We start from the raw sequence: 57202 nt of genomic DNA, 5'->3' as shown, positions 1-57202 counted from the left end.
AGCCGCCGAGGAGAAAAGCCGCCGGAAAAAGCAAGTGAAGCGGGTCATCAGGTGCTACTCGTCAATCTCGTTGCCATCATCGTCGTACTCCGCCCCGCGATCAGAGTCCTCGACATAAGTCCGGCATCCCTCTTCAAAAGACGACGAATTGCCCGAACAATCGTCCTCGCTTTGAATGCTGTTCTCCTCCGCCCATTCATAGCCGGCCCTGTGACCCTCGCAGTTATCGACGCATGAATTCCCGCCGAAGCTCTGCGCGATGACCGGGGCTGCCAGCGTTGCCATCAGCAGAGCGCTCGCAAACAACGTCGCCATCACTCTGCGCACTACCAACCTCCCGGACGAGACATTGCGCTTCTGCCACCGCACCTGTTTCCCGCGGCATCGTACTGCCAATCGTACTGGCAGTTGCCTGGATAGCGTCTCGTTGGAGTATATGCACCGCCGCCGCAGTTGCCATTGGCGCATACCGCCGCCGCCGTCCCGACCAATGCAAGCCCCACGAGAACCGCGGCGGCCTGCCGTTGCTGGGCAACCATCTGCTCGCATTCCAACATGCTCATGCCGCGTCGGTTCACTTCCGCCACGAGCTGGAATTGAAACGCTGGATCCTGCGTTTCCAGAGCCGTCTTGCAAAGCGCGGCTTTGCTGACGGCCGATGGCTTGTTGTTGAATTCAACCGGCGTCGTTGTGCAGCTCGCCAAGGCGAACGACATCGCCACGACGCCGAAACGTCGAGCTAACAGATACATTTTCACGGATAACCCCTCAGTTGCCCGCTGCCAGCATCGCAGAATTCGGCACGACGTCAAATTGCATATTAATCTATCGTTAACGCAGCTTTAGGATGTGCGATGAAAGCCGCCATTGGCGTACTGCCCATCCTGTCTTACTGTTCACGCAAGCGCGGCGCCACCCGACGAAGCAAATCTGGAGATCCACTCGCGATATCGACGATCAGGTCGGCGTCGTCCGTCGGAAGGGCGCGATGCTGATGATGAGCCGGTTCGATAATCCGCATCGCGTGATCTTGATCTGCTTGGCTTTGGCGATCCGGCCGCCGAGCCGGCCCAGGCGCGTGGCGAACTTTTTCCGTCGGCTCTGTCGATTTTCGCCGTAGCCGATCGTCCTTGTCATGATGTGCTGGCACCACGGTCGTGGCTTCAGCACGTTCTCAGGCAACAGAAGGAGCTATTGTCATGGATAATCAGCATCTGGTCCCCGCCGCCGTGCTCGCGGCCAAGAACGGCGTCCGGTTTCCCAATGAGAGTGAGGAATATCGCATTGCCCGCGATGCGCTGCTCGCCGAAGAGATCGAATTGCGCCGGCATATCGAGCGCGTGGCAAGACAGCGCCGGGCGCTGCCGCCGGGCGGCGAAGTGACGAAAGACTACCGCTTCGAAGGCAGCGACGGGCCGATATCCTTCAGCGAACTCTTCGCCGACAAGGAGACGCTGATCGTCTACAGCTACATGTTCGGTCCGGAACGCGAGCGCCCATGCCCGATGTGCACCTCGCTGCTGTCGGCCTGGGACGGCGAGGTGCCCGACATCCAGCAGCGCGCAGCTTTGGCCGTCGTCGCGCTTTCGCCGATCGGCAGGCTGATCGCCTTCAAGAAGGAACGCGGCTGGCACCATTTGCCGCTCTATTCCGACACGACAGGCGATTACAGCCGCGACTATCACGCGATCGGCAGGGGCGGAGGCGATGACGCTGCCTTCAACGTCTTCACGCGCCGCGATGGCACCATCCGCCATTTCTGGAGCCAGGAGATGGGCGAGGTGACCGCCGATCCGGGCGAGGATCCGCGCGGCGCTCCCGACCTGATGCCGCTCTGGACCATCATCGATTCGACGCCAGAAGGCCGGGCACCGGACTGGTATCCAAAGCTGTCCTATTAAGGTCGGTCGCGGGGGCCCGCCGTCAGCCGGTGGAGCGGTTTCGGGAGGGCTCGGCCCACTCGATGTTGGTGACCGCGGCATCCGGCAACGGCGGCGGATCGATGTCGTAGACATAGCCGGAGATCATGTCGGCGGCGCGTTCCGTCGCCTTGATCTTCGCCTCGGTTTCCGCGACCGCCTTGGAGATCGCTTCGATGCGGGCGCGGAACATGTGGGCGAGCACATCGCGGCCGGATTGTTTTTCGAGCCGTTCCAGATGCAGGCCGATGCGCGAGGCGTGGCGCTCCAGCTCGCTCTTGCTGAAACGCGCCTTGCGCAGTTCTTCGGAAAGGCTGTCCTGCATGACGGCGACGGGATCGAAGCTTCCGGGTGCACGCTCGTCGAGCACCGCGTCGGTGACGAGTTTCTCGATCATCACGAGCGCCTGCAATTCGGCCGCATCGGCGAATTCGACGTCGTAGCCGGTATCGTCGTAGACCTTGCGCCGGACCGGATCGAGAAGCAGCCCATAGGCTTTCTGCAGATTGGCGAAGGCGTCCGAATCACCACCCGAATCGGGGTGGGCAACCTTCGCCAGGCGCCGATAGGCGGCCTTCAGCTGCGCCTCGTTCGCATCGCGTTCAACGCCTAGAATATCGTATGGATCCGTCACGCCTGCTCCCTTGCTCCCCGGCACGTTGCGGGCAGTCTAGGTCTTCTTCTGCATCAGAAGGGCGAAGTTTAGACCGAAACGAGGAATGACGTCCATGGCCCGAGATGGCGATGGTTTATGCACATTCTTCGCCAAATCATCGATTGCTTAACGTTTTCAAGTTGTTGTTCGAAAATCAGCCTGCGGTGATCGACCCGAGATAACATCTGGCTTCGCCATCGATTTCCAGCACGGTTGCAGTCGCGCCCTCGATCAGCAGCGCATCGCCGGCCGCAAGCGCGCCGGTCTCGCCGTCCAGCCGGAATGAGAGTGCGCCGTGATGGCAGAGCAACAGGCATGTCGAGGGCGAAAGCCGCACAGTCTTGCTGCCATCGACGTTGATCCGGATCAGCGTGTGGGCGAGCCCGTCACGGCGCGTCATCACGTTGAGATCGGTGATCGCTCCGTCCAAGAGCCTGGCTTCGACGGGGATATCCGCCGGGAAGGCCAGCGGATCGCTTGCCGTTGTCAGCAGCACCGGCGAACTGCCTGCCACATCAAGCACCATGCCGTTGCCATCAAGGATCGCCAGCGTGCGGTAGATGCCGGGAAAGATCGAGAATGGGCCGTCCTCCGCCACGGTCGCCATGCTGATGCGCCAGTCGAAGTCGTTGATCGAAGCGCTGGGTGGAGAGACGGCGACCTCCACCGTCTCTCCCTTGCCGTTTTTCCAGGGCATGCGTTTGTGATCGCCGGCGCGCAGGATCCTCACCGGGCTCAGTTCCCGAGAATGCCGGGCAGGCGCAGGCCCTTTTCCTTGGCGCAGTCGATGGCGATTTCGTAACCGGCATCGGCGTGGCGCATGACGCCGGTCGCCGGGTCGTTCCAGAGCACGCGCTCGAGGCGTCTTGCGGCATCGTCCGTGCCATCGGCGCAAATGACCATACCGGAATGCTGCGAGAATCCCATGCCGACGCCGCCACCGTGATGCAGCGACACCCAGGTGGCGCCCGATGCGGTGTTGAGCAGTGCGTTGAGCAACGGCCAGTCGGAGACGGCGTCGGAACCGTCCTTCATCGCTTCGGTCTCACGGTTCGGCGAGGCGACCGAGCCCGAATCGAGGTGGTCGCGGCCGATGACGATCGGGGCGGAGAGTTCGCCTGTTCTCACCATCTCGTTAAAGGCGAGGCCGAGCTTGTGGCGGTCGCCGAGACCTACCCAGCAGATGCGGGCCGGTAGGCCCTGAAAGGCGATGCGCTCCCTGGCCATGTCGAGCCAATGATGCAGGTGCTTGTTGTCAGGCAGCAATTCCTTCACCTTGGCATCGGTCTTGTAGATATCCTCCGGGTTGCCGGAAAGGGCGGCCCAGCGGAAGGGGCCGATGCCGCGGCAAAACAGCGGGCGGATATAGGCCGGCACGAAGCCCGGAAAGGAGAAAGCGTTTTCGAGGCCTTCGTCCTTGGCGACCTGGCGGATATTGTTGCCATAATCGAGGGTCGGCACGCCGGCATTCCAGAAGGCGATCATCGCTTCGACATGTTCGCGCATCGAGGCGCGCGCCGCTTTTTCCACAGCCTTCGGATCGCTTTCGCGCTTTGCCTTCCATTCGCCCATCGTCCAGCCCTTCGGCAGGTAGCCGTTGATCGGGTCGTGCGCTGAGGTCTGGTCGGTGACAATATCGGGGCGGATGCCGCGGCGGACCATCTCCGGCAGGATTTCGGCAGCATTGCCGAGCAGGCCGACGGATTTTGCCTCGCCGGCCTTGGTCCAGCGGTCGATCATCTCAAGCGCTTCATCCAGCGTCTCGGCCTTGGCGTCGACATAGCGGGTGCGCAGGCGGAAATCGATCGAATCGGGATTGCATTCGACGGCAAGGCAGCAGGCGCCGGCCATGACGGCGGCGAGCGGCTGGGCGCCGCCCATGCCGCCGAGCCCACCGGTCAGGATCCATTTGCCCTTGAGATTGCCGCCGTAATGCTGGCGGCCGGCCTCGACGAAGGTCTCGTAGGTGCCCTGCACGATGCCCTGGGTGCCGATATAGATCCACGAGCCGGCCGTCATCTGGCCGTACATCGCAAGGCCTTTCTTGTCCAGCTCGTTGAAGTGGTCCCAGGTCGCCCAATGCGGCACAAGATTGGAATTGGCGATCAGCACTCGCGGCGCGTCCTTGTGGGTGCGGAACACGCCGACCGGCTTGCCGGATTGCACGACCAGCGTTTCTTCTTCCGTCAGCGTCTTCAGCGTCGCGACGATACGGTCGAAATCCTCCCAGGTGCGGGCGGCGCGGCCGATGCCGCCATAGACGACGAGCTCGTTCGGATTTTCGGCGACCTCGGGGTCGAGATTGTTCATCAGCATGCGCAGCGGCGCTTCGGTCATCCAGCTCTTGGCATTGAGATCGCTGCCGCGGGGCGCGCGGATTTCGCGGATATTGTGGCGTGGATTGTTCATGGCGGTTCCCCTGTCGAGAGATCGTTATCGTTTCAGGCCTGGAGCAATCTGTTCGATGCGCACCAGAATGTTCTTGAGATGGACGCGGAGTCTGTCTGCCTTGGCGGCGTCGTAGGCAAAGGGCGGTGCCTCGGTCTCGAGATGCGTCGATTGGGCGAGCTCCATCTGGATCGCGTGCACACCAGTGTCGGGCCGGCCATAGTGCCGTGTCGTCCAGCCGCCCTTGAAGCGACCGTTGAGCACACTGTCGTAACCCTCAGTGGCTTCGACGACGGTGAGCGTTGCCTGCTCGATCGCGCTGTCGCAGGTCTTGCCCATGTCGGTGCCGATATTGAAATCCGGCAGCTTGCCTTCGAAGAGGAAGGGAATATGCGAGCGGATCGAGTGGCAGTCGTAGATGATCGCGATGCCATGGATTGCTCTCACGCGCTCGATCTCGGCGGCAAGTGCGGCATGATAGGGAGCATGGAAGTCGCGCAGCCGCATCACGATGTCGGTTTCGTCAGGTCCTTGCCCATCCTTCCAAATCGCCTTGCCGTCGAAATCCGTTTCCGGCACGAGGCCGGTGGTGTTCTGGCCGGGGTAGAGGCTGACGCCGGCCGGATCGCGGTTGGCGTCGATCACGTAGCGGTGGAAGGTGGCGCGCACGGTCGTGACGTTGTCGAGCAGGCCATCATAGAGCTCGTGGATGTGCCAGTCGGTGTCAGCCAGCATCCTGCCATTGTCGTTGAGCCGGTCGGCGATCTCAGCCGGCACCTTGGTGCCGGTATGGGGAAAGCCGAGGATGACGGGCGAGGTGCCCTGGCGAATTTCGCATGGGGAGGAGACTCTTTCCTTGATCATCATCTCAGCTCTCCAGAACCGGCAATATCCCAGATGAAACCGAGGCGTTCAGCGTGCCCGCCGCCACCAGTTCCGCGGCGGCGGCGAGGTCGTTTGCCATGTAACGATCGACGTCGAGGCTCGGAACTTTGGTGCGGATCGTGGCGATCGCCTTGCCGAGTTCCGGGCTTGTCGACAGCGGCGCGCGCAGCTCGACGCCTTGGGCGGCGGTCAGCGCCTCGATGCCGATGATGCCGAACAGGTTCTCGGTCATGGCAAGCAGGCGCCGGGCACCGTGGCAGGCCATGGAGACATGGTCTTCCTGGTTGGCCGATGTCGGTGTCGAATCGACCGAGGCCGGGTGCGACATCTGCTTGTTCTCCGACATCAGCGCCGCAGACGTCACCTCGGCGATCATCAGGCCGGAGTTCAAGCCCGGCTTCTTGGCGAGAAAGGCCGGCAGACCGTAGGAGAGGGTCGGATCGACGAGCAGCGCGATGCGGCGCTGCGAGATCGCGCCGATCTCGCAGACGGCGAGCGCGATCTGATCGGCGGCAAACGCGACGGGTTCGGCGTGGAAATTGCCGCCGGAGACGACGGAATTGTCCGAGAGCACCAGCGGATTGTCGGTGACCGCATTGGCCTCGATTTCAAGGGTGCGGGCGACCGAGCGCAGCAGATCGAGGCAGGCGCCGTCGACCTGCGGCTGGCAGCGGATGCAATAGGGATCCTGCACGCGTTCGTCGCCCTCGATGTGGCTTTGGCGAATGATGGAGTTTTCGAGCAGCGCGCGAAGTGCCGCCGCCGTGTCGATCTGGCCCTTATGGCCACGCAATGTGTGAATATCCGGATGGAAGGGCGCCGAAGAGCCCATGGCGGCATCGGTGGACATGGCGCCGGTGATGAGGGCCGCCTGTGCGGCACGATGGGCGCGGAAGAGGCCGGCAAGTGCCAGTGCCGTCGAGGTCTGGGTGCCGTTGATCAGCGCCAGGCCCTCCTTGGCGGCGAGCACCACCGGCTTCAGCCCGGCCTTTTCGAGGGCTTGCGCGCCCGGGAGGCGTTCGCCGGCGAAGAAAGCTTCGGCCTCGCCCATCATCACCGCCGCCATATGGGCAAGGGGCGCAAGATCGCCGGAGGCGCCGACGGAGCCTTTTTCCGGGATCAGCGGAATGACGCCCTTATCAAGCATGCCTTCGATCAGCCGCACCAGCTCCAGCCGCACGCCGGAAGCGCCGCGCCCGAGCGAGATCAGCTTCAGCGCCATGATCAGCCGCACGATATTGTCGGGCAGCGGCGCGCCGACGCCGCAGCAATGCGACAGAATGAGATTGCGCTGCAAGGTGGTCACATCGGCGCTGTCGATCTTGATCGAGGCGAGTTTGCCGAAGCCGGTATTGATGCCGTAGACTGGCGCATTGCCGGCGGCGATCTCGGCGATACGGGCAGCGGCCTTGGCGATGCCCGCATCGAAGGCGGGATCGAGCCTTGCCGGTGCGCCCGTCCAGTAGATGATTTCCAGATCCTTGAGCGAGACGGAGCCCGGGTGGAGCGTGATGGTCATCGGCCGTTCCTTTCGCCCTTGAAGACGCGTGTGTGAAGCGGATTGAAGCCGATGCGGTAGACGAGCTCGGCGAGGCTTTCGATATTCCAGATGGCGAGATCGGCGGATTTGCCGGGTTCGAGCGTTCCCGTCTTGTCGAGCAGGCCGAGCGCACGGGCGCCTTCGCGAGTGGCGCCGGCGATGCATTCCTCGACGGTGAGGCCGAAAAGTGTGGCCGACATGTTCATGGTGAGCAGCATCGAGGTGAGCGGCGAGGTGCCGGGATTGCAATCGGTGGCGATCGCAATCGGTACGCCCGCTTGGCGCAGCGCCTCGACCGGCGGCTTCCGCTTTTCATGGATGGCGTAGAAGGCGCCGGGCAGGAGCACGGCGACGGTGCCGGCTGCGGCCATCGCCGCAACGCCATCTTCGTCGAGATATTCGAGGTGATCGGCCGAAAGTGCGCCATAGGATGCGGCGAGCCTGGCGCCGCCGAGATTGGAGAGCTGCTCGGCATGCAGCTTGACCGGCAGGCCGAGCGCTTTGGCCTTGTCGAAGACGCGGGCGATCTCGGTCGTGGAAAAAGCGATGCCCTCGCAGAAGCCGTCGACGGCATCAGCAAGACCGAGGCCATGCATGTCGTCGAGGCCGGGCAGGACGACATCATCAAGATAATCACCATTGCGACCCTTATATTCCACGGGCGTCGCATGGGCGCCGAGATAGCTGGTGGCGACGCGGACCGGGCGGATATGGCCGAGCAGGCGGGCGCTCTGCAGCATCTTCACTTCACCGGTCCGGTTCAGCCCGTAGCCGGATTTGATCTCGATCGTGGTGACACCTTCGGCAAGCAGCGTGTCGAGCCGCGGCAGAGCCTGCGCGACAAGCTCCTCGACCGACAGCGCATTGGTCGCCTTCACCGAGGAAACGATGCCGCCGCCGGCGCGTGCGACCTCCTCATAAGTCGCGCCTGCCAGGCGCATTTCGAACTCGCGGGCGCGGTTGCCGCCGTGGACGATATGGGTGTGGCAGTCGACGAGACCGGGCGTTACCCACCGGCCCTCGAGATCGACGATTTCGGAATGTTCGATGGCCGATGCCGGCAGCTCGCTTTCAGCGCCGGCAAAGGCGATGCAGCCATTTTCGATCAGCAAGGCGCCCTTTTCGACGATACCGAGCCCCGATTTTGTCGGCGCGAGCGTGGCGAGCCGCGCATTGCGCCACAGCACTGGGCGGGTGTCGGCAGATGGGGCTTCCTCTGAAAAATTGTTCCCGGTCATCAGCTTTGCGCCTTTCCTTATGCCAAAACATGTATATACATAATCGAGAGGTGACAAGAGAAATTTTGTGCGCTTTTCTGGAAAAGAAAGATCGGCACGGCAAGAGGAGAGGGAAGGCGATGACCACACTTCACGCAGACACGGCGCTGACGCCGCAGGGCTGGCAGAAGGACGTGCGGCTGACGCTTGAGGCCGGGCGCATCGCGCGGGTCGAAATCGGCACCGCTCCCGAGCCCGGCGATGAACGCCACGCTCTCCTCGTTCCCGCCATGGCGAACCTGCACAGCCATGCCTTCCAGCGGGCGATGGCCGGTCTTGCGGAAGTGCGCGGCCCGGCAAATGACAGCTTCTGGAGCTGGCGCACTGTCATGTACAAGTTTGCCCTGGCGATGACGCCGGACCATGTCGAGGCGGTCGCCGCCAAGCTTTATGCAGAAATGCTGGAGGCAGGCTTTTCCCGTGTCGGCGAGTTTCACTATCTCCACCACGACAGGGATGGCAGCGCTTACGCCAATATCGCCGAGCTTGCCGAACGCATCGGCGCGGCAAGCGAAGAGACCGGCATCGGCCTGACGCTGCTGCCGGTCTTCTACGCTCATTCCGGCTTTGGCGGTGGCGCGCCCATCGACGGCCAACGGCGCTTCATCAATTCGCTCGAAAGCTTCGAAAGGCTGATGGAGGGGTGCCGGACGGTGACCGGCCGGCTCGACGGCGCCGAGCTTGGGTTGGCGCCGCACAGCCTGCGCGCCGCAACGCCGGAAGAGCTCACAAGGCTGGTGCCCATGGCGGGCGATGGTCCCATCCATATCCATGTCGCCGAGCAGGTGAAGGAGGTCGAGGACTGCATCGCCTGGTCCGGCGCGCGGCCGGTGCAATGGCTGCTCGATCATGCGCCGGTGGATGAGCGCTGGTGCCTGATCCACGCGACGCACATGACCGAGGACGAAACGCGGCGGATGGCGAAAAGCGGCGCGATCGCCGGCCTCTGCCCGATCACCGAAGCCAATCTCGGCGACGGCGCCTTTGCCGCGCCGCTTTTCCTCGAAGAGGGCGGGCGTTATGGCATCGGTTCGGATTCCAACGTGCTGATCTCCGTGCCGGAGGAACTGCGCCAGCTCGAATATTCGCAGCGCCTGGCGCTTCGCGCCCGCAACGTCGTCGCGGCACCTGGCGGTTCGACGGCGATTTCGCTGTTCAGCCAAGCGCTGGCCGGCGGCGGTGCCGCGCTGAAGGCACCAGCAGGTCTCGCCGAGGGGCATCATGCCGATATAGCTTCGCTCGATACGACGGCCGTTCCTTATCTCACGGGCGACCAGATCCTCGATCACTGGCTGTTTGCAGGCGGCGTTTCCGTCGATTGCGTCTGGGCGCGCGGCCGCAAGCAGGTGGAGGCCGGACGCCATCTCAGGCGCGATGCCATCGACCGGCGTTTCCTCGTGGCGATGGGTGAGTTGCTCGCCGTTTGAAAAAGAGCTTTTCCGGTCCAGGCATTCGAATTAGAGCAATTTCAGCAAGTGTGTAGCGGTTTGCGTCCGGAATTGCGTAAAAACAAAGAGATAGCGGGAGGCCAATCGGAACGTGGCGATGAACCAAAGCAGGGATCCCACCTTGCATCAGCGCATCCTCGGCGACATCGAGGGCCGTATCGTCTCGGGCGATTGGCCGCCGGGGCACCGCATTCCGTTCGAGGTCGATCTCGCCACGCAGTATGACTGCTCGCGCATGACGGTGAACAAGGTGCTGACCCAGCTTGCCAAGGCCGGCCTCATCGAGCGCCGCAAGAAGTCCGGCAGCTTCGTCACCCAGCCGCAGGCGCAATCGGCCATTCTCGAAATCCACGACATCAAGGCCGAGGTGCAGTCGCTGAACCTGCCCTATTCCTATGCGGTTTCGAAGAAGGTGAGCCGCAAGGCCAAGGCGGATGACAGCCGCCGGCTGGAACTGCCTGTGGCGTCCTCGGTCGTCGAGGTCGTCTGCATCCACAATGCCGGCATGCGCCCCTTCTGCCTGGAGGAGCGGCTGATTAGTCTTGCGACGGTTCCTGAAGCCGCCGATGCCGACTTCCTGACGACGGCACCGGGTCCCTGGCTGCTCAACCAGGTTCCGTGGAGCACGGCCGAACACCGGATCCATGCCGTCTCAGCTGGTGCCGAGCTGGCCGCGGCTCTCGATATACCACGCCATACCGCCTGCCTCGTCGTCGAACGCCGCACCTGGAGCAATGCCGGCCCGGTGACGCATGTGCGCTTCACCTATCCCGGTGATCGTCACGCGCTGGTGGCGCGTTTCACGCCGGCATCGCAATAAATCCCCCCTATGTTCCATATACAACATGGGCAGTTATCACTCCTCGAACATCTTACCGCTGCGCGCTTCGAGCCGGTAGCGGTGGCCGGGATAGACGAGGCGAGCTGTTGAGACCACCTGCTTTGCCGACCATGTGCGCCGGCGGATCGTCAGGCAGGGTTCGGTCTTCATGATGGTCAAGAGCTTGCATTCCCAGGCCTGCGGCATTGCCGCCTCGACGACGTGCTCGGATCCGCTGAGCGGGGCTGCGGCCGTCAGATAGGCGTTCGGCGTCAGCGAGGTGAAATCCTGGGCGAGATATTCCGGGGCCGCCTCCGGATGGACGAAGCGATCCTCGATCTGCACCGGAACACCGTCTTCGCTGTGGACGATCAGCGAGTGGAAAACCGCAGCACCAATTGCAAGTTCCAGCGCGTCGGCAATCTCGGGAGAGGCGGTTTCCTGGGCGAGAACGACGACGGCGGCCTCATGGACATGGCCGCGTTCGGCGATTTCCTCGGCGATGTTGCGGACTTCGAACAGTGCCGAATAGCCTTTGCGCTCGGCGACGAAGGAGCCGACGCCCTGGATGCGGATCAGTTCGCCTTCATTGGCGAGTTCGCGCAGCGCCCGGTTGGCGGTCATCTTGCTGACGCCGAGTTCGACGACCAGCTCGTTTTCCGAGGGCACGCGATATTTCGGCGGCCACTCGCCGCTATGGATGCGGTCGAGGATCACCTGCTTGACGCCGGCATAAAGCGGAGTGCTGTCATTTTCCGCCAGTTCGCGCTTCATTTCGCCGGGACGCTTCATTGCCTATTCCTTTTGCACGAATGGAATTCGCCACATAATTCAACTTTCCCACTTGCATATCACAAAATATCTCATATGGTACCATATACAACCTCCCAATCGGTCCTTTGAGAAAAATAGGACAAGAAAGGGCAAGCCGGCGAAGATCGGTCGTGGTGCCGCAAGGTCTGTTTCAACTCCAGAGGAGAATTCACAAATGAAATTCAGCGCAATCCTGCTTTGTGGCGTGGCGGCTTTTTCCGCCTTCGCCGCGCCTGCCTTTTCCAAGGACTGGACGAAGGCGACTATTACTCTCGAAGGCGCCTATGCGCCCTGGAACCTCACCAATGCCGACGGCACGCTCGGCGGCTTCGAGCCGGAACTCGCCAAGGTGCTGTGCGAACGCGCCAAGATCGAGTGCACGCTGGTTGCCTCCGACTGGGACGGCATGATTCCGGCGCTCAACGCCGGCAAGTTCGACGTTATCATGGATGCGCTATCGATTACCGAAGAGCGCAAGAAGATCATCGACTTCACCATTCCCTATGCCGCCACGCCCGCCGCCTTCGCCGCCGCCAAGGACAGCCCGCTGGCGAACGCCGCCGGCACCGGCGCCACGATTAAGATGACGCCCGGCCAGACCGGCGTGAAGGAGATCGACGCGCTGAAGGAAGTCTTCAAGGGCAAGACGATCGGCATCCAGGCGGCCACCGTCTACGCCAAGTTCGTCTATGACAATTTCGGCGACATCGCCGAGATCCGCGAATACAAGACCGGCGCCGATCGCGACCTCGACCTGCAGAACGGCCGTATCGACCTCGGCTTCGATGACGCCGTCTATTTCGCCAACGCGTTCAAGGCCGCCAACGACACGCTCGCCTTCACCGGCCCAGAAATCGCCGGCTCGATCTGGGGCGAGGGTGAAGGTCTCGGCCTGCGCAAGGCCGATACCGACCTGCGCGACAAGTTCAACGAGGCGATCAAGTCGACGCTTGCCGACGGCACGGTCAAGACCCTGTCGATGAAGTGGTTCAAGATGGACGTCAGCCCGCAGCAGTAGGCGTTTCGGCCTTTCGGCCGCAGACACGGGTCTCCGGCTTTATCGCCGGGGACTGCGTGTTATTGTCAATCCACAAAACACTGCCGCGGACGGGGAACGGACGATATGGCAAGTTTGGAACTGCTTGGCTTCGGCTCGACGGGATGGGGCGCGCTGCTCATTGCCGCCACCTTGATGACACTGGCCGTCACGGCAACGGCGCTGGCGATCGGCGCGGTGCTCGGCGCGATCGTCGCGGCGGCGAAACTCTCCGGCAATCTTATCCTCATCACGCTTGGCAACGTCTATACGACCGTGTTTCGTGGCGTGCCCGAACTGTTGATCATCTATCTCATCTATTTCGGCGGCTCCTCGGCCGTCACCGCGATCGGCAAGGCAATGGGTTACGAGGGCTTCCTCGGCTTGCCCTCCTTTATCGCAGGCGCGCTTGCCGTCGGCATCATCTCCGGCTCCTACCAGGCGGAGGTCTTCCGCGGCGCCTTCCTTGCCATCTCCAAGGGCGAGCTCGAAGCCGCCTCGGCGATCGGCATGCATCGTGGCATGCGCCTTCGCCGCATCATCATGCCGCAGGTGTTTCGCCTCGCCATTCCCGGCCTCGGTAACGTTTGGCAGCTCAGTCTCAAGGATTCGGCGCTGATCTCCGTCACCGGCCTTGCCGAGCTGATGCGAACCAGCCAGGTGGCGGCAGGCTCGACCCGGCAGTATTTCCTGTTCTTCATCGCTGGCGGCTGCCTCTATCTCATCCTGACCAGCCTTTCAGACCGCATCTTCAACGGGGCGGAGCGCCGCGCCAACCGTAGCATGCCGGCATCGGCCATGGGCCAGGCGTAAGGAGGCGACAATGGATTTTACCTTCATCGCCTCGACCCTGGTCACCCTGCTCAAGGCCGTACCGACGACGCTCATCCTGTTTTCGCTGTCGATCATCTCAGGCGGCTTGCTGGCGCTCGTCATCGTCTGGATGCGGACCAGTGGCAATCCGGTACTTTCGGGTTTCGCCAAAGGCTATATCTTCATCTTCCGCGGCTCGCCGCTGCTGATCCAGATGTTCCTGGTGTTCTACGGCCTCGGCCAGTTCGGCTTCATCCGTTATTCCTTCCTCTGGACGTTCCTGCGCGAGCCGATGGTCTGCGCCGTGCTGTCGCTGGCACTCTGCACCGCCGGTTACACGGCGGAGATCTTCCGCGGCGGCATTCGCGCCGTCTCCCCGAAAGAGATCGAAGCGGCGCGCTCGATCGGCATGTCCGGCTTCCTGCTGGTCCGCCGTATCCTGGCGCCGATCGCCTTCCGCCACGCGCTGCCGGCCTATTCCACCGAGATCGTGCTGATGATGAAGTCGACGGCGCTTGCAAGCCTCGTCACTGTCTGGGAGGTGACCGGCGTCGCCCAGCGGCTGATCTCGCAGACCTACCGCACGATGGAAGTCTTTCTCTGCGCGGCGATCATCTATCTCATCCTCAACTTCATCATCCTGCAGGGCATGGCTCTGCTCGAATATTCGCTCTCCCGACACCGCCGCGCGGCCCCGCAGGCGCTGAAGGCGTAGCAGTTTTGACCCGATTGGAGCAACCATGCCAGGCGTAACCCGACTATCGGTCCGCAATATCCGCAAGAGCTTCGGTACGCACGAGGTCTTGCGCGGCATTTCCCTCGATGCGGAAGACGGCGATGTGATTTCGCTGCTCGGCGCCTCCGGCTCCGGCAAGTCGACCTTTCTGCGCTGCATCAACATGCTCGAAACCGCCAGCGACGGCGAGATCTGGGTCGATGGCGAGGAGGTCCGCATGGTGCACAAGGGCGGGCGAAGCAAGCCGGCCAGCCAGAAGCAGGTGGACCATATCCGCTCCGAGCTCGGCATGGTGTTCCAGTCCTTCAATCTCTGGTCCCACATGACGATCCTGCAGAACGTCATCGAAGGTCCGATCCATGTGTTGAAGCGGCCGCGCGCCGATTGCATCGCCGAGGCCGAAGCGCTGCTCGAAAAGGTCGGCATCGCCGATAAACGCCACGCCTATCCGGCTCATCTTTCCGGCGGCCAGCAGCAGCGTGCCGCAATCGCCCGCGCGCTGGCGATGAAGCCGAAGGTGATGCTGTTCGACGAGCCGACTTCGGCGCTCGATCCAGAGCTTGTCGGCGAGGTGCTGCGCGTCATGCGCGCGCTTGCCGAGGAAGGCATGACCATGCTCGTCGTCACCCATGAGATGAGCTTTGCCCGCAACGTCTCGAACCGCGTCGTCTTCATGCGCGAGGGGCTGATCGAAAGCAGCGGCAAGCCGGACGAGATGTTCACCGGCGGCGCGACACCGGCTTTCCGCCAGTTCATCGGCCATTTCGGAAGCGGTCAATGACGATCACTATCGATACGGGGCTTACCTGGCGCGATGTCGCGCGCGTCGGGGCAGGGGAAGCGCTGGCGCTGTCGCCGGCCGCCTGGGGGCGGGTCGAGCAGGCAAGCCGCATCGTTGCGCGTATCGTCGAGACGGGCGTGCGCGCCTACGGCGTCAATACCGGCGTCGGGGCGCTGGCGGATACCGTCGTCGATCGGGCCTCGCAGAGCCTGTTGTCACGCAGCATCGTGCTCAGCCATGCCTGCGGCGTCGGGCCATTGCTGGCTGCCCGCGAGGTGCGTGCTATCATCGCTGCTGAGATTGCCAATTTCGCCCATGGCCATTCCGGCGTGCGGCGCGAGATCGTCGAGCATCTCGCGGCCTTGCTGGAACATGATTGCATTCCCGACGTGCCATCCAAGGGCTCTGCCGGTTATCTCGTCCACAATGCCCATATTGCCCTTGTTCTGATCGGCGAAGGCAGCGCTCACCTGGGCGGCCGGCGCATGAGCGGCCGCGAGACGCTTGCTGCGATCGGGCTCGAACCGCTGGTGCTCGGCGCCAAGGAGGGCTTGAGCCTTGTCAACGGCACCGCTTGTGCCACCGGCCTGACCGCCGTAGCGCTGTCACGCGCCGAGCGGCTGCTCGACTGGGCCGATGCGATCGCAGCCCTGACGCTGGAAGCGGCGGGCTGCCAGATCGCCGCCTTCGACGCCGCCGTGCTGGCGCTGCGCCCATCGGCGGGGATCGAGAACGTCGGAGCGAGCCTGCGCGCGCGGCTTCAGGGCAGCGGCCTTGTCGCCGCCGCCTTCGGCCGGCGCACGCAGGATGCGCTCAGCCTTCGTTCGGTGCCGCATGCGCATGGCGCCGCCCGCGACGTCTTCGACAATTCCGCCCGCGTCGTCGATCAGGAGCTTGCCTCAGTGACGGACAATCCGGCTGTCTCAGGCACGCCGGAACAGCCGATCGTCTGCTCCGAGGCGCATGCGGTCGCCCCGGCGCTCGGGCAGGCAGCCGATAGCCTGGCGATTGCGCTCGCTCAGATCGGTGCGATCAGCGAACGGCGCATGGACCGGCTGGTCAATCCGCTGGTAAGCAGCCTGCCTCCGTTTCTGGCCAGCGACGCCGGCCGCCATTCCGGCTTGATGATCGCCCAATATACCGCCGCCGCCCTCAGCAACGAGAACCGCCGCCTTGCCGCACCGGCGGCCATGGACGGCGGGCTGACCTCCGGCCTGCAGGAAGATTTTCTCGCGCATCCTACGGCCGCCGCCGGCAAGCTGCTCACCGTCATCGACAATGCCGAATATATCCTGGCGATCGAGCTGATGGCGGCTGCCCAAGCGCATGATTTCCTGGCGGCGACGGCGCCGCGGGCGCAAGGCACGAACCTTGTCTATCAAGCGGTGCGGCAGCATGTTTGCCATTATGGCGACGAACGGCCGCTCAACGGCGATATCGAGACTGTCCGCACGCTGATCCGCGAGACTGCGCCGCCGTTATGATCGGCCTCAGAACGGCTGGGTTTCGGAATTCTGCTTTGGCTTTTCGCCGGCCTCGAGACGTTTGAGGCACTGGACGAAGGTCGGGTAGAGCTGCTCCACCCGCGAGAGCGGCAGCGTCCAGTCGCCTTCGTCGCCGGCAAAGCTGATCTGCACGTCAGGCATTCCGGCAAAGGAATTCTTGATGATCTTCTTCAGCCCGGCGCTCCCCTTGCTGGCCGGGCCCCAGAGGCGAAGCGTGTTCTTGTCGAAGAAATCGGCAGCGATCACTTTCGTCACCGTACGATCGGTCAGCGTCACCTCGGTCTTGGTGCCGGCCGGAATGTCCCATGTGTTTTTTTTGACGAGCCAAAACGTCTCGGTCGCGCTCTGGCGGAATTCCATGGTCTTGCCGATCTCGCTGTCCCACAGCAGCCGGCAATAGGGATCCGGGCTCGCGTTCGCAAAGCCGACCGACCATTGTCTCGCGCCGCCTATCCATTCGGTCTCGCCAAAGGCCGAGACCGGCTGCAGGAGGGCCGCCATCAGAACCATTACTGTCGGAATTTTCATCGCCGAAATCACCTCCAACGCAATCGGCTCCAGCAATAGCAAAAGAAGGTTGAGCTTTTGCTACTACAGCGCCGCGCGTCTTTTCAGGCACGCAAAGGACGCCGCAGCAGTTTGAACTGCTGCATAATTTATCCTTAAATCGATTTCCGATCTAAGGAACTATTCAGAAAGCGGGCTGAGATCAGGCGACGGCCGCGCTCGGTGTCGCTTTTACGTCCCGATGGCAGCGGCCTGACCGTCTCCGCATTCAGAGACAACCTGACGAAATCCGAGACCGTCACCATCGCCGCGATCGAAAGCGGCGTTCCCTTGCTCGTCGCTGCTTGCAATATCATTGTCGACTTCCATTTTATGATCTGGCGCAAATCGGAAAACGAGCTCGCATCGTGGATCGACCGCGCTAGCGAAAGTCTGGTTGCCTCCTTTGCCAGTGGCGTTGCGAAAGACATACAGGCAGTCCGAGCAGCGATCGTCTCACCGTAGTCCAACGGACAAACTGAGGGGCAGATCACCAAGCTCAAGCTGGTAAAGCGCCAGGTGTACGGTCGCGGAAAGCTTGATCCATCTTCTTCAAGCCCGCCTGATCGGCTCGACATGAGAGAATTGCACCAAATCTGCGTCAGAGCCAATTTGCCGCCGTTTTACTGCCAGGGATTGCGTCCGAAATCTTCACCAGAACGGAAGGGAGTGCCTGATGGGATGGTCTTTCAAGATCGGGACGGTCGGCGGCACGGTGATACGCGTTCATATCACCTTCTCGCTCCTGCTCGTCTGGATATGGCTTGCGCATTATCGGGTCGGCGGCGCGCCGGCGGCCTGGGAGGGCATTGCCTTCATCCTATCCGTCTTTGCCTGCGTCGTGTTACACGAGTTCGGCCATATTGTCGCTGCGCGCTACTTCGGGATCAAAACGCCGGATATTACCTTGCTGCCAATAGGGGGTGTCGCCCGTCTTGAGCGCATGCCCGAAGAACCACATCAGGAACTGCTGATTGCCATCGCCGGTCCGCTGGTCAATCTCGTGATCGCGGGGCTGATCGTTCTCGTGCTCGGCGCATCGGTGGGCGTGGAGCAGATCATCGAAGTCGACGACCCGAAGATCGGCTTCCTCACGAGGCTCGCCGGCGTCAACATCTTTCTGGTATTCTTCAACATGATCCCCGCCTTTCCGATGGACGGGGGTCGGGTGCTGCGTGCCGCTCTCGCTTCGCGTCTTACCTGGTCGCGTGCGACACAGATTGCCGCGATGATCGGCCAGGGGCTAGCCTTTGTCTTTGGTTTCATTGGCCTCTTTTATAACCCGCTGCTGATCTTTGTCGGTATCTTCGTCTATCTCGCCGCGGCGGCGGAGGCGCAGAATGCGCAGATCCGCGAGATCTCCGGCAGCGTTCTGATCAGCGATGTCATGATCACCAAATTCGCAAGGCTCGATCGTTCAGCGAGTATCGACGAGGCAATCGAGATGCTGCTTGCGACAACACAACGCGAATTTCCAGTGGTCGATTCTGCCGGTCATTTTGAAGGCCTCCTGACGCGTGACGACATGATCCGTGGGTTGAAGGACAAAGGCCCTGACATGCCGGTCGCAAGCGCGATGCGCGTCGATATTCCAAAAATCCATCATCGCAAGAGCCTGGAAGAAAGCTTGCGATTGATGCGGCAGGGAAATGTGCCGGCCATCGCTGTCGTTGACGGCGCAGATCATCTCATCGGCCTCATGACGCATGAGACAATCGGAGAAATGATGATGGTCCGCGCCGCGGTATCAGATGGTTTTCGCTTTGGCCGCCTGCGCAGACACCAGTGAGATTAGCCGTGGGCGCACGGCCTTGTCCGAAGAGCATTTGACGAGGAATCAGGCAGCGGATCGCGCGAAACATGACAGAAAACTCGTCAACCTGCCGCTCAACGAGATCGAGAAGCACCTGCCCGCCCGCGTCGAGCGCCGAGGCAACTGCCCAGCTAGCGGCCTGCGATGGCGGGCCAGAGAGACCGCAGCGGGGCAGGCAGACCGTCGATCAGCTTGGCGGTCAGTCCGGGATCGAGTTCCTTCCACAACAGATCGAAAACGGCGTGGGTGGGTCTTCGGATTCGTTACCACCTTCTTAGAAGATTGATCATGAGCGACCGTTTTAAAGCGGCTCTCTGTTTTTTGGTGGCGTCGCCGTTCCAGCTTCTGCACCACACCTACTTTCCCAAGGCGGGCATACCAGCACTGAAAGTACGAAGCTCGCCGTCGGCTAGAACCGGACGGCAACCCCGATAATCGGCCCCTGCTGGACGACGTCGAAGACAAACCCGTCATTATCGTAATTGACGCCAAGTGCACGATACCCGGCGACCGCCGAGATAGTATCGTTGAACTTGTAGCCGAGGCCCAATGCCACGTCCCAGTCGATATCGGCGCCGCCAGCACCCACTAGGCCCCATCCGGTGACATAGATTTGCGGCGTGAAGAAGTAGTTTCCTCGGACGCCGGCGACGGCATCGACCCATGTGGCGCTGTCTTCGACATCCACTCCGGCAAGAATGCCGCCATTGAAGGAGATCTCGGTTTTGGCCGACCAGACCTTCATGCCACCGACCACGTCGAGGTGGCCATTTTGGTCTTCGAGCACGGCGTAACCGACGCCAAGAAATCCCGCGAAGGTCTTCGATGTCACATCGACGCTCTCGGCGAGGATGCCGGCAGGTGTGTCGGCGTCGGCACCGAGCTTGGTGTAGATCACGTCACCGACGATGCTGAAGCGATCGTATCTTGCTTCGCCTGCCGCCATGAAAGCGAAGTCGAGATTATTGAGGATATCGCCGAAATCCGCGTCGATATGAACTTCCGGAAGCCCAAACTGGCCAATATCGCCGGATATGCCGGCAGCCCAGAAATATGGCGCGAAGGTGAATTCCCAGCCGCTCTGGCTCTCGACAGTTTTTGCTTCCGGCGTAAGTGGCGTGACATCAGCGGCATTACCGGCCGACGCGGCGCAGACGCCTGCCAGTAACAGAATGGCATGCAAGTGTATGGCTTTCATGAGAATCCCCCGATCTCGTTTGTCGCCTCGGCACTGTTGTCCCGAGTCGGCACTTTGCAGCGAGAAGTAGATTTGGACAAGCTTAAATACCTATTTTCCGTTGATCGCCTGCTTCAGCTGTCCGATGAGGCCTGAAATCTGCTGGTCCTCAGGCCTCAGTCGCGCCAGATCTTCCGCATGTCTCAACGCCTCCGGCAGCCGTCGAAGCTCGAGACTGTATTGGAGTGCCAAGCCGATGACGTCGGCGTCTCCGCCCGCCGCCCAACCATCGAGCCTGTCCAACGCCTCTTCCGTCCGGCCAGCCGAATCGAGAGCGACGGCCAAGGTCGTCTTGTAGCGGGAGTTTTGCGGATCGAGCCGCACCGCTTCTGCGAGTTCCGTTATCGCCTCGGCCAATGCCTGATTGCGCACCAGGGACAGCGCATGTCCGTAACGCAGATCCGCGCGTTCGGGCGCCATGCCGATCGCTTCGGCATAGGTCTGCTCCGACCTGTCGTTCTGACCGGTGGCGCGGTAGAACTCGGCGAGATTGATGCGCATTGCCTCGAGTGTCGGGTCGAGAGAAATCGCTCGCCGGAATGCCGCTTCGGCCTCGGCCGTACGCTGTCGGGCGAACAGGAAGAAGCCATAACTGCTTTGCGTTTCCGCGACATCGGCATTCGTTTCGACATAGGCGCGCAGGTCCGCGACGGCGGCTTCGAAATTGACTTGCTGATCGCCGAAGAGGTGGGGAGGAGTGCCGGCGAGCACGTTGGCGGCAGCAACGCGGACCGCGCGCGTTTGATCGCCGAGCAGCTTGCCGATCGCATCCAGCCTCTGCTCCGGCGGAATGTTGCCTGCCGCTTCCGCAGCGCCGAGCCTGACGAGCGGATCTGCATCGGTTGCGGCCGTTTGAATGTCGGCGGTGATATCCGCGCCGCCAGTCCCGCTCATTGCGGCGATGGCGCTTCCCCTGACAATTCCTGCTTGGGTTTGGTCACCGACAAGGTCGCGCAGAGCCTCCACTGCGGCTCCATCGCCGTTTGCAGCTCCGGTGAAGGCATCGGCGATCGACGCGCGTTTGCGCCATTGCGTCCCGTACCAATTGTCCATCTTTTCGGCTGCCCAATCATTCGTTCTGTCGACATGGCAGGTCGTGCACGCATTCGGCGTTCCGAGGGTTGCCGACAGGTCTGGCCGGGGGATGACGAAGGAGTGGTCGCGGCGGGGATCGACCTTCATGTAGGTGCGCTCCGGCATGTGGCAATTGACGCATTGCGCTCCGGTCGAACCGGCCTGATGGGGGGTATGCGCGGGGGTGTCGAACAGGCCGCTCGGGTCCTGGTCGGTAAAGCGCTCCGGCCTGGTTTCCGCGTGGCATTGCGTGCACAGCGCATTGCCCTCAGCCTTAAGGCCGGCATCGTGCGGCCGATGACAGTCGAGACAGGTCACGCCCGCCCTTGCCATCTTGCTTTGCTGAAACGAGCCATATTCGAAGACCTCGTCGAGTATCTGTCCGTCCGGGAAATAAAGATCCGGTCGCAGCAGGGCGGGGGAGAAATAGTCGAGAAAGGGCTTTCCCGGCTGATAGCCGTCCAGCAGCCGGGTGCGTCTGGCGTGGCAGGCGAAACAAATGCCCGCATCGACTTTCGGCAGGCTTGTATTCGGCATGGAGGACGAAGCATTGCCCGAACGCGCCGAAGCCACGTGTTTCGCGCCGGGGCCATGACAGGACTGACAGCCGATGCTGGTGGCGACGTAGGTCGACTTGTATTCATTGGTCTGCGGTTGAAACTTCGCCTGGGGGTCGGTCGAATGACAATCGATGCAGGTGCGGTTCCAGCGATAGAAGGGACCTGTCCAATGATAGGTCGAGCCCGGTTTGGCCGGGGTGCCGTCGCCGAGCCAAAACCACTGTCGTCTGGCCGTATCCCAGGCAATGTCGAGCGCCTGCAGCCGCCCGCCTCCGATCTCGACGAGATATTGCTGCAGCGGTTCGTAGGCGAAGGTATATTTGACTTCGAACTCGCCCTCGCCTCCGTCCGCATCCTCGGTGTTCACGAAGAAGCGGCCATCGCGGCGGGTGAAGGTCGTGACGACGCCGTCATGTTCAAACCTGCTATTGTCGAAATCGCCGCGGACCGTTTCGTCGTCGGCGAGCGCCATGGCCTTGGCATGGTGGGACTTCGAAAAAGCCGCCGCCTGATCGGCGTGGCAGGATGCGCACGTCTTTTCGTCCACGAAACCCTCATGGATCGATATTCGCGGATCGGCAGCGGGCCTCGAGAGGGCGTCACTCGCAAGGCTGTGCTTGGCAAAGGAAAGCACCAGGAAAAGCAGGAGGGGCACTCCTCTCACTGCTGCTGATCGGACAGACGCTGCCACTCAATCGCTCCCCGTCGACGCTCCAGAAGGTCACGGCGCCATCATGCAAGGCTCCGGCGCTCCGCGCATTCCCCTAGTCCTTGAACACCTGCTTCCAGTCGGCCTTCATGTCGACGACGGTCCAGCCGGCGATGGAGGCGGCATCGAGCGCCTTGTCGAGGCGGCCGAATTCGGTTTCGCGGTCGTAGGCGTATTCGCGCTCGGCATCGGTATGATGGATCAGCACGCCGAGCCTGGCAGGCCCGCCGGCCATGGTCGTCCATTGCAGCATTTCGAGATCTCCGTCGGAATTGCCGAAGGCTGCAATCGGCCGCCTGCCGATCTGCTGGTTGATCCCGACGGGCTTGCCGGCCTTGTCGTCGATGAAATTGATTTCGGGGAGCCGAAAGAGGGTCGGTGTGTCGTCCTGCATCCTGAACTCGGTCTTGATCGACGAACCAATCACCTGCTCGGGCGGGACGCCATAGACTTTTTCAGCCCACGGTCGCATGAACTCTATGCCTCCGCCTGAAACGATGAAGGTCTTGAATCCGTTGGCGCGGAGATAGGCGAGAAGCTCGATCATCGGCTGGTAGACAAGCTCCGTGTATGGCCGCTTGAATTTCGGGTCGCGTGCTGAAGCAAGCCAATCGGTCACGACCTTCTGGAAATCGCCGCTGGTCATCCCCGCATGCGTGGTCATGATGAGTTCCATCAGGCCCTTTTCGCCGGATGCGGCGAGCGTCTTCATGTCGCCTTCGAGCACCGCCTTGAACGGCTGGGTTTCCTTCCATTCCGGATGCTGCGGAGCGAGTGCCTTAACGCGGTCCAGGGCGAAGGCGAGCTGGGTGTACATCGGATGTTCCACCCACAAGGTGCCGTCATTATCGAACACCGCGATCCGTTCGTTTTCCGGGACGAAGTCGGGCGATCCCTGACCGGTAACCTTTTCGACGAAAGAGACGATGGCAGCTTTCGAGGCTGTATCGTTCCAGGAGGGCAAAGGATCGCTTTGAGCGAATGGGGAAGTGGCATGAAGCAGTGCGGCACCGAGCGCAATGATCATGAGGCAGATCAATCGCGGCGCCAAGCGGACAAGAGACATTGGTCATTCTCCAGGGTTGGCAACAGGGAAAACAAGAACGGGCGGCGGCCTCGAGAGCCGCCGCTCTTTGTCAATTCCCGGTCGGGAGGGTGAGCGTCACGCCATCCTTGGCGAGTTGATCCCGCACCCATTGAAAGCGTTCATAGTTCGAGAGAGTGATCGGACCCGTGTAGCCGACGCTCTGCATCTTTCGGGGAGGATACTTCATGTAGGTCGCCATGATCTTCTGGAGCTCTTCGCCCATGACAACGCCCATCCAGGTCCGTTCCGCAAAGTTGTTCATGAAGATGTCATAGCGCTCTTGCGGATCCTGCCAGAGGTCGAACACCTGGGGAACCGTCGCGACATACTTGTCCGGCCCCTTCCAACCGAGGTTTGAATCAACCGCCAGTCCGCCGGTCGACGCTCCGTCGTCGCCACGAATATTGAACGCAAACTTGTAGTTATTGACCCGAATAGCACCTGGCGACAGCTCATTTTCAGTGAAGTAGAACCAGGATTTCCGTTCCGATTTCCCCGTGCCAAGGAGGATCGGCGACATATCATAGCTATCGAAAATGATTGGCTTGTTTTCGCGGTCCTCTGTCGGAAGAGGGACCGCGCCGACTGCGGCAAAAGTCGCCATTAGATCGAGCCCGCCGACGATGTCATGGTTCGACGTGCGAGGCTTGATCTTTCCCGGCCAGACCGCGATCGCAGGGACGCGATTGCCGCCCTCGCGCAACGTGCCCTTGGTGCCTCGCAAGGGGGTGTACCCGGCGTCCGGATAGACATCCTGCCAAGCGCCATTATCGGTGGTGTAGAAGACCAGTGTATTCCGGTCCATTCCCGTTTCACGCAGCTTGTCCATGATCCGGCCAATACGGGTGTCCAGCTCCACAATCGAGTCGGCATACTTGCTCTTGGACAGCGACTTGTGCTCGAATTCGGGCGCCGGCATGTTTGGCTGGTGCACCTTCATGAAGTTCACATTGATGTAGAATGGCTCGTCGGGCTTCTTGGCGGCGGCGTCGAGGAATTCCAGCGCTGCTTTTTCGACATAGCTGTCGAAGTAGGGGATGCCGACGACGCCCTCCTTGCCGTCGATAACCGGCGTATCGACATATTGACCGTTGACTTTGAAGTCTTCGGTGACAGGTCCACCGGCCTTGCCGGAGAGCGCCCCCTTCGTCACCCTTTGGAACATTTCACGCAGCTTCGGGTCCATGTCCGGAAACCACGTTGGGTCCGCGTAGGTGTAGGCATTCAGATGATAGAGGCCGGTGTACCGCATCTCGTCATAGCCTTGCGCAATCGGCAGAGCATAATCCGCTTCGCCGAGATGCCATTTGCCGGTGAAGTAGGTGTGATAGCCACCGCGTTTCAGCACGGATGCAAGCGTCCATTCGGCCGCGGGCAATCCGCCGCCCTGGCCTTGAAAGGCGACCGTCGTCATGCCGCTGCGGTTGGGAATGCGTCCCGTTTGCATGGCGGCGCGACCGGGCGTGCAGCTCGGCTGGGCGTAGAAGGAAAAGAAGGTCATGCCTTCGTCGGCCAGCTTGTCGATGTTCGGGGTCGGCATCCCGCGCCCTTCACCCCCGCCATAGGGGCCGAGATCGCCGTAGCCGGTATCGTCCGAAACGATGAACAGGATGTTGGGTTTTCGCTGAGAGTCCTGCGCTTGCACGGGCAAGGCTGCCAACCACAGAATGGTGGATGAAGCCAAGGCTCCGATGCAGCGGATAAGGATTCTGCCGTTCATGTCAAATCCCTCCGTTGGAGTTTGGTCGATGACGGTGTCGCTCGCGGCAAAGGTCTGCGATCGCATGCGTGCTCGACCGGACTGCTTTGAAAATGACGTTCCTGCCGTAGCTGTCTCCGGCGGGTTACGAAGCCGACCGCATATCTGCCCCGGCGCGTTGGACCTTAGCGAATACGGCCTTCGCCCGATATTGTACTTTGGGGAATCCCGCTCTCGGGAAGCAATCGAAAGTAGTGCTGTGGCAGATGACGTCGCAGCGGGAAGCTGTTATTGTTCGCCCGGCTTTGGGGGGAAAGCTGATGGGCTTGGGCAAATGGTCAGGTCGGTTATGCTGCACTGCCTTTTTGTTGGCGGTGGCCGGCCTGGGTGTGTGCCCTCGCCAGGCAGCAGCTTCCGACCCCTCGATTGCCGTGATCGACCGGGTTCCCCGCGTCCTCGTTCTCTATCCTTATGACGAGAGGGTCGCGGCGACGACCGCTGCCGGTGAGGCGTTGCGGAGCCGTTTGCTGCAGGCGACCAACGGCAAGATCGATCTGTTTTCCGAATTCCTTGATCTCTCGCGGTTTCCGGAAAACGACCATATCGCGCGCATGGCCCAATATTTGGGCGAGAAATACGCAGCACGCCGCCCTGACGTGGTCGTGGCCGTCGGCCGGGAATCCGCCAGCTTCATCGTCGCGAACCGCGGCACGATAGCTCCCGGCGCAAAAATCGTCGCCGCCGGTTTCGGCACCGCCACTGCCGAGAAAATCGCTTTGCCGGATGACGTGATCGGAGCCTTTTCGACATTCAACATTCTGAAGACGGCCGAGATGGCCCGGAGCCTGCAGCCCGATGCCCGCCACCTCTACATCGTCGGAGGCTCGTCCGACTTCGACCGGAGTTGGCTGACGACGGCCCGCGCGGATTTGAAACAGTTCTCCCAGTCCTTTGATACGACCACCTATCTGGAAGATCTGACGATCGACGAATTCGTCGAACGCGCATCCCGCGTGCCGCCCGACAGCATCATCCTGGCATTGACGGTCTTCAAGGATCGGACAGGGCGCAACTTCATTCCGCGCGACGCGATCAGGCAGATCGCAGCGACCGCCAGCGCGCCTGTCTACGGACCCTACCAGACCTACATCGATCATGGCGTCGTCGGCGGCAATACCGTCACATTCGATGCGCTAGGCCGCACCGTCGGCGACCTGGTCATCGATGCGATCGCCGGCAAGACGGTGTCCGATCTCGAAGCGCCCCAGACCTATGTCGCCGATGCCCGACAACTTCAGCGCTGGGGGCTTGCCGAACAGGATCTGCCGCCGGGCACGATCCAGATGCACAAGGAGAGGAGTCTCTGGGAGGAACACTGGGTCATATTGACGGCGGTGAGCGGTCTCCTGCTGGCGCAAGCTGGCATCATCTCGGTGCTGCTGCTCGAGCGGAGGCGGCGCCGCGACGCCGAGCGCAGCGCGCAACTTCATTTGCTGGAAGCCGTTCATCTCAATCAGTCCGCGACAGCCGGTGCGTTATCCTCGTCCATCGCTCACGAACTGAATCAGCCTCTTTCGGCAATCAGAAACAATGCCGAGGCAGCCTCGATGCTGCTGCGAAGCGAGAACCCGGATCACGAACTGATCCAGCAGATTCTCCTCGACATCCAGGAAGACGATCAGCGCGCAGGCGATATCATCAGCCGGATGAGAGGATTGCTCAAGAAAAGAGACGAGATCGATTGGCAGGAGTTCGATCTGAACGATGTGACATCGAGCGCAATCCGCATCATTCACGGCGAGGCGGAACGGCGCGGAATTAAGCTGACCTCAACCCAGCCGCCGGGCGAGCTGCCGGTACGTGCCGACAAGGTTCACGTGCAGCAGGTTATTCTCAACCTGGCGACCAACGGGATGGATGCCATGCTGAACGCGGTCCCGACCGGGAGAACGCTTAGCTTCGCAACTGGACTGGCGAACGAGAAGGCGGAGCTGCGGGTCTCCGACACCGGAGACGGCATTCCCGAAGAGAGGCTGATCCGCATCTTCGAGCCGTTCTATACAACCAAGCAGGCGGGTACCGGGCTTGGGCTTTCCATAGCCCGCGCCATTCTCGAGACCTATGGCGGGACGATCCGTGCCGACAACCGCCCCGAAGGAGGCGCAGTCTTTCGCGTGGCCCTGCCGCTCGCCCACAGGGAGGAACGATCGAGATGAAACCGATTGTCCATATCGTCGATGACGACAAATCCTACCGGACGGCGATCGCAAGGCTGCTTTCCGCACACGGCCTCAAGGTAGAAGCTCATGAATCCGGAGACCAGTTTCTCGCCGGCCTTTCCGCTTGCGAACCGGGCTGCGTTCTTCTCGACCTCCAGATGCCTGGTCAGTCCGGCCTGCAGATCCAACGGCGGCTGCGCGAGCTGGCGCCGCTATTGCCGGTCGTCTTTCTGACCGGAAAAGGAGACATCAAGGCAAGCGTCGAGGCGATGAAGGCGGGCGCCAAGGATTTTCTGGAGAAGAGTTCGAACACAGCGGCATTGATGGAGGCGATCGATCGCGCTCTCATCCAATATGAAAGGCAGCGGGCCGGACACGACCGCCTTCGAGCCCAGCAGGCCCTGGTGGCGGGGCTTAGTCCGCGCGAGGCTGAAGTGTTCCAGTTCCTCATTCGCGGCCGTCTCAACAAGCAGATCGCTTTTGCGCTCGGCATCTCGGAGCGCACGGTGAAGGTACATCGACATCAGGTCATGGAAAAACTTGGCGTGCGCTCGCTGGCAGAGGCGGTGTCGATCGCGGCGAATATTGGCCTCATCGAACAGGATACGGCATCGCCGGCGGGTGACAGGTGACTCCTTCCCCTTAGGACAATATCAATCGACCTCCAACTGGCCTACTCTGGCCAGGAACCGTCGATCTCTTATGTGTTCGAAAGAGGAGGGGGCATGAGGTGGAGAAGCTTCGCCGCACGGTCGCTGTCGTCGATGATGACGCAAGCCTGCGGCGCAGCCTCGGGCGGCTGCTCAACGCCTATGGTTTTCTGGCTGAGGAGTATGTGTCCGCCGAGGACTTTCTCGCTCGCGATCGGAAAAAGCCGATAGATTGCCTTGTCCTTGATATCGACCTCGGTGGCATGTCCGGCATTGATCTGCAACGCAGGCTGAAGGCCGAAGGATCTGTCCTTCCGGTAATCTTCATCACGGCGCTGGAATCCGGCGCCGTGAAGGCGGAGGCGGAAAAGGTGGGATGCGTTACTTATCTGCAGAAGCAATTTTCCGGAGCCGCGCTGATCGCGGCCATCAACAACGCATTGGCATGATGTCCATGGAGCCCATCCGGGCTCTCAGCCAAAGCGGGAAGGGTATCGTTGGCAAGGTGGGCTGATCCTCGCGACGCTGAGTTGAAGGAACATTCCCTCGTACACTCCATGGGAACGGCTCCCCGTCGAAATGCCTTTCCCCATCTCGCGGGTGGTGTCGAGACCATGGACGGCGGCCTCGCCGACCGCAAAAACTCGCTTCAGGAGCGCCGTGGAATGGGGCAGGGCCTTGAGGCGAGGACCGACATTATGAAAAGGGAGTTCGACGGCAGGCATGACCGGAGGTTCAACGCGGCGCACGGCCAGCAATCTTAGCGTTTTGGCTTTCGGTCCATGATGCGTTTATTGTATTTTGCCGCTAGCGCGGGTGCGGCGGCAAAGACGCGCTTTTCAATCTCATCCTTCTGTTCCTGTGACACTGCGCCAGGGCTGAACTCGCAAAGCGCTTCGATGACCTCCGCGCGAGAATGCCCGTACTCTCCAATGCTCTGAGAAATCACGCGGTCCTCGACAAATTGCCAATCTATCGTCGTAGGTTCGGTCGTTGCGAGTTCTTGGGCCGCTATTTTGCCTAAGGTACTTCTCGCGCCAAGCGATTGCTGCAGGGCAGTGATACCGCTGACGCGCTTTTGAAATTCCTCATCTTCATTGAAAGGTGGCTTGAAGGAAGACCGACTGGCAGCCTCTTTCGTGCGCGTCTGAGTGATGAATGACGGAACAGGCGGCTTTGGCGCATCTATCTCCCCATCTGTGAAAAGATTGGGGAATAGCCGCTCGCGGTAATCAAGCGGGAAAGCTATCCGCACGGGCGTTTTCGGTGAGGAGGACTTCAGAAAGCCACCATCGAGCAGGGCCTTCAATGTGTTTCGCGCTGTGCGGTCGGGCGACTTCGTGATGAAGCCGATATCACCGCGATCTATCGAGCCATGTTTCAGGGCTGCCGAGATGATGTCCGGGGCACGCTTATCGTCGATAACATCTTCGATCAATTTGCGATAACGGCTTTCAAGCTTGTCGAAAGAGAAGACAGCATTGGAAAACTGAATCTGATCAAGGGCCACCGACAAAAACCATTCGCAAAAGTCTTGAAGTGCCTTTGCAGAAAGATTGCCTCGGCCATCTCTATCATTCATCCGCTGCTGGTCGGCATGATCCATCATGCTTTTGTATTCTGTCTTGTCTTTGAGGCCACGGGCCAAGCCACGCGATATGGACCACAGCCCTTTCCCGCCCACACCTGCTTCCTGAGCCATGGCGTGCGACATCAGCCGGCTCACCCGGCCGTTCCCGTCCATGAAGGGGTGGATGAAGTTGAGACGATGATGCGCCGCCGCGATGGCGATGATCTTGTTGGTAGCTCCGGCCTGCGCGACTGCGTAGCGCTTGGAAAAATGTTCCATGAACGCTTTGACATACGCGGAGGATGGCGGCTGGTGCCGACCGACGGAGACATCGTCTTCGCTTTTTGATCTGAAGGCGCCGGGAACGATCTCGACCTTAGGTCCATCACGGCCTTCGACGAAGCGGAATTCTTCCGGCATCTCCTCATAAAAGCGACGATGTACCCAAGCGATGAACTCGGAAGATGTTGGTGATGGCAACGCACCATCCCGGCTCAAACGGTCAATTTCACGCTGAACGACAACATGCGCCTTTGCCTCCAAGACCAGAGGGCGCGTAGCCTCCTCAATTTCAACGCCCGCGAGCGCTCGCTCGATGTCCTTAGGACGCGTGTTGTGCCCTTCGATCAGGTTCGAGTAATAGCAGTTCATCACCCTCACGAGGTCAGAGAGCTCGAAGGCGGCGTCGTTGTGCAGGCCGTAGCCCAGCTTCGCAGCTGCCGCCTGAATCTCCACAACCAGATCGGAGATCGAGGATGGGATGCTTTCCTCGAAAAATGCGGGCTCAATTCGGGTCGGGACTTCTTCTGCCATTTTTTGCCGATCTTTTTATCTCGAAAACATGATTACATTTAGGAGGTTAACACGCCTAAATCAAGAAAATTGCCGATGTTGGTTGCCGATCTTTGAAGTTTGCAACATGTCGGTGGTTTTGCCGATAGTTGAAAACAAATTTGTATCAATAAATCACACGCTTACCTAAGACGTAGCGACAAATCTGCCGATGTTTCTTGCCGATCTTCGCTGCCCACAGTTCGCCATGAATATCAGGCGGATTCCGCATCTGACGGCCAGGGATCTGGCGAGCTTCACCAGTCTCATCGACCAGGATATATAGGATCGCTGGCGGGGTGATCGGAGCCCTTTCCCTTAGGGCGGCGGCAGCAACGCGTTTTTTCCGACCCGCCTGCGGCAGACCTTTGCCAGGACGCGACCGGATCAATACCTTCCCCCATCACGCGGGTGGCGCCGATGAACCATGGAGGCGGCTTCGCCGACCCTAAAAACTCGCTTCAGGAACGTTCTTGCATGCAGCTGGGCCTTGAATCCTGAGGTCGCGTTGCCAATCTGGCGAGGACCGGCATCATGTAAAGGGAGCTCGACGGCAGGCATGACTGAGGTTCAACGACAAGGTTTTCTCACAAGGCTTACCGCCTATGAACCGCTGACGCTGATTACGCTGGCGTCGATCGCGGGCGGACTGTTCGTGCTCCAGCGGCTGACGAGTGAAGTCCTGGAAGGCGAGTCCTTTCGCTTCGATGAGGTGATCCTGCTGGCGTTGAGACGTGCGGACGATCTTGCCGTGCCGATCGGCCCCGGATGGCTGACTCATGCCGTCGACGATATCACCGCCCTTGGCGGCATCACCGTTCTCTCGCTCCTGACGGCTCTGATCACCATCTATCTTTTGTTCGACCGGCGCTGGCCGATCGCTATCTTCGTCTTTTCCTCGGTGCTGACCGGCTGGCTGGCCAGCGCGACACTGAAGATCCTTGTCGCCCGGCCGCGTCCCGATATCGTTCCGCATCTGGTCGAAGTGAGCGATCTCAGCTTTCCTAGCGGACATGCCATGGTGTCGGCGGTAACCTATCTGACCCTAGGCGCGCTTGTCGCGCGAACGCAGCGTTATCCGTCGACGCGGATCTTCGTCATGGCCGCCGGCGTCTTCCTTGCCGTCATTGTCGGTTTGAGCCGGGTCTATCTCGGAGTCCATTACCCCACGGACGTCTTCGCCGGATGGTGCGCAGGTGCGCTCTGGGCGCTCGGCTGCTGGCTGATCTCGAAGCGGTTCATTCCGAGCCGCGCTCCTGACGCTGCCGCCGAGGCTGAAAACGGTGACAGAAGATAGCTCTCCCAAGTCTCGTCCATCGCGTTGACGGCGGAGAGATAGGGGATGTCGATCAAGGCGGATGCGCTTCCAGATTTTCGATTTCATCCTTCAATACCTTCATGCACAATCTTTAGCCGCGCACGCCTGTTTCCTTTCTCGCAGCTGTTGCGCAGTGCTGCCGGCATCAACAACGCATTGATCTCCGCCGTATAACGGACAAAAACCATGACAACTCTGACAACGATCACCTCGACGGTCGCGGCCGCATTTCTCGGATCCTTCGTCGAGGTTGTTGAAGCCTTCACTATCATCCTCGCCGTCGGCGTCACGCAAAGCTGGCGGCCGTCCTTTATCGGCACCGGTCTTGCGCTCGGCGTTCTGGCCATCCTTGTGCTGGCGCTCGGTCCATTGCTCGGCCTCATTCCGCTCGAGCTGATGCAGTTCGTCATCGGAACGCTGCTCGTTCTCTTCGGCCTGCGCTGGTTGCGCAAGGCGATCCTCAGGGCTTCGGGCTTCATCGCGCTGCACGACGAGGACAAGGCCTTTGCCGCCGAGACGGACAGCCTGAGGCGCCAATCCTCAGAGCGCCGCGCCAATCTCCTGGCGGGCATTGCCGCCTTCAAGGCCGTTCTGCTCGAGGGGATTGAGGTGGTGTTCATTGTCATCGCCACCGGCGCCGCGCATGGCATGATCGGCTATGCCAGCCTTGGGGCCGCTGCGGCTTGCCTTTTGGTGCTGATCATCGGCATCTTCGTGCACAAACCGCTTTCGGCGGTTCCGGAGAACAGTCTCAAATTTGTCGTCGGGCTACTGCTCAGCGCCTTCGGCATATTCTGGGTCGGCGAGGGCATCGGCGCCGACTGGCCGGGCGCCGACCTTTCGCTCCTGGCGATTCTTGCCGTGCTTGCCGTCTTTTCCTTCGCCGCCGTCCGGATGCTGCGCCAGTATTTCAACGCCCATGCCGAGGTCGCCGCATGACGAACATTCTTAAAGTCGTGTTCAAGGAATTCTTCGGCATGTTCATCGACGACGGCGCATTGGCGCTGGCGGCGCTGCTGCTGATCGCTGTCGTCGGCGTGCTGGTGAAATTCGCCCATGCCGACGCGCTGCTCGCCGCCGCTCTGCTTCTCCTCGGCTGCCTGCTGATCCTCGCCGAGAGCGTGGTGCGCGCGGCGCGGAAGAAGTTTCAGGGGAAATAGCCTCGAGCATGATGCCGACAACATCATGCTCTATTTCTTTGATTTAGAGCAGCTATTGGGCCCCTGGAACAGGTGTCACCAGCGAGCTCATCGAGCCGCCGTTCAGCGTGGCGCCCCGTGTTTGCGGCGCCACATGCACGTGAGTGCTCAGCTGCGCGGCTTCAGATTTTCCGGGTCATAGATCGGCTTGTACCCGACGCCGACAACCTCGACCGGAAAAGTTTCGGCGAAATATTCGACATTCAGCCTGCGTCCGACCTGGCAATGCGACCAAGGCAGATAGGCCAAGGCGATGTTCTTTCCGACCGTTGGGCCGTAGGCGACCGAGGTCGTGTAGGACCGACGGCCAAGCTCGTCGACCAGAACCTCTCCCGTGGCGGGATCGACAACCGGCATATTGCCGACGGGATAACGCTTCACGCCTGATTTGTCGGTGTTCTCGGTCATCACAAGCGTGCAGAGCATGGCCGGCTGGTGTTCGCGCGCCTTGTATTCCAGATGTTTTGCCTTGCCGCGGAAATCGGCTTCCTTGACCTTCGGACGGGCGAGATCGGCTTCGATCAGGTTGTACTGGGTCAGCAGGTCGGCGTTCTGCAGGCGTAGGCTCTTTTCCATGCGGCGCGAGTTTGCATAGGTTTCGACGCCGAAGGCCATCACGCCGGTCGACCGCAGCGCATCCCAGACGGCGAGGCCGTCTTCGTACTTCATGTGCAATTCCCAGCCCTGCTCGCCGACATAGGAGATGCGGAAAGCGGTGACGGGCTTACCGGCGATTTCGATCGGCTTGATCGCCGCAAAGGCGAAATTTTCCTGATCGAGCCCGGCCGGATCGGCCACGGCCTTCTTCAGCGTGTCGCGCGCGTTCGGACCCCAGATGCCGATCGTCACGAATTTTTCCGAGACGTCGGTGATGATCACGTCGAGGCCGCGGTCTTCGGCGACGCGTTTCATGTAGTGCAGGTCGCGCGGGCCGGCATCGGCGCCGTTGACGAGACGGCATCGATCGGCCATGCGGAAGACTGTGAAGTCAGCGCGCACCATGCCTTCGTCGTCGAGGAAGTGGGTGTAAATGCCCTTGCCGATGTTTGCATCGCCACCGATCTTGGCGGCGCACAGCCATTCCATCAGTTCGACATGGTCGGGTCCCTCGATATCGACCATGTGGAAGTGGCTGAGATTGACGATGCCGCAATCCTCGCTCATCGCCAGATGCTCGGCATTCGATACGCGCCAGAAATGGCGGCTGTCCCATTCATTCTCGCGGACCGGGACGCGGTCGGCGTATTTCTCCAGAAGGTGTTCGTTGGCGGCGTAGCCATGCGCACGCTCCCAGCCGCCAAGTTCCATGAAGTAGCCGCCGAGTTCCTTTTCGCGTTCGTAGAAGGGCGAGCGCTTGGCGTTGCGGCCGGATGCATAGGGTTCGCGGGTGTGAACAGCCGGGAAATAGATCTTCTGGGCGGCTTCGTAGCAGCGGCCCTCGATGAACTCTTCCGTCAACTGATGCGGATAGAAGCGGGCGTAGTCGATGCTGTTGTGATCGATTTCAGTACGGCCATCGGTCATCCAGTCGGCGATCAGCTTGCCATAGCCCGGGCCGTCCTTGACCCAGATGGCAACGCAATACCAGAGCCCGCGCACCTTCTGGCTCTCGCCGCAGGATGCGCCGCCGCCGGCGGACACCTGCAGCAGGCCGTTGAAGGAGTGACCTTCGTTATAGCCGAGTTCGCCGAGGATCGGCGTCAGTTCCATGGCGCGCTCGAGCGGCTCGATGATCTGTTCCATCTCGAGATCGCGCTGCGAGGGCGAAAGGCGCGCTTCGTGTTTTTCGAGAAGATCGCGCGGATGGCACATGCGCGGATTGGTGGCTTCGTAATAGCCCCACTCGATCTGGCCGCCCTCCGTCGTCGCCGGGTCGCCGGTATCGCGCATATAGGCGGAGTTGCCCTGGTCGCGCAGCAGCGGGAAGCCAATTTCCTTGCCGGTGCCTTCGAATTCGTTATACGGGCCGAAGAAGGTGAGCGGGTGGTCGACCGGCATGACCGGCAGGTCTTCGCCCACCATCTCCGCGATCAGGCGTCCCCAGAGGCCGGCACAGACGATGACGCGGTCGGCCATGATCGTACCGCGATGGGTGACGACGCCCTTGATGCGACCGCCTTCGACGATCAGCGACTTCGCCGGCGTGTTACCGAACACCTTGAGCTTGCCGGCCTTTTCGGCGGCATCGACCAGCTTGCCGGCAACGGTCTGCGAGCGCGGAATGACGAGGCCGGCATCGGGATCGTAAAGGCCGCCCATCACCTGATCTTCCTCGATCAGCGGGAACTTCTCCTTGATCTCGGAAGGGCTGACATAATGAGCGCGCGTGCCGAAAGCGCGTGCCGAGGATAGCTTGCGCTTTATTTCCTCCATCCAGGCATCGTCGCCGGTGCGCGCCACTTCGAGGCCGCCGATGCGGGCGTAATGGCCCATCTTCTCGTAGAAATCGATCGAATATTGCGTTGTCCAGACCGACAGATAGTCGTGGCTCGTGGTGTAACAGAAGTCCGAGGCATGGGCTGTCGAGCCGATATCCGTCGGTATGCCCGACTTGTCGATGCCGACGATATCGTCCCATCCCCGCTCCACGAGATGATGCGCGATGGAGGCGCCGACGATACCGCCGAGCCCGATGATGACGACCTTTGCCTTTTCCGGAAATGCTGCCACGTGCTGTTCCTTCTATTTATCGCACGAATTAAAATGCCTAACCGCGCTTGACGTACGCTTCGCGCGTGAGATGCAGGAGCCATGTCAGCGGTAGGGGTGTCACATTTGCCGTAGCAGCGGAACCCCAAGACCGCTGCGCATGGACGCTGCGATGAGGGTATTATGCAGAAGGCTCATGATCGTCGTTGGTCCTATGCCGCCTAGTAACGGCGTAATTGCGCCAGTCCGGATCGATGCGGCGAGGCAACCGCAAAACAGCGCCCGCCGCCGCGGCGAACCGCCCCGCATCGAACTGTCTGGCGATGACTGGCGAGGATCGGATATGGCTTGCCGTTGCAGCTGGCACGTCCGTTCGCACGCCACCGGGATCACGGCGCTGAAATCGCCTGGAGCCGGTCGATGTCCACAAGCACGATGTCTTCCGAGACAGGTTCGCGATTGTGCAGCCGGAACCATTCCGCAGCTTCCCGCACGCGGTCACCATGCGGCGGCGGATAGGCGCCGAGTCCCAGAACCCATTCCCGCACGGTTTCTCGCTCCATCCGCCCGGCCCGGTACCGATCGCAGACGGTTTTCGCCGATGCGACGAGATCATTGATGCTTTTCACGGATATTCCTCAATGCACGGATGGCTCGTCTTCTTCGAGAAAGGATCGAATGCCGTCGCGGGCGACGACGGCCAGGAATTCGTCGAAGGCATCCCTGTCGGTCGGAAATGGCTCGTCCCAGCGGATCAGATCTTCCGATTGCGTGACCACCTCCATCGTCCAGTCTTCATTGCTGCCGGATGTGCGGAAGATATCGACGAGCACGGTGATTCCGTCGTCAGTGAATTCTCCCGCCAGTTCGGAGTGTTCAAGCTTCTCTTTCTTTGCCATTCAGCCGCCTGCACCGGGAGGGGCGTCATTTGTGAGATGCTCCTCGTATTGAACCGTCTGGGTTTCGTTCGTGTCGATCGAGGCGGTCGCGCGCTTTGCGAGGCGAACGCCGGCCCCTCCGCCGTTTTCGGGGATGAAAATGACGCCGCCAACTTCCAGCGCCTGCTTCATGTCCTGAAGTGTGCGTTCATAGGGAGCGCGCTTTCCGGCCTCGAAATTGGCAATCGTCGCCTTTGCAACTTTCGAGGCTGACGAGAGGTCGTCCTGCGACCACTCCAGAAGTGCCCGGGCAGCCCGACATTGAGCAGAAGATAGAGACAAAACGACAACCTTGCATCAAAAGCGTAGTCTGCTTCCGTAAAACTATACGAAAATCTCATCTCCACACAAGTGATGTTAGCCCGTCCGCCACATTCTTCGACCGCCGGTATTCCATCTGCAAAGGTCCGGGTGATTGACGGAATATCATTAAACTCTAATTTAGATCATCCTTATCACGCGCGGGGGAGGCAACAATGCGTGAACCAGATATGCAAAAACTCGATGCGCTTGTCGGTCGTCTTGTTGGCGACGTCGGCGCCGCCATGTCAGGCGCCCTGGTCGTGCTTGGCGACAAGGTGGGGCTCTTCAAGGCGATGGCCGACGGAACGCCGATGAGCGTCCAGGATCTTGCCGCGAAGACGGGGGTGAAGGAGCGCTACGTCAGGGAATGGCTGAGCGCCCAGGCGGCCGCCGACTACATCGCTTATGATGAAAAGACCGATCGTTTCAGCCTGACGCCGGAGCAGGCGATGGTGTTTGCCGAGGAAAACAGCCCGGCCTTTTTCGTCGGTGCCTTCGAGGTCGTTCAATCCATGTGGATGGACGAGCCAAAAGTCGCTGATGCCTTCCGCTCCGGCAAGGGTCTCGGCTGGCATGAGCACAGCACCTGCCTCTTCCGGGGAACCGAGCGGTTTTTTCGTCCGGGCTATAACAGCCATCTCGTCAATGAATGGATTCCGGCCCTTGGCGGCGTCGAGGAAAAGCTCAAGGCCGGAGCCAGCGTCGCCGATGTCGGCTGCGGTCATGGGGCATCGACCATCCTGATGGCGCAGGCCTATCCCGCCTCCCGCTTCACCGGCTTCGACTATCATGGCCCGTCGATCGAAAGGGCAAAGGCCGCCGCCGAAGATGCGGGTGTTGCGGACCGTGTGACCTTCCAGCAGGGCTCGGCGGCGGAATTTCCGGGGCGAGACTATGACATGGTCGCCATGTTCGACTGTCTTCACGACATGGGCGATCCAGTTGGCGCCGGCCGGCATGTCAAGGATACGCTTGGACCGAACGGGACGTGGCTGATCGTCGAGCCCTTTGCCCATGACCATCTCAAGGACAATCTCAATCCGGTCGGCCGTGTCTATTACGGTGCGTCGACGATGATCTGCACACCGGCATCGCTCTCCCAGGAGGTGGGGCTTGGGCTCGGCGCGCAGGCAGGAGAAATGAAGCTTCGAAAGGTCGCGCTCGACGCCGGGTTCACGCATTTCCGGCGCGCCACGGAAACGCCGTTCAACATGGTGTTCGAGGTGCGGGCCTGAAGCCAAGCCGGGGACGACCAGCTATCTCAGCTTGCCGATGCTGGCATACATGCCCGTCGTGCGGAATTCGGTGGGGTTGGTGCCGTAGACGCGGCGGAAGACTTTGGAGAAATAGTTGGGGTCTTCGAAGCCGCACATGATGGCGACTTCCTTGACCGGCAGGAAGTCCGCCTTGGTCAAAAGCTTGACGGCGCGCTGCAGGCGTTGCTGCAGCACGAATTCGGCCGGGGGCATGCCTTCGCTCTCGGCAAAGCTGCGCGAGAAATGCGCGCGGCTGAGGCCGACGATGCCGGCAAGCTCGCTGACCGGCAGCGGCTTTTCGAGATTGGCATTGATATGGTCGATCACCGGCTGCATGAGGCTGAGCTCGGCGGCGAAGGCCGGCGAGCCGAAGACGTCGTCGTAAAGCGCCATCGCCGCTTCATAGGCGATCGCCGAGGCGGCACCCGGCGACGTCGCGCCCTTGACCAGCCGCAGGCTGCAATCGGCGAGATGATCGATGGTCGCGGGCTGGAGCTTCAGCACCGGGCCGGCTGTCGACAGCACCATCTGGTGGATGCGCAGCGTTTCCTCGCCGTTCATCGAGATCCAGAAATATTCCCAGCGGTCGCCTTTCTCCAGCCAGTAGCGATGATTGTGCGGCACCAGGACGAGCAGCGTGTCGCCGCCCTGAAGGCGATAGTTGCGGTGCTGGTAGCGCAGCTGGCCGCTGCCGCTGATCGTGTGCTGGAGCACGGTGAAGGGAGTCTGGCCGCGCCGGCGGCCGTCCCAGTCATAGGTCTCGTTCTCGCGCACTTCATAACCGGCGCTGGTCGGCATGGCGTGTAATCGCTGGCGGCCGCGGGGCAGCGAAACCGTCCTCATCGACTGTCCGTTGGCGATCAAATCCTGCAGCACAAAATTACCCCTGAAAGCATAATCCTTCTCTGGTCGCCCTGCCGATTTCGGGCATAATCCCGGCCGACACGAGGAAGAGACCACGGCCGACAGAGCGGCCGGGAGGAAAAAGGCAGATTTTACGGTGTTTTCAGCCACATGCGTCAGCATGCGGCCTGATCCTCCACAACCGTCTTTTCCTTAGCATTCGATTGGGTCGAGGTGAAGATCATGAGTTTCAAAATCGCTATCATCGGTGCGGGCAGCGTCGGTTTCACCAAGAAGCTGTTCACCGACATATTGTGCGTTCCGGAGTTTCGCGACATCGAGTTTGCACTGACCGATATCAGCGAACACAATCTGGAAATGATCAAGGCGATCCTCGACCGCGTCGTCGAGGCGAATGGGCTGCCGACGAAGGTGACGGCGACGACCAACCGACGCCAGGCGCTGGAAGGCGCGCGCTACATCATCAGCTGCGTCCGGGTCGGCGGGCTCGAGGCCTATGCCGACGATATCAGGATCCCGCTGAAATACGGCATCGACCAATGCGTCGGCGATACGATCTGCGCCGGCGGCATCCTCTATGGCCAGCGCAACATCCCGGTCATCCTCGACTTCTGCAAGGATATCCGCGAGGTCGCCGAACCCGGCGCGAAATTCCTGAACTATGCCAACCCGATGGCGATGAACACCTGGGCGGCGATCGAATACGGCAAGGTCGACACCGTCGGCCTCTGCCACGGTGTCCAGCATGGCGCCGAACAGATTGCCGAGGTGCTCGGCGCAAAGTCGCTGAGCGAACTCGACTACATCTGCTCCGGTATCAACCACCAGACCTGGTTCATCGATCTGCGCCTCAACGGCCGCAGGATCGGCAAGGACGAGCTCATCGCCGCCTTCGAGGCGCATCCCGTTTTTTCGCAGCAGGAGAAATTGCGCATCGACGTGCTGAAGCGTTTCGGCGTCTATTCCACCGAAAGCAACGGCCATCTCTCGGAGTACCTGCCCTGGTATCGCAAGCGGCCGGACGAGATCACCCGCTGGATCGATATGTCCGACTGGATCCACGGCGAGACCGGCGGCTATCTCCGCCATTCCACCGAAACGCGCAACTGGTTCGAGACGGAGTATCCGCAATTCCTGGAATCGGCCGCAAAGCCGATCGATCCCGCCAAGCGCTCGAACGAACATGCGAGCCACATCCTCGAGGCGCTGGAGACGAACCGGGTCTATCGCGGCCATTTCAACGTCAAGAACAATGGCGTCATCACCAACCTGCCGTCCGATGCGATCATCGAATCGCCAGGCTTCGTCGATCGCTTCGGTATCAACATGGTCTCCGGCGTCACCCTGCCGGAAGCTTGTGCGGCCACCTGCATCGCCTCGATCAACGTCCAGCGCATGTCGGTGCATGCGGCGATATCGGGCGACATCGACCTTCTGAAGCTGGCCGTGCTGCACGATCCGCTGGTCGGCGCCGTCTCGACGCCGGAAGAGGTCTGGCAGATGGTCGACGAGATGGTCGTTGCCCAGGCGCGCTGGCTGCCGCAATATGCCGACGCCGTGCCGGCCGCCAAGGAGCGGCTGTCGAAATCGAAGGTGCAGACCCGCGACTGGGCGGGGGCCGCACGCCGCAACGTTCGCTCGATCGAGGAGCTGCGTGCGGAAAAGGCGGCGCTGAAACAGGCCGTCTGATATTTGTGAAGGATGGGTCGTCATGGGTTTCCGGGAGGGAAATCCATGACGTCAAACCCGCTTTCATGTCGTTCGAGGAAAAAGGAGCCGCGTGATCCGCGCTCCGGAACAAGAGGGAGAAACGATGATGAATTTCCGCAACGCAGGCATTCTGGCCGGACTGGCGCTTAGCGTCTCAGCCGCGGCGCTGAACGCCTATGCCTCCGAGCCAACCATCCCACCCGCACCGGCCGACTTCCCCGCCGAAGGCAAGATCAACTATGTCGCGCGCGACTCCATCCTGGAGTTCAAGGCGCTGCCCGAATATCACGAGCCCGACTGGGTCACGAAGAATTTCGTCGCCTCCGGCAAGCTGCCGCCGGTCAAGGATCGCCTGCCGAAGGAGCCCATGGTCTTCAAAACAGGCAATATGCCCGACGGCATCGGCGTCTACGGCGATACGATGCGCCACGTCATCGGCGGCCGGCCGGAAGGCTGGAACTATGGCGCCGGCCAGACGCAGGGCTGGGGCGGCATCGATATCGGCCTTTCCGAATGCCTGACGCGCACCGCGCCGCTGTTCCAGGTGCAGGCGTCCGACACCGAACCGCTGCCCAACCTCGCCAAGAGCTGGGATTGGTCTGAAGACGGTCATAAGCTGACCATGCACCTGATCGAAGGCGCCAAGTGGTCGGACGGTGCGCCGTTTACCGCCGACGACATCATGTTCTACTGGGAAGACGAAGTGATCGACCCGAACGTCTCGCCGCTTGGCGGCGGCGCCTCGCCGGAAGCCTTCGGCACCGGGACGACGCTGAAGAAGATCGACGATTACACCGTCGAATGGACCTTCAAGGAGGCCTTTCCGAAACAATATCTCTACACGATGTCCTACCCGAACTTCTGCCCGGGTCCGTCACATATCCTGAAGCCGAAGCATCCGAAATATTCGAAGAACACCTACGACCAGTTCAAGAACGCCTTCCCGCCGGAGTTCATGAACATGCCGGTCATGGGCGGCTGGGTGCCGGTGGAATATCGCTCCGACGACATCATCGTCATGCGCCGCAACCCCTATTACTGGAAGGTCGACGAGAAGGGCAATCAGCTGCCTTATCTGAACGAGCTGCACTACAAGCTCTCGACCTGGGCCGACCGCGACGTTCAGGCCGTGGCCGGATCCGCCGACATCTCGAACCTCGAGCAGCCGGAAAACTTCGTCGCCTCGCTGAAGCGTGCCGCGGAAGAAACCGCGCCCGCCCGCCTTGCCTTCGGTCCGCGCCTCATCGGCTACAATCTTCGCATGAACTTTTCCGCCAATGGCTGGGGCAACCCGGACGAGCGCGGTCAGGCGATCCGTGAGCTGAACCGCAACGAGGACTTCCGCAAGGCCGTCACCATGGCGCTCGACCGCAAGGCGATCGGCGACTCGCTGGTCAAGGGACCGTTCACCGCGATCTATCCCGGCGGGCTCTCCTCCGGCACCAGCTTCTACGACCGCAACTCGACCGTCTACTATCCTTTCGATCTCGAGGGCGCCAAGGCTGAACTCGCCAAGGCCGGCCTCAAGGACACCGACGGCAACGGCGTCGTGAACTTTCCGGCCGGCACGGCAGGCGGCAAGGATGTCGAAATCGTCATGCTGATCAACAATCAGTACACGACCGACAAGAGTCTTGCCGAAGGTGTCGTCGGCCAGATGGAGAAGCTCGGCCTGAAGATCGTCATCAATGCGCTCGACGGGGCCAAGCGTGACGACGCCCACTATGCCGGCCGCTTCGACTGGCTGATCCAGCGCAACACGACGGAGCTGTCGTCGGTGGTGCAGAACACCGAGCAGCTCGCCCCTGTCGGTCCGCGCACCAGCTGGCACCACCGCGCCGGCAAGGATGACCAGCTCGATCTGATGCCCTTCGAACAGGAGCTTATCGACGTCATCAACAAGTTCAGGACGAGCCAGAGCAACGAGGAGCGCGTCGACCTGATGAAGCAGTACCAGAAAATCTCGACCGAGCACGTCAATACTGTGGGCCTGACGGAGTATCCGGGCGCGCTGATCATCAATAAGCGGTTCTCGAACGTGCCGCAGGGCACGCCGATCATGATGTTCAACTGGGCTGAAGACTCGGTGATCCGCGAACGCATGTGGGTGGCCGCCGACAAGCAGGGCAAATACGAGCTGTTCCCCGAACAGCTGCCCGGCAAGCCCGGCGAGAAGGGTCCGATCAACTGATGCATGATGCCCGGAAACAAAGAGTTAAAGCGCGTCGCATGTGATGCGACGCGCTGGAGAGCTCCCTCCCAGCTGAAGTGAGTTCCGGGCCGCGCGTGCCGCGCGCGGCCCGATATGACCAACGAGCCGGCCGCGCTGACAAGGAGCGACTGGCGGCAAGGAGAAGCGAACCGTCTGATGTTACGATTCCTGCTCGTGCGCATAGCCTCCGCGATCCCCATTCTCTTCATCCTGAGCGTGGTGACTTTCGCAATCATCCAGGCCCCGCCCGGCGACTATGCCGATTACATCCGCTCCCAGCTGATCAACCAGGGGGGCGCCTCCTATGCCCAGGCCGAAGCGCAAGCGCAGGCTTACCGCGTCGAACACGGGCTCGATAAGCCGCTGGTCGTCCAGTACATCAACTGGATCGGCGGAATTGTGACGCGCGGCGATTTCGGTTACAGCATGTTCTACAACAAGCCGGTCGCCGATGTCGTCGGTGAACGCCTGCCGCGAACGTTGCTTCTGGCGCTCGTCTGCCACCTCTTTGCCTCGGTGCTTGGCATCGGCTTCGGCATCTGGGCGGCAACGCGACAGTACAGCTGGATCGACAGCCTGCTTTCGGGAATTTCCTTCCTCGGCATGACGGTGCCGCGCTTCCTGATGGCGCTGATCATCGTCTATCTCCTGGTCTTTCAGCTCAACGTGACCGAGATCGGCAGCTTCTTCTCGCCGCAATATGGCGGGGCGCCCTGGTCCTGGGCGAAATTCGTCGATCTCGTCCACCATGTCTGGCCGGTCGTGGCGATCGCCACCTTCGGCGGGCTCGCCTACAACATGCGCGTCATGCGCGGCAATCTGCTCGATACGCTGAACGCCCAATATGTCGAGACGGCCAAGGCCAAGGGCCTTTCAGGCGGAGCGGTGGTGATGCGCCATGCGGTGCCGAATGCGCTGCATCCGCTGGTGATGTACCAGGGGGTCGTGCTGCCTTACATGCTGACCGGCGAGATCGAGACCGCCATCATCTTCGCGCTGCCGACCGTCGGTCCGGCGATCGTCGGCTCGATGGCGGTCGGCGACGTCTATGTCACCGCCACCTTCATGATGGTGCTGTCGGCGACGCTGATCGTCGGCAACATCATCGCCGACATGCTGCTCGCCTTGCTCGATCCGCGTGTCCGCCAATATGGAGGAGCCTGAGATGCTTGCTTTCGACTCTTCTGCAACACCGCCGACGACCGACATCGTGGCCAAGCCATCGCGTGGGCATGAGAGCTATATCGCCCTTGTCTGGCGCCGGCTGAGGCGCTCCTGGACCGGCATGGCCGGGCTCGTGCTCGTCGTGCTCCTGCTCCTCATGGCGATCTTTGCCGATTTCTTCGCGCCGATGGATCCGAAGGCGACCGATGTCGGCTTCGCGCCGCCACAGGTGATGAGCTTCCACGACAAGGACGGCAATTTCGTCTTCCAGCCGCGCGTCTATGCGCTGTCGGATTCCGAAGAGCTTGATCCGGTCACCTTCCAGCCGATCGTCGGCATCGACTACGACAATCCGCGGCTGCTCGGCTTCTTCGTCAAGGGCGCCGAATACCGGCTGTTCGGCCTGATCCCCGCCAACCGTCACTTCTTCGGCTCGACCGACGGAAAGCCGGTGCATTTTCTCGGCACCGACAAGTTCGGCCGCGACGTGCTGTCGCGCGCCATCATCGGCTCGCGCATCTCGCTGACGATTGCCCTAACGGTGGTCTTCATCGTCACCGTCATCGGCACCACCGTCGGCATGGTATCGGGCTATTTCGGCGGCACCTTCGACGTCTGGCTGCAGCGTTTCGTCGAGCTGGTGCTGGCCTTCCCCCAATTGCCGCTCTATCTGGCGCTGACCTCGCTGATCCCGGTGACGGCGCCGACCAATGTCTTCCTCGCCTTCGTCATCGTCGTCATGTCGGCGCTCGGCTGGGCGCAGATGTCGCGCGAGGTGCGCGGCAAGACACTGGCGCTCGCCCGCATCGATTATGTCCGGGCGGCCATGGCCGTCGGCGCCACCGACACACGCATCATCTTCCAGCACATCTTGCCGAACGTGATGAGCCACGTCATCGTCGCGGTGACGCTGCATATACCGAGTGTCGTGCTGCTGGAATCCTTCCTCGGTTTCCTCGGCTTTGCGGTTAAGCCGCCGCTGATCTCCTGGGGGCTGATGCTGCAGGATACGGCGACTTATTCGGTGATCGGCTCCTATCCCTGGATTCTCGCTCCCGTCGGCTTCGTGCTCGTCACCGTCTTCGCATTCAATGCGCTCGGCGACGGACTGCGCGACGCGGTCGATCCTTATTGAGGTGATTGATATGGCTCTTGCACTGGTCAATTCCTTCGCTCCGCCCGTCCGCCATGATCATGATGGCCGTTCGGACACGCCGATCATCGATGCCCGCAACGTGGCGGTGAATTTCAAGGTCGAGGACGGCATGGTCGAAGCCGTCAAGGACGTCTCCTTCCAGCTCTATCGCGGCGAGACGATCGCGATCGTCGGCGAATCCGGTTCGGGCAAATCGGTGACGGCGCGAACCGTGATGGGATTGTTGTCAAAGCGCGCCGTCGTCTCCGAGAAATCGACGGTCGCCTATGACGGCAGCAATATTCTGAAATTCTCCGAGCGGGCGCGCCGCAAGCTGCGCGGCGATCGCATCTCGATGATCTTCCAGGAGCCGATGAGCTCGCTGAACCCGATCTATACGATCGGCAGCCAGATTGTCGAAGCGATCCGCGTGCATCGCCGGATCAGCAAGAGGGATGCGCAAAAGCGCGCGCTCGAACTGCTGGAACATGTGCAGATCCCCGATCCCGCCGCGCGGCTCATGCAATATCCGCATCAGCTTTCCGGCGGCCAGCGCCAGCGGGTGATGATCGCCATGGCGCTTGCCAACGATCCCGATGTGCTGATCGCCGACGAGCCGACGACGGCCCTCGACGTCACCGTGCAGGCGCAGATCCTCAACCTGATCCGCAACCTGCAGAAAGAGCTGGGGATGGCCGTCATCCTCATCACCCACGACCTGACGGTTGTGCGGCAGTTCTCGGATTACGTCTATGTGATGCAGTACGGCGAAGTGCGCGAGCACAACACCACCGAAGCGCTGTTTGCCAATCCGCAGGACGCCTATACCAAGCATCTGCTCGCCTCCGAGCCGCGCGGCCTGGCCAATCCGCTGCCCGAAGGATCGGATGTCATCCTCGATGCCAAGGGCGTGCGCGTCTCCTTCATGATGCGTCACGGCACATTTCTCAAGCCGGCGATGCGTGAGCTTGTCGCCGTCGACAGCCTCGACCTGACGTTGCGCCGTCACGAGACGCTGGGGCTGGTGGGCGAATCCGGCTCCGGCAAGACGACGTTCGGCCAGGCGATCCTACGGCTGAACACACCCGACAGCGGCGAGATCCGTTTCGACAATCAGCCGATCCACGGCCTGTCCAGGTCCGAGATGCGGCCCTTGCGCGCCCGAATGCAGGTGGTGTTCCAGGACCCGTTCTCATCGCTCAATCCGCGCATGACGATCGGCCAGATCATCGAGGAAGGTCTCGTCGTCAACAGGCTGGGCGCGACCAAGGCCGAACGCCAGGATCGGGTGCGCGAAGCGCTGATTGCTGCCGGCATGCCGGGCAATATCCTGTCGCGTTTCCCGCACGAATTTTCCGGCGGCCAGCGCCAGCGCATCGCCATTGCCCGCGCCATCGCGCTGGAGCCGGAATTCATCCTCCTCGACGAGCCGACATCGGCGCTCGACCTTTCCGTCCAGGCGCAGATCATCGAACTGCTGCGCAAGCTGCAGGACGAGCGCGGCCTTAGCTACCTCTTCATCTCCCACGACCTCAAGGTCGTCAGGGCGCTCTGCCATCGCGTTATTGTCATGCAGCATGGCAAGATCGTCGAAGAGGGTCCCGTCGACGAAGTACTATCCCATCCCAAGACCGCCTACACCGAACGGCTCGTCAAGGCCGCTTTCGAGGTAGCATGATTATCGAATGCCGGAGGCTATAATGGCAGGAAATCCCAAAATCACTTTCATCGGAGCAGGCTCCACCGTCTTCATGAAGAACATCGTCGGCGACGTGCTGCAGCGGCCCGCGCTGTCAGGCGCGACGATCGCGCTGATGGATCTCAATCCGCAGCGGCTGGAGGAAAGCGCCGTCGTCGTCAACAAGCTGATCTCGACGCTCGGCGTGAAAGCGAAGGCCGAGACCTATTCCGACCAGCGCAAGGCGCTTGCAGGCGCCGATTTCGTCGTCGTCGCCTTCCAGATCGGCGGCTATGAGCCCTGCACGGTCACCGATTTCGAGGTGCCGAAGAAATACGGGCTGCGCCAGACGATCGCCGATACGCTCGGCGTCGGCGGCATCATGCGCGGGCTTCGCACCGTGCCGCATCTCTGGAAGGTCTGCGAGGACATGCTCGCCGTCTGCCCCGAGGCGATCATGCTGCAATATGTCAACCCGATGGCGATCAACACCTGGGCGATATCGGAGAAATATCCGACCATCCGCCAGGTCGGCCTTTGCCATTCGGTCCAGGGCACGGCGATGGAACTGGCCCATGATCTCGACATCCCCTACGAGGAGATCCGTTACCGTGCGGCCGGCATCAACCACATGGCCTTCTATCTCAAGTTCGAGCATCGCCAGGCTGACGGTTCCTACCGCGACCTTTATCCCGATCTCGTGCGCGGCTACCGCGAGGGCAGGGCGCCGAAGCCCGGCTGGAACCCGCGCTGCCCGAACAAGGTGCGCTACGAGATGCTGACGCGGCTCGGCTATTTCGTCACCGAAAGCTCTGAGCATTTCGCCGAATACACGCCCTATTTCATCAAGGAGGGCCGCGAGGACCTCATCGAGAAATTCGGCATTCCGCTCGACGAATATCCGAAACGCTGCATCGAGCAGATCGAACGCTGGAAAGGCCAGGCAGAGGCCTATCGTTCGGCCGACAAGATCGAAGTCGCGCCGTCGAAGGAATATGCCTCCTCGATCATCAACTCGGTCTGGACCGGCGAACCCTCGGTGATCTACGGCAATGTCCGCAACAATGGCTGCATCACTTCGCTGCCTGCCAATTGCGCCGCCGAAGTCCCTTGCCTCGTCGATGCCTCCGGCATCCAGCCGACCTTCATTGGCGACCTGCCGCCGCAACTGACCGCGCTGATCCGCACCAATATCAACGTCCAGGAACTGACGGTGCAGGCGCTGATGACGGAAAATCGCGAGCACATTTATCACGCGGCGATGATGGACCCGCATACGGCAGCCGAACTCGACCTCGACCAGATCTGGTCGCTGGTCGACGACCTGCTCGCCACCCACGGCGACTGGCTGCCCGAATGGGCACGCACGACCCGCAAAGTCCAAGCCGCCTGATCCCCTCTCCCGGGTGAGGCGTCAAGAAGCCCCGCGGTCGCAACAACCGCGGGGCTTTTTGCGCGTGTGGGGTGGGGCGCTTTTTCGATTAAGGTGCCGGCAGGCCATCGGCTGTTGCGCAGGCGAGATGGCGATACGTCGGATTGGCGGAGTTCTTGCCGGGCGACTTGAATTAAACACAGTCCGACGCTATCTAACGGTCATCGGCGTTGCTGGTGAGTGCTCCACGCGAGCGTTCGCGACTGCCGAAGTCGCTTATCTGCTTTTGACCACGGATGTACTGGCACTGGTGTGAGAGCGATGTTGGAAAGGTCGGTGCGATTTCGCCCCGGCCTTTTTTATTTGCCCGTTAGCCAGGGCGGCAAGTGTCCCCTCAAACGACATCGGTGTCGTCTCCAACAAGGTTGGCTGCGTCTTCAGGGCTCAAACTGGGTCGGCCCCATCGTCGAACTTCCCGCAAGTTCCGATGGGTTATGGCAGCAAACTTCTCCATCGGGCAGTCACCGGTCAGTTAGACGGTTCGATCTGCTACGACTGGACCCCGAAGGGTTGGTCGTTGTGTTTCGATTAAAGGAAAAGCGATTGTCGGTATGAACGCCCGACAAAAAGGGTGCCCTCTGTCAGGCCCCTCGTTCGCTTGCCCGGTGAACGGTTCACTCGGCGGCTTGCCGGAGAGGGTATTCTTCTGGGAGCTCCACCAGAGCGATGATCTCGAAGTCTGCGGGCATAGCGTGCTGATCGGTTCCCAGGAGCGCCAGCGTCCAATAGTCAGAATCCTTCCCGAAGACCGTGGAGACCCGAACGATCGTCGGTCGTCCGTCGAAATATTTCGAGGACTTCGCCCAGTAAAATGCATCCGGAACCAAACTCGCTGCAATCATGACGCCTACTCCCGTGACCTGTGGATGATAGCGGAAAACCTGGAAATGAGAATGCCTCAGCTTGTCCAGGTCGTCATCGGGTGGATAATGATCACCCGTCGATCTACCCGGCTTCCAATTCCTCGCACGACGACCTTCCAGCGCAGAGACGCGGCACTGCTCCGAAGCCGCCGTTCGTCGTCGGGCAGAACCTTCAAATGGGCGGCTCGACTTTGCTGCCACCCAGTCCGGCTAGTCCGCTCATTCAGGCGGTGTCTGGCGGTTCCGAGGCACTGACGGAGGTTCGAAGCGCGACTAGAGTCGTTGCGGTTGTAGCTTGGTGATGCGACGCAGCTCCTTTGGAAGCTCCGTGCTGATCGAGAGCCACACCTGAATAGAAATCCGATTCCACACTGCGCATCTACGGTAGGGGCCGCCGTTTGCCGCCGGCGCTGACGTCACGTACTGGCGCTGACCCGCGTGCATCCCCCTTGCCTCGGGCGCCGCTTATCAAGCGTCATCCCTGCGAATGGTCGATAGCTATGCTGCAGATGGATATATGCTCTGACGACGGCAGTCTGGCTGCCTCGGAACTTTTGATCTCGCCAGTCTGTTCGTACCGTTGAATGGAGGAGCTGACCATGTCCAAAAAGAATAATGCCCCATCACAGGGGGGCAATCTTAAAGAGCAGCCTGTCAATCGCCCTGACCGTAAGGAAGCGCTACCAGAGACTGACGATCACAAACCCCCGGCTCGAGATACGAGGGAGGCACCGGTGCCCAACCCAAACGGCGAGCCTGTCGACAGACCTTAGCAACTGCCGGACCCTCGTGAAGCAACTTTAGCGGGTTCGTTGTCTGGAACAACGACGATCCAACCGTCTCGCGATGCCATCACCGATATCGCACGTTATTGGCACGGCCGGAGGCGGTCGCTCAGCATTCATGAAATTGATGCGAAGCTGCTTTCGTACTGGCAGTCTGACCTCACGATCAATCAGTTGCCCCAGCCAATTTGGAACCGATCAAATCGAACCTCGCTCAACGGCTGGTTGGAGGGGCCTAGCCTTACCGAACGAAGAACGAGACGAAGCTCGGGGGAATAGTATTGTTCAAAAATAATCGGAGGCAATCCCGTCAGTTCGAGACGGCTGTTGACGGCCCAAACTTTGTAGGAACAAGACGCGATAGCTTCTTCTCCCCAGCCGTCGAACCTAATAATAGTAACGCCCGAAACGGATTTTTGGCCATTGATGAAAAGCTTAGTCTCGGATTGCCAGTTCTTCTTCTGTGGTAGATCGTCTAACGCAATCGCATTCGCGTATTTCAGCTCATGCGTCCCGCTGGCACTAACTCTCTTTTCGACGAGCAAGGGGTGCAAATATACAGCCGACACCGGCTGCAGTGAACGGTTACGCTCCATCAGCCGTTGTTCGGTGAGACCCGGACCGTCCGGCTTGTAGAACGCGGAAAAGAAAGGCACTTCTCTGGTAAGCAGCACGCCCTGTTTGGTTTCTTTTGCGCTCAAGCAATTGCCAGAGGCGGGCGCCGCCAATGTTAGTCCAACCAACAGGGACGACAAACTTCTCAGCAAGATCGACATTCCAGATATCCCTCATCGAGACTGTGATGCTTTTGGCCTGACCCGATGTCACAACAACAGCATGAACACCCGATCTGCCAACGCGATGCAGCACCTGCGATCCGTGGGTGGTAAACGCGGTGAGGTCGCGTCGGAGCCGTGACCGAGTCACGTAACGGGCGGAACTAGTGGCGCAGGATCTCGCCGCCGGCATCCATGAACACCACGCGTTGCGCGACCTTGCGGGCAAAGCCCATTTCGTGGGTCACCATCGTCATGCCTTCCTCCGCGACAGCGACCGACATGGGATCGAACGCCGAGGTTGGTTCGTCGTAAACAGCCAGGCTGTGTTTCTAAAGCGGTCGAAACACTGTCGATGGGCTAGTAACCGCCTATCTCACCGCGAACTGGGCCTATCCCCTGCGGCTGTGCATAGGTTGTGTTGTCCGATCCGCTAGTTGCGCATCCTGAGAGTGTCATGAAGACGATTGCTGCTGCGGCCAAAATGTTTTTCAGAGGCACGGCGTTCTCCGATCATGGCAGACTGCCCAGGCCTCAAGGGCCACGCCGGGGATTTTCCGTTAAATTACCTACAATGGCAAGCGCGTGGTTAGCTGGCGGCAAAGTAGCGATATGGCCTCTTCAAGCGTCTCCCTGACTAGTCACTCGGCGTGGCATCTTTCCCCATAGATGTGGGTGCTGCTGGTGAACGCCCTGACCCAAGTTCTTAGGGGCGTGGTCGGCCAGCGCAGAAAACCTGGTTCCTGCTGACCAGCAGGAACCAGCCGCTTCAGAAATCTGCCCCCTCAAAATGTCAGCGATAGTCGATGCCGCAGGAGCAACGACCCGACGGGGATCGATGCATCCCCGACTAGCACGTCAGATGGTGGCCTTTGGCCTCAATCAGGCAAACCACGCACGAAGCTGAGCGAAGAACCCGTCTGGTTTGGAGCCTGACATCTTTCGCAAACGGCGAGCGACGACTGCCGCGCTGACGCGTTCACCGAAATGGCAGAAGCACACAAGATCATGCAATTGCTCATCGCTGAGTTCGAAGAACCGCTTGGCCTCTCCATAGCTGTCATTTTCCATTCCTGCCGCCCGCAGCATGGGATCAGCGAATGCAACGGAGATCGGGGTGCCGTCATCCCTGAGAGCAAGCCGATCGGCAATCGGTTGATATTCGGTTTCGTGAAGTGTCTTGAGGAACGGCCTGGGGCTGTGTTCGAGACTTTCGGCCCACTGTTCAAGCCGTTCGCGCCGTGTCATTTCAAGACGCTTGCAGGTCGGGCTGACAGTTGCGATGCTTTTCAGCTGGTCTAATGCGTACTGTTCCATTTCGGCCTCCTATCTTCGGAAAAATAGATGGTCCGCCTCCCAAACACAGCGTCGCTCAGGTCGAAGCCGTTGTCCAATCACGATTGAAAAACGCCGCTTGTTGACGTTTGCGTAATCACTTGAGGCGCCTTTGCTTGCGGACTGGCTCTTTTCTCATAAGCTTTCTATGCCATGTCATACCAAGGCAACCAGACAGGGTTCGGTATGGACGAGATATTCGAACAGCTTCTGCACCTTGCTGAACACACCGAAACGCTGATTGCGGTCTATGACAGCCACGACCTGCTGCAATACGCCAACAGCGCCTTTCGTTCGGTCTATTTCATCGAGCCGGATGAAACGCCGCTCTGGCCGGATCTCATGCGGCGAATTTCGAGCTCGCGCGAGGCACCGTCATCCGGACGAGCAGTTTCGACGAATGGCTGCGGTCGACGCAGTCACGCCGCGGCAAGATCGGCTATCGCGCTTTCGAGACGGACCTCTACGATGGCCGGTGGTTCTGGATGACCGAGGCAGTCCAGAAGAACGGCTGGATGTTGTGCATAGCGAGCGACAACCGCCGCTTTGTGATGGGCCGAGTCGACGACATGCTGGCGGCCCCCGAGCATGGAAGCAACGGCTGCCTTGCCGTATTCGACATCGACAATTTCAAACACATCAACGATCGGCTCGGTCACCACGCCGGGGATCTCGTGTTGCGCGACTTTGCCCATCGCATTCATCAGAATGTTCGCCGCAACGATTGTTTTGGGCGGGTCGGCGGCGAGGAGTTCGTTCTGGTGATGCCGGCAACCGGGCCGGAGGACGCCATTGCCATGGTCGAGCGTATGCTGACGGTGATCCGCTTCTCCCGGCCTCTGCCTGACTCGCCCGACTTCAGCTACACGTGTTCTGCCGGCATTGCCGCCTGTGCCCCCTCAGACAGCGCTTCGGACCTTTATCGACGCGCCGATCAGGCACTCTATGCTGCCAAATTAAGCGGCCGGGACAAGGTGCGCGCAGCGTAGGTGCTTAATGCATGTCGCCCGGAAGCGTGCAGCGGTTCCGGCCAACGACATGCATAAAAACGAAAGCTATCCAGTTGAACCTCAATTTGATCAGGCGACTTCGTCGCGCCGCAGTCGTGGCCGACGATAATCTGGACCTGGTCGCTGAGGCAGGAACTAGTGGTACCGCGCGCGATCCATCAAATCCCCGACCCGTAAAGCTCCTGGTCATCGTCGCCTTCCCAGGGGGAGGGCATCGAGGTGCGATTGGCCGAGGGCATCGGCATCCAACACTTCAATTCCGGCTCGGCGTACTCGATGATATGCCCTGGCGAGGAATCAGATGCGCGCCAGCCTTCTCCAGCGAACTGATCGCCATTCGACCAATAGGCGAGGTCAACTTCCGCCGGCCCCTGTTCGGACGGGCGAATCGTGACGAGGATCCGGCTACCGTCTCGCGGTGCACTTGCCATGTCGCGCCAGCGGTCTGTATCGTCCATCGTTTTCCTCCTGCCTCGCTGCAGCTTGCGAGTGTCGCCTCGCCATCGGAAACGGTCAATTGAAAGTTTGTACCAGACCTTCAGAAGGCAAATTGCGGGCGGCAGCTTCCACTTCTTCCAAGACGACCGGCGACATACTCTCTCTGGACTTGTTCGGTCGTGGAACCGCATCCTAGAGGCTCGGGCAGGTTCGCTGACAACAGCTAGATATTATTTCGCTCAAGCTTTTCCAAATGCTCGGAGCATACGGTTTTGACCAACTCAAGTAGCTTTGCCGTTCGCTCCCCAAGCCAAAGAAGCGCTTCGTCGGTGATCTCGAAATGCACGGAATACCGTGCCTTCACGTAGGCTTCGTTCAGCGTGTTGAACCAGGCACGTTCTTTGTGCTGATCGCGAGGAAAGGCCTCCGCCAGACGGCGGTCCTGTTCCTCGGCGAGCGAGCGTAGGAACTTGATGTTGTGAGATGGTGGGCCATAATTGGTCAGGGTCAGCAGGACGCAAGAGTAGGCTTGTTCGAGCGATTGATGCATGATGAACGCGGCTTCATTGTAGTCCTTCTCAGCCATGCAGAACATCGATAGCTTGTGGAGCTTCGAGGCACTCCTGAACCGATGTTCAAAGTGGACCCTCGCTAGCCGCAACCGATCGGCCGGCGAAAGCGCCTGCGGCTCAGCAAGCGGCTCATCATCCAATTCGTAAAGGACGATGCCTTCCTTGCGAATGTCGGAGAAGAAATACTGACCTTCCTTGAGATAGGTGTTCACCTCCCGCCTGGAATGAACGATGAAGCTTACCGGCGTTTCGATCGACTTATCGTGGATCAGGCGGTCAGCCGCCTTATACCAGTATTCGGCGAAATCGCAGAGCTTGCGATCGTTGACGATGATCAGCAGATCGAAGTCCGAGCGATAACCCTTCATCGTGAAAGGTTCATCGACCCATCCGCCCTTGGCGTAGGAGCCGAATAGGACGATCTTCAGGATCCGGCCGCGCTTCTTAAAATCAGCCGTGCCTTCCTTCAGCGCATCCTGGAATTCCTCATGGAGAATCTTGAGAACTCGTCCGAGTTCTCGCTGTTTGCGAAGGGGCATATGGTTAAGGGATGATTTCATCATGGAGAGCAGAGGTCGCGGGGCGGCTTAAAAATGACTTTGAGAAATTCAGAGCATAAACCCGATTCTACACTGGTTGCGTTAAACCACAAATCGTAAATGGATTGATGATCCGTCCTGGAGAAAGCGGCCGGCGGCGAAGAGCTCCAGTTGGCGGCGCAAGCGTTCCGCCAGGTCCTCAGCGCAGTCATCCACTAGACTAGTTACGCAGTTCTGTTTCCTTCAAGCCAATTAGCTGGATCTATTTGGTGAGCCGTACCTTTACTGCCGTTAGGCATTCGTTCTTCGCGTCGCCCCCCCTCGCGCGATCGCATCGCCCACAACCCGCTCGCTCACTTGCGCGTTTACCCAACTGAGCCATGTTCGCTGCAGTTCATGAGCCATCCTAGCGACCGCATAACGGCTCGCGGATTTGCCATGTCCGCCTCCGTCTAAACCTTCCACTTGAATTGCGGCCATCGCGTCCTGCCCCGGCTTTTGGTCCTGCCAGGCTCACGCCGCCGGCAACGGCTTTGCCGTCCTCCACTGCGTTGCGGCCCTGCGGGTGCAGACAGCACTTGCAGCCCGGCTTTCGGACCGCCGTAGCAGGTCGCGATGGCCGCGACCTCGAAACGGAGGTTCAGACATGAGCAGGCAACAATCCAATCAACGATCCGATGTCTACAGCCGCATCACCGGCAAGATCATCGCCGATCTCCAACAGGGTGTGCGGCCATGGACCAAACCCTGGACGACGGGACATGCGACAGCCGAGGTCAGCCGGCCACTGCGCCATAACGGCCAACCCTACACCGGGATCAACGTCCTGCTCCTCTGGTCCGAAGCCATCGCCCGCGGCTTTGCCTCGTCGAGGTGGATGACGTTTCGCCAGGCAATCGAACTCGGCGGCGCCGTCCGCAAGGGCGAAACCGGAACAACCGTCGTCTTCGCCAGTTCGTTCATCCGCACCGAGACGACCGAGACGGGCACCGAGATCGAACAGGATATCCCGTTCCTCAAAGCTTACACGGTGTTCAACACCGATCAGATCGCCGGCCTTAATGGCCGCTTTGACGACGTCGCACCTGTCCAGGATCCGATGAGCCGCATTGGCGATGCCGGCCGCTTCCTTGCCAATACCGGCGCCCTGATCCGGCACGGAGGATCGGCTGCCTACTATGCCGCTCAGCGTGACTACATCCAGATGCCATGCCTGGATGCCTTCAGGGACGACGCCGCCTATGTCGCCGTCCTCAGCCACGAGATCACCCACTGGACTGGGGCACCGCGACGGCTTGATCGGGATCTCAGCCGCTACGCGAAAGATAGGAGCGATCGGGCCCGCGAAGAGCTTGTCGCCGAACTCGGCAGCGCGTTTCTCTGCGCCGATCTCGGCATTGTCCCAGAGCTCGAACCACGCCCCGACCACGCAAGCTATCTAGATGGCTGGCTGAAGGTTCTGGGCAACGACAAGCGCGCCATCTTCTCGGCGGCAGCACATGCGCAGCGCGCCGTCGACTACCTGCATTCCTTGCAGCCGGAACTCGAAGAGGAGGAGGCGGGGTAAGCCGTCTCTTCTTTCAATTGGCCATGAGAGACGCGGCTTACCGCAGCAGCAGATAGCCTCGCGAGTGCTTCCTGCGCAAAAGAGTGAGCAGGAGATCGAATGCTTTTAACTCGCTATCGAAGACATGGATCTTCTGCTGCCCGCGGCTGCCGATGCGTCCCCAGCTGCGGACGAGCGAGGTGCCGCCAAAGAGGTTCGGCTCGATCGACAGCGCATAAAAGCGTGCCATGTTTTTGTCAGGCTCTCTGCGTTCGATGTAGAGGTGAAAGGGCTGAAGTGTCATGCCGGCAAGATCGCAAAGAGTAGGCGGCGACGTCCAACGACATTTATGAATCGGTTATGGCTGATCGATTCATCGGGGTGATGAGAACGGCTTGCCTCATCTATCCTATTTTGCAAACAATCCGGCAAATTCCGGGTCGCATAACAGCGCAACTTTGTCGCAATAATCGGCCGATAACGGGCAAACAGCAGCTCGCCGTAGGAATGGATGTTCCCGAGGGCCGTCTCTCAACTCGCGGAGGAAAAGGATATCGTCAGTGCGATCGAAATGCGCTTTGGTCGCGCCTTGGACTTGCGGAGAAACTGAAGCGAGCCGGCTTCATCAGGCTGATGACGTCGAGCCTATCCAACAGGCCCCTCCGCCTTGCCGACCGCAGTTATCGCGCAGAACCACGCAAACAGATGAAATTGAGGCGCCCATCGAAGCGGAGCAATTACCCTCACCCTTTCGCAGCAATTACGTCGCCGCACTAAAAATCCGCCGCCAGCACCGCATCCTTCAGTGCCCGCGAATACTCATGCTGCGGATCATCCAACACCGCTCGCGCCTGTCCCCGCTCGACGAT

At 60.6% G+C, this 57202-nt stretch carries 51 protein-coding genes and 3 pseudogenes (1 of these 54 running past the window's edge); 26 read left to right on the top strand and 28 right to left on the bottom strand.

The window, feature by feature from the left end; translation table 11 throughout:
- Nucleotides 1–54: 54 nt before the first annotated feature.
- Together BS630_RS29735 and BS630_RS29730 are read right to left on the bottom strand one after the other, a co-directional pair.
- Nucleotides 55–315 (bottom strand): hypothetical protein, encoded by a 261-nt coding sequence (locus BS630_RS29735; protein ID WP_206118606.1) that lies wholly within the window; start codon nucleotides 313–315, stop codon nucleotides 55–57.
- An 11-nt stretch (nucleotides 316–326) separates the two neighbouring features.
- The gene (locus BS630_RS29730; RefSeq protein WP_042941739.1) at nucleotides 327–752 is read right to left on the bottom strand and encodes a hypothetical protein; all 426 of its coding nucleotides are present in this window, start codon (nucleotides 750–752) and stop codon (nucleotides 327–329) included.
- 447 nt (nucleotides 753–1199) lie between these two features.
- Between BS630_RS29730 and BS630_RS29720 the strand changes: the two genes are divergently transcribed.
- Nucleotides 1200–1901, top strand: coding sequence for a DUF899 family protein (locus tag BS630_RS29720; protein ID WP_077980252.1), 702 nt, complete (start codon nucleotides 1200–1202; stop codon nucleotides 1899–1901).
- A 22-nt stretch (nucleotides 1902–1923) separates the two neighbouring features.
- On the opposite strand, the gene BS630_RS29715 is transcribed toward BS630_RS29720, so the two are convergent.
- The 6 genes from BS630_RS29715 to hutI all read right to left on the bottom strand — a co-directional run bounded on the left by BS630_RS29715 (nucleotide 1924) and on the right by hutI (nucleotide 8625).
- Nucleotides 1924–2553, bottom strand: a complete 630-nt coding sequence (locus BS630_RS29715; RefSeq protein WP_077980251.1) for a J domain-containing protein — start codon at nucleotides 2551–2553, stop codon at nucleotides 1924–1926.
- Nucleotides 2554–2728: 175 nt separating this feature from the next.
- A complete protein-coding gene (locus tag BS630_RS29710) occupies nucleotides 2729–3304 on the bottom strand; it encodes a HutD/Ves family protein (RefSeq protein ID WP_077980250.1) in 576 nt (191 codons plus the stop codon).
- A 5-nt stretch (nucleotides 3305–3309) separates the two neighbouring features.
- Nucleotides 3310–4983: a urocanate hydratase gene (hutU, locus tag BS630_RS29705; protein WP_077980249.1), complete on the bottom strand. Its 1674-nt coding sequence runs from the start codon at nucleotides 4981–4983 to the stop codon at nucleotides 3310–3312.
- Between the two features lie 24 nt (nucleotides 4984–5007).
- Nucleotides 5008–5829, bottom strand: a complete 822-nt coding sequence (gene hutG / locus BS630_RS29700; protein ID WP_077980248.1) for an N-formylglutamate deformylase — start codon at nucleotides 5827–5829, stop codon at nucleotides 5008–5010.
- A gap of 1 nt (nucleotide 5830) precedes the next feature.
- Entirely contained in the window at nucleotides 5831–7366 is a 1536-nt protein-coding gene (gene hutH, locus BS630_RS29695; protein WP_077980247.1) for a histidine ammonia-lyase, read from the bottom strand.
- A complete protein-coding gene (gene hutI, locus BS630_RS29690) occupies nucleotides 7363–8625 on the bottom strand; it encodes an imidazolonepropionase (protein WP_077980246.1) in 1263 nt (420 codons plus the stop codon). The genes hutH and hutI overlap by 4 nt, the downstream gene beginning before the upstream one ends.
- A 119-nt stretch (nucleotides 8626–8744) precedes the next feature.
- On the opposite strand from hutI, the gene BS630_RS29685 reads away from it, so the two are divergent.
- Both BS630_RS29685 and hutC (BS630_RS29680) read left to right on the top strand, forming a co-directional pair.
- Nucleotides 8745–10091 (top strand): formimidoylglutamate deiminase, encoded by a 1347-nt coding sequence (locus BS630_RS29685; protein ID WP_077980245.1) that lies wholly within the window; start codon nucleotides 8745–8747, stop codon nucleotides 10089–10091.
- A gap of 118 nt (nucleotides 10092–10209) precedes the next feature.
- Nucleotides 10210–10932 carry a histidine utilization transcriptional repressor HutC gene (gene hutC / locus BS630_RS29680; protein ID WP_077980244.1) on the top strand — a complete coding sequence of 241 codons (723 nt, stop codon included), beginning with the start codon at nucleotides 10210–10212 and terminating at the stop codon, nucleotides 10930–10932.
- Between the two features lie 36 nt (nucleotides 10933–10968).
- Here the strand turns inward: hutC (BS630_RS29680) and hutC (BS630_RS29675) are convergent, their stop codons facing one another.
- The gene (hutC, locus tag BS630_RS29675) at nucleotides 10969–11724 is read right to left on the bottom strand and encodes a histidine utilization transcriptional repressor HutC (protein ID WP_077980243.1); all 756 of its coding nucleotides are present in this window, start codon (nucleotides 11722–11724) and stop codon (nucleotides 10969–10971) included.
- Nucleotides 11725–11920: 196 nt separating this feature from the next.
- Between hutC (BS630_RS29675) and BS630_RS29670 the strand changes: the two genes are divergently transcribed.
- From BS630_RS29670 to BS630_RS29650, 5 genes are all read left to right on the top strand, one after another.
- A complete protein-coding gene (locus BS630_RS29670; RefSeq protein WP_003548669.1) occupies nucleotides 11921–12763 on the top strand; it encodes a transporter substrate-binding domain-containing protein in 843 nt (280 codons plus the stop codon).
- A 105-nt stretch (nucleotides 12764–12868) separates the two neighbouring features.
- Nucleotides 12869–13594, top strand: coding sequence for an ABC transporter permease (locus BS630_RS29665; protein WP_077980242.1), 726 nt, complete (start codon nucleotides 12869–12871; stop codon nucleotides 13592–13594).
- A gap of 10 nt (nucleotides 13595–13604) precedes the next feature.
- Nucleotides 13605–14309 carry an ABC transporter permease gene (locus BS630_RS29660; RefSeq protein ID WP_077980241.1) on the top strand — a complete coding sequence of 235 codons (705 nt, stop codon included), beginning with the start codon at nucleotides 13605–13607 and terminating at the stop codon, nucleotides 14307–14309.
- A gap of 25 nt (nucleotides 14310–14334) precedes the next feature.
- Nucleotides 14335–15111 carry an ABC transporter ATP-binding protein gene (locus tag BS630_RS29655; RefSeq protein ID WP_003548676.1) on the top strand — a complete coding sequence of 259 codons (777 nt, stop codon included), beginning with the start codon at nucleotides 14335–14337 and terminating at the stop codon, nucleotides 15109–15111.
- Nucleotides 15108–16595: an HAL/PAL/TAL family ammonia-lyase gene (locus BS630_RS29650; RefSeq protein WP_077980240.1), complete on the top strand. Its 1488-nt coding sequence runs from the start codon at nucleotides 15108–15110 to the stop codon at nucleotides 16593–16595. Before BS630_RS29655 ends, BS630_RS29650 begins: the two co-directional genes overlap by 4 nt.
- A 6-nt stretch (nucleotides 16596–16601) precedes the next feature.
- Here the strand turns inward: BS630_RS29650 and BS630_RS29645 are convergent, their stop codons facing one another.
- Nucleotides 16602–17144, bottom strand: coding sequence for a hypothetical protein (locus BS630_RS29645; RefSeq protein WP_077980282.1), 543 nt, complete (start codon nucleotides 17142–17144; stop codon nucleotides 16602–16604).
- A 249-nt stretch (nucleotides 17145–17393) separates the two neighbouring features.
- On the opposite strand from BS630_RS29645, the pseudogene BS630_RS29640 reads away from it, so the two are divergent.
- A pseudogene (locus BS630_RS29640) lies at nucleotides 17394–17742 on the top strand (transposase); the annotation flags it as partial.
- A 96-nt stretch (nucleotides 17743–17838) separates the two neighbouring features.
- On the top strand, nucleotides 17839–18951 hold the full coding sequence (locus BS630_RS29635; RefSeq protein ID WP_077980239.1) for a site-2 protease family protein: 1113 nt from the start codon (nucleotides 17839–17841) through the stop codon (nucleotides 18949–18951).
- A gap of 433 nt (nucleotides 18952–19384) precedes the next feature.
- Here BS630_RS29635 and BS630_RS29630 read toward each other — a convergent pair whose 3' ends face one another.
- From BS630_RS29630 to BS630_RS29615, 4 genes are all read right to left on the bottom strand, one after another.
- Nucleotides 19385–20173, bottom strand: coding sequence for a DUF481 domain-containing protein (locus tag BS630_RS29630; protein WP_077980238.1), 789 nt, complete (start codon nucleotides 20171–20173; stop codon nucleotides 19385–19387).
- 90 nt (nucleotides 20174–20263) lie between these two features.
- Nucleotides 20264–22537: a tetratricopeptide repeat protein gene (locus tag BS630_RS29625; protein ID WP_077980237.1), complete on the bottom strand. Its 2274-nt coding sequence runs from the start codon at nucleotides 22535–22537 to the stop codon at nucleotides 20264–20266.
- A 73-nt stretch (nucleotides 22538–22610) separates the two neighbouring features.
- Nucleotides 22611–23582 (bottom strand): HAD family hydrolase, encoded by a 972-nt coding sequence (locus BS630_RS29620; RefSeq protein WP_376774674.1) that lies wholly within the window; start codon nucleotides 23580–23582, stop codon nucleotides 22611–22613.
- A 109-nt stretch (nucleotides 23583–23691) separates the two neighbouring features.
- On the bottom strand, nucleotides 23692–25362 hold the full coding sequence (locus tag BS630_RS29615; RefSeq protein WP_077980281.1) for an arylsulfatase: 1671 nt from the start codon (nucleotides 25360–25362) through the stop codon (nucleotides 23692–23694).
- A gap of 299 nt (nucleotides 25363–25661) precedes the next feature.
- Here BS630_RS29615 and BS630_RS29610 point away from each other — a divergent pair, with 299 nt between their 5' ends.
- From BS630_RS29610 to BS630_RS29600, 3 genes are all read left to right on the top strand, one after another.
- Nucleotides 25662–27557, top strand: coding sequence for a sensor histidine kinase (locus BS630_RS29610; RefSeq protein WP_077980235.1), 1896 nt, complete (start codon nucleotides 25662–25664; stop codon nucleotides 27555–27557).
- On the top strand, nucleotides 27554–28192 hold the full coding sequence (locus tag BS630_RS29605) for a response regulator transcription factor (protein ID WP_077980234.1): 639 nt from the start codon (nucleotides 27554–27556) through the stop codon (nucleotides 28190–28192). Before BS630_RS29610 ends, BS630_RS29605 begins: the two co-directional genes overlap by 4 nt.
- Nucleotides 28193–28290: 98 nt before the next feature.
- Complete coding sequence (locus BS630_RS29600; protein WP_077980233.1) at nucleotides 28291–28659, top strand: response regulator transcription factor; 369 nt, start codon at nucleotides 28291–28293, stop codon at nucleotides 28657–28659.
- Between the two features lie 311 nt (nucleotides 28660–28970).
- On the opposite strand, the gene BS630_RS29590 is transcribed toward BS630_RS29600, so the two are convergent.
- Nucleotides 28971–30593: a Fic family protein gene (locus BS630_RS29590; protein ID WP_077980231.1), complete on the bottom strand. Its 1623-nt coding sequence runs from the start codon at nucleotides 30591–30593 to the stop codon at nucleotides 28971–28973.
- Nucleotides 30594–31170: 577 nt separating this feature from the next.
- On the opposite strand from BS630_RS29590, the gene BS630_RS29585 reads away from it, so the two are divergent.
- Genes BS630_RS29585 through BS630_RS29575 form a run of 4 tightly spaced genes read left to right on the top strand, consistent with a single transcriptional unit; the run spans nucleotide 31171 to nucleotide 33089 of the window.
- Nucleotides 31171–31908 carry a phosphatase PAP2 family protein gene (locus BS630_RS29585; RefSeq protein WP_077980230.1) on the top strand — a complete coding sequence of 246 codons (738 nt, stop codon included), beginning with the start codon at nucleotides 31171–31173 and terminating at the stop codon, nucleotides 31906–31908.
- 45 nt (nucleotides 31909–31953) lie between these two features.
- Nucleotides 31954–32103, top strand: coding sequence for a hypothetical protein (locus BS630_RS37135; protein ID WP_158081435.1), 150 nt, complete (start codon nucleotides 31954–31956; stop codon nucleotides 32101–32103).
- A 12-nt stretch (nucleotides 32104–32115) separates the two neighbouring features.
- Nucleotides 32116–32868, top strand: coding sequence for a COG4280 domain-containing protein (locus BS630_RS29580; protein ID WP_077980229.1), 753 nt, complete (start codon nucleotides 32116–32118; stop codon nucleotides 32866–32868).
- Nucleotides 32865–33089 carry a hypothetical protein gene (locus BS630_RS29575; protein ID WP_065283859.1) on the top strand — a complete coding sequence of 75 codons (225 nt, stop codon included), beginning with the start codon at nucleotides 32865–32867 and terminating at the stop codon, nucleotides 33087–33089. The genes BS630_RS29580 and BS630_RS29575 overlap by 4 nt, the downstream gene beginning before the upstream one ends.
- Nucleotides 33090–33236: 147 nt before the next feature.
- On the opposite strand, the gene BS630_RS29570 is transcribed toward BS630_RS29575, so the two are convergent.
- The 4 genes from BS630_RS29570 to BS630_RS29555 all read right to left on the bottom strand — a co-directional run bounded on the left by BS630_RS29570 (nucleotide 33237) and on the right by BS630_RS29555 (nucleotide 36997).
- On the bottom strand, nucleotides 33237–35798 hold the full coding sequence (locus BS630_RS29570) for a GcvT family protein (RefSeq protein ID WP_077980228.1): 2562 nt from the start codon (nucleotides 35796–35798) through the stop codon (nucleotides 33237–33239).
- 368 nt (nucleotides 35799–36166) lie between these two features.
- Nucleotides 36167–36406: a hypothetical protein gene (locus BS630_RS29565; RefSeq protein WP_025397792.1), complete on the bottom strand. Its 240-nt coding sequence runs from the start codon at nucleotides 36404–36406 to the stop codon at nucleotides 36167–36169.
- A 9-nt stretch (nucleotides 36407–36415) separates the two neighbouring features.
- Nucleotides 36416–36676, bottom strand: a complete 261-nt coding sequence (locus BS630_RS29560; RefSeq protein ID WP_077980227.1) for a hypothetical protein — start codon at nucleotides 36674–36676, stop codon at nucleotides 36416–36418.
- Entirely contained in the window at nucleotides 36677–36997 is a 321-nt protein-coding gene (locus BS630_RS29555) for a helix-turn-helix transcriptional regulator (RefSeq protein ID WP_077980226.1), read from the bottom strand.
- 194 nt (nucleotides 36998–37191) lie between these two features.
- Between BS630_RS29555 and BS630_RS29550 the strand changes: the two genes are divergently transcribed.
- Nucleotides 37192–38253, top strand: coding sequence for a class I SAM-dependent methyltransferase (locus BS630_RS29550; RefSeq protein ID WP_077980225.1), 1062 nt, complete (start codon nucleotides 37192–37194; stop codon nucleotides 38251–38253).
- Between the two features lie 21 nt (nucleotides 38254–38274).
- Here BS630_RS29550 and BS630_RS29545 read toward each other — a convergent pair whose 3' ends face one another.
- Nucleotides 38275–39300, bottom strand: a complete 1026-nt coding sequence (locus BS630_RS29545) for an AraC family transcriptional regulator (protein WP_170268835.1) — start codon at nucleotides 39298–39300, stop codon at nucleotides 38275–38277.
- 60 nt (nucleotides 39301–39360) lie between these two features.
- On the opposite strand from BS630_RS29545, the gene melA (BS630_RS29540) reads away from it, so the two are divergent.
- From melA (BS630_RS29540) to melA (BS630_RS29515), 6 genes are all read left to right on the top strand, one after another.
- Nucleotides 39361–40827, top strand: coding sequence for an alpha-glucosidase/alpha-galactosidase (gene melA, locus BS630_RS29540; RefSeq protein WP_077980224.1), 1467 nt, complete (start codon nucleotides 39361–39363; stop codon nucleotides 40825–40827).
- 124 nt (nucleotides 40828–40951) lie between these two features.
- Nucleotides 40952–43039, top strand: a complete 2088-nt coding sequence (locus tag BS630_RS29535; RefSeq protein ID WP_077980223.1) for an ABC transporter substrate-binding protein — start codon at nucleotides 40952–40954, stop codon at nucleotides 43037–43039.
- Nucleotides 43040–43216: 177 nt separating this feature from the next.
- Nucleotides 43217–44224, top strand: a complete 1008-nt coding sequence (locus BS630_RS29530) for an ABC transporter permease (RefSeq protein ID WP_077980222.1) — start codon at nucleotides 43217–43219, stop codon at nucleotides 44222–44224.
- A 1-nt stretch (nucleotide 44225) separates the two neighbouring features.
- The gene (locus tag BS630_RS29525; RefSeq protein ID WP_077980221.1) at nucleotides 44226–45359 is read left to right on the top strand and encodes an ABC transporter permease; all 1134 of its coding nucleotides are present in this window, start codon (nucleotides 44226–44228) and stop codon (nucleotides 45357–45359) included.
- A 10-nt stretch (nucleotides 45360–45369) separates the two neighbouring features.
- Complete coding sequence (locus BS630_RS29520) at nucleotides 45370–47037, top strand: ABC transporter ATP-binding protein (RefSeq protein WP_077980220.1); 1668 nt, start codon at nucleotides 45370–45372, stop codon at nucleotides 47035–47037.
- A 22-nt stretch (nucleotides 47038–47059) separates the two neighbouring features.
- Nucleotides 47060–48430, top strand: coding sequence for an alpha-glucosidase/alpha-galactosidase (gene melA, locus BS630_RS29515; RefSeq protein ID WP_077980219.1), 1371 nt, complete (start codon nucleotides 47060–47062; stop codon nucleotides 48428–48430).
- Nucleotides 48431–49083: 653 nt separating this feature from the next.
- On the opposite strand, the gene BS630_RS29510 is transcribed toward melA (BS630_RS29515), so the two are convergent.
- The 4 genes and pseudogenes from BS630_RS29510 to BS630_RS29495 all read right to left on the bottom strand — a co-directional run bounded on the left by BS630_RS29510 (nucleotide 49084) and on the right by BS630_RS29495 (nucleotide 52210).
- Nucleotides 49084–49311, bottom strand: a complete 228-nt coding sequence (locus BS630_RS29510) for a hypothetical protein (RefSeq protein WP_020053038.1) — start codon at nucleotides 49309–49311, stop codon at nucleotides 49084–49086.
- Between the two features lie 976 nt (nucleotides 49312–50287).
- Nucleotides 50288–50893 (bottom strand): hypothetical protein, encoded by a 606-nt coding sequence (locus tag BS630_RS29505; RefSeq protein ID WP_077980218.1) that lies wholly within the window; start codon nucleotides 50891–50893, stop codon nucleotides 50288–50290.
- Between the two features lie 185 nt (nucleotides 50894–51078).
- Nucleotides 51079–51216 (bottom strand): annotated as a pseudogene (locus BS630_RS29500) (polar amino acid ABC transporter ATP-binding protein); the annotation flags it as partial.
- Between the two features lie 559 nt (nucleotides 51217–51775).
- Nucleotides 51776–52210, bottom strand: a complete 435-nt coding sequence (locus BS630_RS29495; protein WP_077980217.1) for a hypothetical protein — start codon at nucleotides 52208–52210, stop codon at nucleotides 51776–51778.
- A gap of 204 nt (nucleotides 52211–52414) precedes the next feature.
- Between BS630_RS29495 and BS630_RS29490 the strand changes: the two are divergent.
- Nucleotides 52415–53217, top strand: a pseudogene (locus tag BS630_RS29490) (GGDEF domain-containing protein).
- Between the two features lie 179 nt (nucleotides 53218–53396).
- On the opposite strand, the gene BS630_RS29485 reads toward BS630_RS29490, so the two are convergent.
- Complete coding sequence (locus BS630_RS29485) at nucleotides 53397–53696, bottom strand: hypothetical protein (RefSeq protein ID WP_025397805.1); 300 nt, start codon at nucleotides 53694–53696, stop codon at nucleotides 53397–53399.
- Nucleotides 53697–53899: 203 nt separating this feature from the next.
- Nucleotides 53900–54811 carry a nucleotidyltransferase and HEPN domain-containing protein gene (locus BS630_RS29480; RefSeq protein ID WP_077980216.1) on the bottom strand — a complete coding sequence of 304 codons (912 nt, stop codon included), beginning with the start codon at nucleotides 54809–54811 and terminating at the stop codon, nucleotides 53900–53902.
- A gap of 622 nt (nucleotides 54812–55433) precedes the next feature.
- Between BS630_RS29480 and BS630_RS29475 the strand changes: the two genes are divergently transcribed.
- Nucleotides 55434–56354, top strand: a complete 921-nt coding sequence (locus BS630_RS29475; protein WP_077980215.1) for an ArdC family protein — start codon at nucleotides 55434–55436, stop codon at nucleotides 56352–56354.
- Between the two features lie 37 nt (nucleotides 56355–56391).
- Here BS630_RS29475 and BS630_RS29470 read toward each other — a convergent pair whose 3' ends face one another.
- Nucleotides 56392–56637 carry a WGR domain-containing protein gene (locus BS630_RS29470; protein ID WP_077980214.1) on the bottom strand — a complete coding sequence of 82 codons (246 nt, stop codon included), beginning with the start codon at nucleotides 56635–56637 and terminating at the stop codon, nucleotides 56392–56394.
- Between the two features lie 469 nt (nucleotides 56638–57106).
- Nucleotides 57107–57202, bottom strand: partial view of an ABC transporter ATP-binding protein gene (locus BS630_RS29465; RefSeq protein WP_077980213.1) — the 3' end only. 705 nt of this gene lie beyond the right edge of the window; only the last 96 of its 801 coding nucleotides appear in the window; its start codon lies off the right edge, out of view — the gene reads right to left on this strand; its stop codon occupies nucleotides 57107–57109.

The organism is Rhizobium laguerreae (genome assembly GCF_002008165.1).
Classification (GTDB): Bacteria; Pseudomonadota; Alphaproteobacteria; order Rhizobiales; family Rhizobiaceae; genus Rhizobium; species Rhizobium laguerreae.
Note: the sequence above shows the minus strand (reverse complement) of the source record. Positions and strands in the feature narration are given on the sequence as shown.

Bases quoted from the DNA above. Each gene is read 5' to 3' on its own strand.
- BS630_RS29735 (WP_206118606.1), bottom strand. From the start codon at position 315: ATGGCGACGTTGTTTGCGAGCGCTCTGCTGATGGCAACGCTGGCAGCC.
- BS630_RS29730 (WP_042941739.1), bottom strand. From the start codon at position 752: ATGTATCTGTTAGCTCGACGTTTCGGCGTCGTGGCGATGTCGTTCGCC.
- BS630_RS29720 (WP_077980252.1), top strand. From the start codon at position 1,200: ATGGATAATCAGCATCTGGTCCCCGCCGCCGTGCTCGCGGCCAAGAAC.
- hutU (WP_077980249.1), bottom strand. From the start codon at position 4,983: ATGAACAATCCACGCCACAATATCCGCGAAATCCGCGCGCCCCGCGGC.
- hutG (WP_077980248.1), bottom strand. From the start codon at position 5,829: ATGATGATCAAGGAAAGAGTCTCCTCCCCATGCGAAATTCGCCAGGGC.
- hutH (WP_077980247.1), bottom strand. From the start codon at position 7,366: ATGACCATCACGCTCCACCCGGGCTCCGTCTCGCTCAAGGATCTGGAA.
- hutI (WP_077980246.1), bottom strand. From the start codon at position 8,625: ATGACCGGGAACAATTTTTCAGAGGAAGCCCCATCTGCCGACACCCGC.
- BS630_RS29685 (WP_077980245.1), top strand. From the start codon at position 8,745: ATGACCACACTTCACGCAGACACGGCGCTGACGCCGCAGGGCTGGCAG.
- hutC (WP_077980244.1), top strand. From the start codon at position 10,210: ATGAACCAAAGCAGGGATCCCACCTTGCATCAGCGCATCCTCGGCGAC.
- hutC (WP_077980243.1), bottom strand. From the start codon at position 11,724: ATGAAGCGTCCCGGCGAAATGAAGCGCGAACTGGCGGAAAATGACAGC.
- BS630_RS29670 (WP_003548669.1), top strand. From the start codon at position 11,921: ATGAAATTCAGCGCAATCCTGCTTTGTGGCGTGGCGGCTTTTTCCGCC.
- BS630_RS29665 (WP_077980242.1), top strand. From the start codon at position 12,869: ATGGCAAGTTTGGAACTGCTTGGCTTCGGCTCGACGGGATGGGGCGCG.
- BS630_RS29660 (WP_077980241.1), top strand. From the start codon at position 13,605: ATGGATTTTACCTTCATCGCCTCGACCCTGGTCACCCTGCTCAAGGCC.
- BS630_RS29655 (WP_003548676.1), top strand. From the start codon at position 14,335: ATGCCAGGCGTAACCCGACTATCGGTCCGCAATATCCGCAAGAGCTTC.
- BS630_RS29650 (WP_077980240.1), top strand. From the start codon at position 15,108: ATGACGATCACTATCGATACGGGGCTTACCTGGCGCGATGTCGCGCGC.
- BS630_RS29645 (WP_077980282.1), bottom strand. From the start codon at position 17,144: ATGAAAATTCCGACAGTAATGGTTCTGATGGCGGCCCTCCTGCAGCCG.
- BS630_RS29635 (WP_077980239.1), top strand. From the start codon at position 17,839: ATGGGATGGTCTTTCAAGATCGGGACGGTCGGCGGCACGGTGATACGC.
- BS630_RS29630 (WP_077980238.1), bottom strand. From the start codon at position 20,173: ATGAAAGCCATACACTTGCATGCCATTCTGTTACTGGCAGGCGTCTGC.
- BS630_RS29620 (WP_376774674.1), bottom strand. From the start codon at position 23,582: ATGATCATTGCGCTCGGTGCCGCACTGCTTCATGCCACTTCCCCATTC.
- BS630_RS29615 (WP_077980281.1), bottom strand. From the start codon at position 25,362: ATGAACGGCAGAATCCTTATCCGCTGCATCGGAGCCTTGGCTTCATCC.
- BS630_RS29610 (WP_077980235.1), top strand. From the start codon at position 25,662: ATGGGCTTGGGCAAATGGTCAGGTCGGTTATGCTGCACTGCCTTTTTG.
- BS630_RS29605 (WP_077980234.1), top strand. From the start codon at position 27,554: ATGAAACCGATTGTCCATATCGTCGATGACGACAAATCCTACCGGACG.
- BS630_RS29590 (WP_077980231.1), bottom strand. From the start codon at position 30,593: ATGGCAGAAGAAGTCCCGACCCGAATTGAGCCCGCATTTTTCGAGGAA.
- BS630_RS29585 (WP_077980230.1), top strand. From the start codon at position 31,171: ATGACTGAGGTTCAACGACAAGGTTTTCTCACAAGGCTTACCGCCTAT.
- BS630_RS37135 (WP_158081435.1), top strand. From the start codon at position 31,954: ATGTCGATCAAGGCGGATGCGCTTCCAGATTTTCGATTTCATCCTTCA.
- BS630_RS29580 (WP_077980229.1), top strand. From the start codon at position 32,116: ATGACAACTCTGACAACGATCACCTCGACGGTCGCGGCCGCATTTCTC.
- BS630_RS29575 (WP_065283859.1), top strand. From the start codon at position 32,865: ATGACGAACATTCTTAAAGTCGTGTTCAAGGAATTCTTCGGCATGTTC.
- BS630_RS29560 (WP_077980227.1), bottom strand. From the start codon at position 36,676: ATGGCAAAGAAAGAGAAGCTTGAACACTCCGAACTGGCGGGAGAATTC.
- BS630_RS29550 (WP_077980225.1), top strand. From the start codon at position 37,192: ATGCGTGAACCAGATATGCAAAAACTCGATGCGCTTGTCGGTCGTCTT.
- BS630_RS29545 (WP_170268835.1), bottom strand. From the start codon at position 39,300: ATGCTGACGCATGTGGCTGAAAACACCGTAAAATCTGCCTTTTTCCTC.
- melA (WP_077980224.1), top strand. From the start codon at position 39,361: ATGAGTTTCAAAATCGCTATCATCGGTGCGGGCAGCGTCGGTTTCACC.
- BS630_RS29535 (WP_077980223.1), top strand. From the start codon at position 40,952: ATGATGAATTTCCGCAACGCAGGCATTCTGGCCGGACTGGCGCTTAGC.
- BS630_RS29530 (WP_077980222.1), top strand. From the start codon at position 43,217: ATGTTACGATTCCTGCTCGTGCGCATAGCCTCCGCGATCCCCATTCTC.
- BS630_RS29525 (WP_077980221.1), top strand. From the start codon at position 44,226: ATGCTTGCTTTCGACTCTTCTGCAACACCGCCGACGACCGACATCGTG.
- BS630_RS29520 (WP_077980220.1), top strand. From the start codon at position 45,370: ATGGCTCTTGCACTGGTCAATTCCTTCGCTCCGCCCGTCCGCCATGAT.
- melA (WP_077980219.1), top strand. From the start codon at position 47,060: ATGGCAGGAAATCCCAAAATCACTTTCATCGGAGCAGGCTCCACCGTC.
- BS630_RS29510 (WP_020053038.1), bottom strand. From the start codon at position 49,311: ATGATTGCAGCGAGTTTGGTTCCGGATGCATTTTACTGGGCGAAGTCC.
- BS630_RS29505 (WP_077980218.1), bottom strand. From the start codon at position 50,893: ATGTCGATCTTGCTGAGAAGTTTGTCGTCCCTGTTGGTTGGACTAACA.
- BS630_RS29495 (WP_077980217.1), bottom strand. From the start codon at position 52,210: ATGGAACAGTACGCATTAGACCAGCTGAAAAGCATCGCAACTGTCAGC.
- BS630_RS29485 (WP_025397805.1), bottom strand. From the start codon at position 53,696: ATGGACGATACAGACCGCTGGCGCGACATGGCAAGTGCACCGCGAGAC.
- BS630_RS29480 (WP_077980216.1), bottom strand. From the start codon at position 54,811: ATGATGAAATCATCCCTTAACCATATGCCCCTTCGCAAACAGCGAGAA.
- BS630_RS29475 (WP_077980215.1), top strand. From the start codon at position 55,434: ATGAGCAGGCAACAATCCAATCAACGATCCGATGTCTACAGCCGCATC.
- BS630_RS29470 (WP_077980214.1), bottom strand. From the start codon at position 56,637: ATGACACTTCAGCCCTTTCACCTCTACATCGAACGCAGAGAGCCTGAC.